Genomic DNA, 53712 nt, shown 5'->3' with positions numbered 1-53712 from the left:
CCGCCATTCTCACCGGCATGGGCTCGCTCTCCTATGGTGAGCTGGCCGGCGAACGCATGAAGCTCGGCCTCCTGCTGCACGATCCGGAAGAGGAGCATGATTGCTTTTCCGACAATACCTATAATTCGCATCTCAACGACGCCATCGGCATCGCGTCCGCCTATACCGGCAACTATACCCGCGTGGACGGCACGAATATGACGGGCGCATCACTTGCGGAACTGGTGGGCGCCAAGGACAAGGCGCTGAACGATGAAATGACGGCGAAGCTGAACAAGACGCTCGACGCCATGCACGCAATGGAAAAGCGTGGCCAGACCGTCGAGGCCTATGACCAGATGATCGGCGAGGGCAACAAGGAAGGCAACGCCGTGGTTCAGGCGGCCATCGATGGTCTCATCGACCAGACGAAGACCGTCGAACGTGTCATCGCCGCGCTCGATCTCGGCAAGATCGAGCTTGAAGGGTCCGACAGCCTCGACAATCCGACAGCCGTTTCCAAGTAAGTGCCAAGGCGGGCCGCAGATTGCTGCGGCCCGTTACGCCCATGCGATTTTTACTGCCGCCGATCCGTAAGCCGTTCTTCTTCACCGGGGCAGCCTGCCTTGTGGCATCGATGACGCTTGCCGAACCGGCGCGTGACGAGCTGACGGAGGAAGACTGGAGCGGCCGCCAGATCATGACCGCACCGACGACGGATTTTACCGCGCCGGAGCCCTTCGAGGCCATGTCCGTCGGGGCGGCGACCAGCACCAGCAAGGCCGATAGCGGCGCGTTTTCACATCCCTCCGCCACCATGCCGTTCGAGCGGAAACTGGATTTCAAGCTCGGCAATGCGCTGTTCCAGAAGCTCTGGGTCTCCTCCCCCTCTTCCACACAGGCCTCGGACGGGCTCGGACCACTTTATAATGCCCGGTCCTGCCAGACGTGCCATGTGAAGGACGGCAGAGGCCGCCCACCGCTTGCCGGGGAAGACGCCGTCTCCCTGTTTCTGCGGCTGGCCCGGCCGGCCCGCAACGAGGCGGAACGGGCGGCGATTGCGCGTCACGAGGTGCTGAATTTTCCCGACGAGACCTATGGTCGGCAGCTTCAGAACCTGGCCATTCCCGGCCTCGCCGCAGAAGGCAAGCCGGTCGTCACCTATGTCGAAAAGCCTGTGCGGCTTTCCGATGGCGAGGTGGTGATGCTGCGCAGGCCCGACTATGTCGTGGCAGGCCTGCACTATGGCCCTCTGGGCGCCGATACGACTCTGTCGGCGCGGATTGCCATGCCCACCCTCGGGCTTGGGTTGATCGAGGCTATTGCCGAGGCCGATATTCTGGCTAACGCCGATCCGGACGACAAAAATGGCGATGGCATTTCCGGCCGCCCGGCCTTTGTGCGGGACCACCGGACCGGCGAGGTGAAGCTGGGACGGTTTGGCTGGAAAGCCCAGAATGCGAGCGTCCGAGACCAGAGCGCCAGCGCCTTCTCCCACGATATCGGCATTTCCACACCGGATGCTCCGAACGCCTATGGCGATTGCACCGACGCCCAGAAGGACTGTCTTGCCATGCCGACCGGCGTACAGCCGAGGCTCGGGCCAGTGGAGGCCCCGGACCCTGTTCTTGATCTCGTGACCTTCTACACCGAAAACCTCGCTGTGCCGCAGCGCCGTAATGTGGGTGATCCCACCGTTTTGCAGGGAAAGCAGCTTTTCTACACATCCGGCTGCGCATCCTGTCACACCCCGAAATTCGTCACACGCCGTGATGCGAGCGACCCTATGCATGCCTCCCAGTTGATCTGGCCCTATTCGGATTTTCTGCTGCATGACATGGGAGAGGAGCTTGCCGACGGCCAGCAGGTGGGCGAAGCAAGTGGACAGGAATGGCGAACCCAGCCGCTCTGGGCTATCGGCCTGACGCAACGGGTGAACGGCAACAATTTTTACCTGCATGACGGCCGGGCGCGCAGCCTGACGGAAGCGATATTATGGCATGGCGGCGAAGCGCAAAAAGCGCGCGACGCCTTCGCCGCCTTGCAAAAATCCGACCGGCAGGCTTTGCTGGCTTTTCTGGAGTCCCTTTGATGAAAAATGCCATGCGAAAAATTTCCGGCCTCTTCTCCGTGCTGCTGCTTTTGACCATGCAGCCTGCGGGCGCGCAGGATGTGGAACTGATGCCGCCGCCACCGCTTGATCCGGCGCAGGTGCGGGGTGTGATGGAAAAAGCCGTGAACGGCTTCATCCGCCCCGGCTATGACCGCTTTCGCCAATCGGCAGAGAAGCTGGAAGGCAGCATGAAGGCCCTCTGCGCCGCCCCTTCCAAAACAGCGGATGAGGCGGCCAAGGCTGCCTTTGCCGATACGGTCTCCAACTGGTCCACCATCGAGATCGTGCGCGTCGGCCCGGTGATCGAACATAACCGTTTCGAACGCGTGCTCTATTACCCCGACAAGAAGGGTCTCGGCCTGAAACAGGTGCAGCGTTACCTTGCGGAGAAAGATGAGAGCGTCACCAGCGCCGACAGCCTGAAAGGCAAGAGTGTCGCAGCACAGGGCCTCGGCGCACTGGAATTTGTACTTTACGGCACGGATGCCGATGAGCTTCTCGACAAGAAGGGTGATTTCCGTTGCCGCTACGGCGCAGCGATTGCCGGCAACGTCGCCAATCTGGCAGCGGAGCTTTCCGACAGCTGGAACGCACCTGACGGCGCGCAGAAAAACTGGACGCAGCCGGGCGCGGACAATCCCGTCTTTCGCGACGAGCGCGAGGCGCTGGTTGCCCTGCTCGGCATTCTCGTCCACGGCTCCGAAGCGATCCGCGACCAGCGCATCGAAACCTTCTACAAGGGGCCGGACAAGGCGAAATTTCCCCGCACGGCCATTTACTGGCGGTCCGGCCTGACCTGGAAAAGCATTGCCGAAAACATCAGGGCCGTTCAGACCCTTCTGCACACGGCGGATATGGTCGAGCTCGTGCCACCGGACCAGCGTTCCATCGTCAATTCCATCGACTTCATCGCCAAATCGATGATCCGCATCGCGGGAACGATCGATACCGATGTGGAAAAGGCGCTGGACGACGATCAGCAGCGCGCCAAGGTGGATTATCTGCTGCTCAACGGCAAGGACCTTATCTATCGCCTCAACGACCAATATGGCGGCGCCATCGGTCTCAGCTCCGGCTTTTCCTTCGCCGACGGAGACTAACAGATGACAACAGGCGAAAAACGGATGCTGATGGACCGGCGCAGCTTCATCAAGGCGGCGGGCATTCCGTTCCTTGCGACGCTCGCTCCCGGCTCGCTGCATGCGCTGGAACGCGCCGATGCCGTCTTCGCTTCCGCCTTTCGCGCCCGTAACGGTTCCTACGGCATTGCGACTGTGAGCGAGCGCGGCGAGATCATTGACCGCGTTGCCCTTCCCGCCCGCGCCCATGGAATGGCGACGAGCCATGCGACCGGCATGACGGTGGCCTTTGCGCGCCGGCCCGGCACCTTCTTCATGGCCTTCGACCCCGTGCGCCGCCGCGAGCCTGTCGTGATGCACACGCCGGAAAACCGCCACTTCTACGGCCACGGGCAATTCTCGCCCGATGGCGCGATCCTCTACGCCAGCGAAAACGACTTCGATGGCAATCGCGGCGTTATCGGGCTCTACGATGCCCGCAACGGATTTGCCCGCATCGGTGAATATGACGCGCACGGCATCGGCACCCATGACATGACTGTGAGCGATGACGGAAAGCTGATCGTGATCGCCAATGGCGGCATCGAAACCCACCCGGATTTCGGCCGCACCAAACTCAATACCGACAGCATGCAGCCGTCGCTCGTACTTCTGGACGTCGCAAGCGGCCAGTTGATCCAGAAACACGCGATGCCGGATCGGTTGCGGCAGCTCTCCACCCGCCATGTTGATCTTGGCGACGATGGACGCGTCTGGTTTGCCTGCCAATATGAGGGACCGCGCAACGATCTCCCGCCACTTGTCGGCCATTTCTCGAAGGGCGAGGAGCTTGTCTTCGTCGATCTGCCGGAGGAAACGACGGTGCGCCTTGCCAATTATGTCGGGGCCATCGCCGTCAACCGACGTGACGGTCTGGTGGGCCTCACCTCGCCCAACGGCAACGCCGCCGTGACCCTGGATGCAAAAACCGGCCGTGTCGTATCCGAGATGACGGTGCGGGAGGCAGCGGGCGTCGCGCCTGCCGCGAGCGGCATTGCGGTTTCTTCCTATGACGGATTTTTCGAAGCCATTCGCAGCGACGTGGCATGGGACCAGCACATCGTGCGAATTTCCGGCTAAAATACTGAAAAGCCACGGGAACAAAAGTCCGGCCGGCGCATTGGATGCGTCATGAAAAACCTTACCGTGTACATTGTTTTCGTGGTTGCAGTTGTTGCCATTGGGGCGCTGATCGGCGTCAACAATGTGCCGGGCGAATGGTATCAATCGCTGCAGAAACCATTCTTCAATCCGCCCAACTGGATTTTCGGACCGGTCTGGACGACGCTTTACGTGATGATCGGCATCGCCGGCGCGCGGACGTGGATCCGCAAACCGATGGGGACGCGCATGCGTCTCTGGTTCACGCAGATGGTGCTGAATTTCCTGTGGTCGCCGATGTTTTTCGGCATGCAAAGCCCGACGGGCGCACTTGTCGTCATCATTCCGATGCTGATCTGCATCATCGCCTTCATCACGCTCACCTATAGTCGTGACAGGATATCGATGTGGCTGTTCGTGCCCTATGCGCTTTGGGTCGCCTTTGCCACGATGCTGAACGCGAGTATCGACTGGCTGAACTAAATTTTGCCTGCGCAACCCTTGCCTTGCCCGCTGCCACGCGCCATGTCAGTTTGCGATGGGGACTAAAAGCAGGCAGGTAGGCCATGGAGATCACGGATCCCGGCGATTTTCGTCAGCGGATAGAAAGAAGCTTTGCGAGACAGGGTGTCGTGCAGGCAATCGATGCGCAGATAAGCCGCATCGAACACCGGCTGGTGGAAATCGAGCTGCCCTTTCATGAAAAGCTGACGCAGCAGCACGGCATATTGCATGCGGGTGTCATCGCCGCCGGTCTGGACACGGCCTGCACCTATGCCGCCTATACGATCATCGAACCGGAAGCTTCGCTGCTCACCATCGAGTTCAAGGTCAATCTCATGTCGCCGGGACGCGGCGAGCGGTTCCTGTTTCGTGGCGAAATCATCAAGCCGGGCAACAACCTGATCGTTGCGGATGGCCGCGCCTATGCGCTTTCGGACGGCCCGGCAAAGCTGATCGCCTCCATGACGGGGACGATGATGGTGGTGAAAGGTCGTGAGGATATTACCGGATGAGCTACCGGATTTCGCATGTTGCGGACAAATCCATTCTTTTCGTCATGGCGGCCTCCGCTGAATATGGCCCCCACCTGCAGGCGCGCATCGCGCCGTTGATGACGGGCGTGGGACCGGTCGAGGCGGCGATTTCGGTCACGGCAATTCTTGCCGGGCTCGATGCGGCGGACCATCTGCCCGACCTTGTCGTTTCGCTTGGCTCCGCCGGCTCGCGAACATTGGACCAGACGGGCATCTATCAGGCGACTTCGGTTTCCTATCGCGACATGGATGCCTCCGCCTTCGGGTTCGAAAAGGGCCGCACCCCGTTTCTCGATCTGCCGGCCGAGGTGGCCTTACCCCTGCGCATACCCGATATTGCCGAGGCGCGGCTTTCCACGGGCGCCAATGTCGTCTCCGGCGCGGCCTATGGGGCGATCGACGCCGACATGGTGGAAATGGAAACCTATGCCGTGCTCCGCGCCTGCCAGCGCTTCGGCGTGCCGCTCGTCAGCCTGCGCGGTATTTCCGATGGAAAGGCCGATGTGAACCACGTGGACGACTGGACAGAATACCTGCACATCATCGATGAAAAGCTCGCAGACGCCGTCGACCGGCTTTGCCGCGCCATCGAAGACGGTGTGATTGCCCTTTGAAACCTTGCGATTTTCGCAAATTTCCGCTGTTTGACACCCGCTTCCGGGTTGCCTAAAGCCGCCATTTTCTTTAAAGGCTCGCCATGACCCAGATAGCCCATCCCGACAGCATTCTCATCATCGATTTCGGCAGCCAGGTGACGCAGCTGATTGCGCGCCGCATCCGCGAAGCCGGGGTCTATTGCGAAATCCATCCGTTCCAGAATGCCGCAGAGGCGTTTGAGAAGCTTCAGCCCAAGGGCGTGATCTTCTCCGGCGGCCCCGCATCCGTGACGGCGGAAGGAAGCCCGCGCGCGCCGCAGGCGGTGTTCGACAGCAAGGTTCCGATCCTCGGCATCTGCTACGGCCAGCAGACGCTCTGCACCCAGCTCGGCGGCGTGGTCGAGGGTGGCCATGCGGCTGAATTCGGCCGTGCCGACATCGACATCAAGAAGGCAAGCCCGCTTTTCGAAGGTTTCTGGGAGCAGGGCAAGAGCTATCCCGTCTGGATGAGCCACGGCGACCGGGTGACGAAGCTGCCGGAAGGTTTCGAGGTCATCGCAACCTCGGAGAACGCGCCCTTCGCCATCGCTGCCGACGAGACGCGCCACTATTACACCACCATGTTCCACCCGGAAGTGGTGCATACGCCTGATGGCGGCAAGCTGCTCTCCAACTTCGTGCACAAGATCGTTGGCCTCAAATCCGACTGGACGATGGCGGCCTATCGCGCCGAAATGATCCGCAAGATCCGCGATCAGGTCGGCACCGGGCGCGTGCTCTGCGCATTGTCGGGCGGCGTCGATTCCTCCGTTGCCGCAATCCTCATCCACGAGGCGATCGGCGACCAGCTGACCTGCGTCTACGTGGACCACGGCCTGATGCGGATGGGCGAAAGCGAGCAGGTGGTCGGCATGTTCCGCGACCATTACAACATTCCGCTGGTGCATGTGGATGCCGCCGATCTGTTCCTCGGCGAACTGTCGGGTGTCTCTGACCCGGAAGTGAAGCGCAAGACCATTGGCCGCCTGTTCATCGAGGTCTTCGAGGCCGAAGCCGCCAAGATCGCCGCAGACGGCAAGGGTGCTCCGAATTTCCTGGCGCAGGGCACGCTTTATCCTGATGTCATCGAAAGCGTTTCCTTCTCCGGCGGCCCCTCCGTCACCATCAAGAGCCACCACAATGTCGGCGGTCTTCCCGAACGCATGAACATGCAGCTGGTGGAGCCGCTGCGCGAGCTCTTCAAGGATGAGGTGCGTGCGCTTGGCCGCGAACTCGGTCTGCCGGAAAGCTTCATCGGGCGCCACCCCTTCCCCGGTCCGGGTCTGGCGATCCGCTGCCCCGGTGCGATCACCCGCGAGAAGCTCGATATTCTGCGCAAAGCGGATGCGATCTATCTCGACGAAATCCGTAAGGCCGGTCTTTACGACACCATCTGGCAGGCTTTCGCCGTGCTCCTGCCGGTACAGACCGTGGGCGTCATGGGCGATTACCGCACCTATGACTTCGTCTGTGCGCTGCGCGCCGTGACCTCTGTGGACGGCATGACGGCGGATTTCTACCCCTACGACATGAATTTCCTCGGCCGCGCGGCAACCCGCATCATCAACGAGGTGCGTGGCATCAACCGTGTCGTCTACGACGTGACGAGCAAGCCGCCCGGCACGATCGAGTGGGAATAAGACAAAGGCGGAGCAATTCCGCCTTTTGTTCTTTATTTGTTCTTTATTTTGTTACCGTACAATGATAGGTTTCCGGCCTTGGCATAAGGCTGTGGAGCATCGTCATGGGTTTCGAGTTGACGGATGGAGGGGCTTTAAGGCAGCTCTATTTTGATGGGCTGGAGCCGCAGAAAATACGGCGTTTCAATCCACGGTTTCTCAGCAAGCTTTTGCTGGTCTTAAAGCCGCCGCCAGCTCTGGCGGAGAGAATTTATGCCGATGCATCGCACCATGCCGAAGGGCGCACGCTGCGTGAGGCATATCCCGCAGAGCTTCTGCATATAACGCTGATGTGTATCGGATGTTTCGATACCATCCCGCAGGGCTTGCTAAGCAGGCTGAAGGCGGCATTGGGGGAAGTCAGGGCACGGCCCGTTCCGATCACGCTGGACGGAAGTTCGCTTTTCGGCAATCGAAATAGCCTGGTGTTGCGAAGCAGCCGTGAGATGCCGGAGATTGACGCTCTGGTGAAGATGTTGCAGCGCGCGCTTTGGCGGGCAAATCTTCCCTATATCCCGGCGTCATCTTTTACTCCGCATATCACCATGATTTATGGCTGCGGGAAGATAGAGCCGATGCCGGCTGGAAAACCCTATAGCTGGCTTGCTGGCAATTTTGAGCTGGTTTTCAGCCACAATGGCGAAACACGGCACGATTCGCTCGGGCGCTTCGCGCTTTCGGCGAAAGCCGATCGTTACGAGCCGCCTGAGAGCCAGCTGCCCTTACCTGAAAAAGTGATCGGTCCCAGAAAACGGGCCAATCGAAAGCTCGTGGCGCGGTAACGCCCACCGGAGCCCATGCACGAGCGAGGCTGTTTCGCCTCGCTGCGAACGATAACCAGCTTAGAGCTGAACCTTGTCGAAAGCCTTGCCGTCGATGCCAAGGGCTTCGAGGTCGGCGCGGGCCGGCTTGCGGTGTGCGCGAACAGCGGCCGAAACCGAAAGTGCTGCACCCAGAACGGCGAAAGTTTCGCCGAAGAAGTTACGCGATGTCTTTGCAACCTGACGCATTTTTCTCTCCATCTTTGATGCCCAGATAATGGGTATTTATGGCCTCTTCTACAACTCATGATGTAGCAGGGAAGCCATGCAGCTTTGCTCGCGCTCGTTTGGATATCAGCCATTGCGATTTTGCATTGCTTGGGTGCCGAAGTTCTCAAACGAGGCAGGGCACTTCAGCGGACGGTTGAATAAGGCGTATATTTTGTTATGCCGGAGAGCTTGAAGACAAAGAGGCTGGCAGCATGACGATCACGATTTACGGCATCAAGAACTGCGACACGATGAAGAAGGCCAGAAGCTGGCTGGAAACCAATGGCGTCGACTATTCTTTCCATGACTATAAAGCGACCGGCATTGACCGCGCCCATCTCGAAACATGGTGTGATGCCGCAGGCTGGGAAACGGTTCTCAACCGGGCCGGCACGACCTTCAAGAAACTGAATGACAGCCAGAAAGCCGATCTTGACCGCGAAAAGGCCATCGGGCTGATGCTGGAGCAGCCCTCGATGATCAAGCGCCCCGTGCTGGAAGCGAAGGGCAAGATCACCGTCGGCTTCAAACCGGAAACCTACCAGACCCTCTTTGCCTGAACGTCGTTCCCAATGTCCAAAACGACCCGCGCTACCCAAATGCTGGCCAAGGCTGGCGTCGCCTTCACCACCGTCAGCTATGACTACGATCCAAATGCCGACAGGATCGGCCTGCAGGCGGCCGAGGCGATCGGCGAACCGCCGCATCTGGTGTTGAAAACGCTGATGGCGGAGCTGGATGGCAAGCCGGTCTGCGTCGTTGTCCCGTCCGATCGCGAAGTGAGCATGAAGAAGCTCGCCGCCGCTTTCGGCGGCAAATCCGCCAGCATGATGAAACCGGCTGATGCGGAACGCGCCACGGGTTATCATGTTGGCGGCATCAGCCCTTTCGGGCAAAAGAAACAGGTGCCGACGGCCATCGAGGCTGAGGCGATGGCGCATGATTATGTGTACATGAATGGCGGACAGCGAGGCTTGCAGGTGCGGCTTTCACCCCGCGACGCCCAGGCGGCACTAAAGGCCATCATTGCGCCGCTGGTGGCCGACTGAGGTTTCAATCCAGCTTTTGAAAGCATTTGGCTTTCGAAAGGAATGGGCTATGGTCGGCGCCTCCAATTGAAATATGCGAAGGCAGATCATGACCGTTTCTCCCATCGATCCCGTCAAACTCGAAAAACTGGCCGAAGTCGCCGTCAAAGTCGGCCTGCAATTGCAGAAGGATCAGGATCTGGTGATCACTGCTCCGCTGGCAGCGCTGCCGCTGGTTCGGCTTTTGACAAAACACGCTTATCTTGCCGGCGGTGGACTGGTCACCACCTTCTATTCCGACGAGGAAACCACGCTTTCGCGTTATCGCCACGCCAGTGACACCAATTTCGACCGGGCTTCCGGCTGGCTTTATGAGGGCATGGCGAAGGCCTATGCCAATGGGGCAGCGCGGCTGGCGATTGCCGGCGACAACCCGATGCTGCTGGCCGAGCAGGACCCCGCCAAGGTGGCGCGCGCCAACAAGGCCAACTCTACCGCCTACAAGCCGGCGCTGGAGAAGATTTCCAATTTCGATATCAACTGGAACATCATTTCCTATCCCAACCCCTCCTGGGCAAAGCAGGTCTTTCCTGATGTGACGGAAGACGAAGCGGTCCGCATACTTGCCGACGCCATCTTCGCCGCCTCGCGGGTGGATCTGGCCGATCCGGTCGCGGCATGGGCTGAGCATAACGCCAATCTCGCCAAACGTTCGGCATGGCTGAACGGCGAACGCTTCGCATCGCTGCATTTCACCGGCCCCGGCACGGATGTGAAAATCGGACTGGCAGATGGCCATGAATGGCACGGCGGCGCTTCCACCGCCAAGAACGGCGTGACCTGCAACCCGAACATCCCAACTGAAGAAGTGTTCACCACGCCGCATGCGCTGCGCGTGGATGGTTACGTGTCCAGCACCAAGCCGCTGTCGCATCAGGGAACGCTAATCGACAATATTCAGGTGAAGTTCGAGGCCGGCCGCATCGTGGAGGCCAAGGCTTCGAAGGGCGAAGCCGTACTGAACAAGGTGCTGGATACCGATGAGGGTGCCCGGCGCCTGGGTGAAGTGGCGCTTGTGCCGCATTCCTCGCCGATCTCGGCAAGCGGCATCCTCTTCTACAACACGCTCTTCGACGAAAACGCCTCCTGCCATATCGCGCTTGGCCAATGCTATTCGAAGTGCTTCGTTGACGGCGCTTCACTGTCGCAGGATCAGATCAAGGCGCAGGGCGGCAACTCCAGTCTGATCCACATCGACTGGATGATCGGTTCCGACAAGGTGGATATTGATGGCGTGAAGCCGGATGGCTCCACGGTTCCGGTGATGCGCAAGGGTGAATGGGCCTGACAAGGCTTATCGCGGCAGCTGGCTGCGCTGACTGAGCCAGATGCTGAAGAGCACCGCAACAAACCCGACGATCTGCGCTGGCGTGAGGCTTTGGCCAAGCGCCAGCCAGCCGAGCAGGGTTGCAACGACCGGGCTTAGAAAACCAAGCGACGCGGCAGCGGAGGGTTCGATGCGGGCGAGGCCGCGAAACCACAGAAAATAGGTCAAGGCGGCACCGATAAGACCCAGATAGGCCATGCAGAGAATATTGGCCATGGTCGGTGCAGGCAGCGCCGGTTCCAGGAAATATGCGACCGGCAGGAGCAGAATGCCACCCGCCGTCAATTGCCAGGCAGTGAAGGTGAGGTTCGAAACCGGCGGCCGCCATTTGCGGGTCAGCACGGTTCCAAACGCCATGGATACGGCACCGGCAAGACCCGCGGCCACGCCGACACTATCGAGTGCTGCACCCGGCGCCAATACCAGAAGCGCGACACCCATAATGCCCAAAAGACCGGCGGCGATGGCGAGCGGTCGAACCGGCGTGGTGAGAAACAGCCGGGAGAGGCCAATCACGATCAGGGGCTGAACCGCGCCTACCGTCGCCGCGACTCCACCGGGTAGCCGGTAGGCGGAAACGAAAAGCATCGCCCAGAAAAATGAGAAATTCAGCGCGCCGAGAACGAAGCTGCGCGGCCACCAGACGCCCTGCGGGAGCTTTCGGACGAGAAGCAGCAGCAGGATACCGGCCGGCAATGCGCGCAGCATGGCAACATGGAATGGATATCCCTGCGGCAAGAATTCGGTCGTGACGAAATAGGTGCTTCCCCAGATGGCGGGGGCAAGTGCAGTTACCAGCACGTCGGCTGCATAGGCGGTATTTTTCTTCATTTCAAGAATCTCTATATCAAGATAAATGCAATCTAGCCGATTTTATCTTGACGTCAAGATATCAATTGCTATGCCTTTGTCATGAGCAAAGAACCGCTTGATCACGTCGATCACATTCTGGCGCAATGGCGCAGGGAAAGACCGGACCTCGATGTCGGCCCGATGGGGCTGCTCGGGCGCTTGAACCGGCTCACCACACATCTCGGCCGCGAGGTGGAGGCGGTGCTGCTGAAACACGGCCTTTCATCTTCTGCTTTTGATGTGCTGGCGACATTGCGGCGCGCAGGCCCGCCATACCGGCTCTCCCCGGGCGACTTGCTGGCGATGACAATGGTGAGTTCCGGCACCATGACCAACCGGATCGACCAGCTGGAAAAAGCCGGTCTGGTAGAGCGAATCCACAACCCGCAGGACCGGCGCAGTGTGCTGATATCATTGACAGAGCGCGGCCTTGTCATTGTCGAGGACGCCGTCAGCGCCCATGTCGAAAACCAGCAACGGCTGGTCGCCCCTCTCAGCGAAGAGGAACGAACAACGCTGAACCGGCTTTTGAAACGGTTTTTGCGGGACTTCGAAGAATAGGCTTGCACTGCGTTCTCGACCGCAATCGCGCTTGTTTCCTTAAAAAAAATCCTGTAAGCAATTTTCCATAAACCTGTACTACAGGTTGGAGGAAAAATGTATAACGCCATTTCCCATGAAACCGGTCTCGTCAGCAGCACGATCGGCGCGATAACCCGTCACATCCGGGAAAATGAACTTGCCCCCGGTGCGAAGCTGCCGAGCGAACTTTCGCTCTCGCAGCAGCTCGGCGTTTCCCGCACCGTCGTTCGCGAAGCCTTCCGGTCCCTGTCGGCCATGCGGCTGATCGATGTCAACGCCGGCAAGCGCGCCACGGTGGCAACGCTGGATCACGGCGCCATGTCGCTGATGTTCGAACATGGCATTCACACCGAGCAGATCAATATCCAGCAGATTTACGATGTGCGCCGCACCATCGAAGTCAGAACCGTGACGCTCGCGGCGCTGCGGAGAACAGATGCTGAAGCGCTCACCATTCTCGACCACGCCAATAATATGGAGCGGGATTTCGGCGACAATGACAAGGTAATGGAGCATGACCTTGCCTTTCACCTTGCCGTTGCCAGAGCCTCGAAGAACCCGGTTTTCGAACTCATTCTCGGCGCCTTCCAGAATGTGACACGCCAGACCTGGCCGATCGGCTGGAAGAGCCGCACATCCGACGCGCAGCGCCATGCCGCAGGTGAACTTCACGTCGCCATCGGACAGGCCATTGCGGCGGGCGACCCGCAAACGGCCTCAACGCTGATGGCGCGGCATTTCGATGAAAGCGTGCATGCGCTTCTGGCCGCCGGCATCGCCTGATTTTTTCAACGCAGTTCCAGACGGAACACGACCTGCCTCTGGAGGAGACACTTCATGAAAATTACGAAACTCGAGACCGTCCGCGTGGCGGAACGGGCAAACCTGCTCTGGGTTCTGGTCCACACCGATGAGGGCATCACCGGGCTTGGCGAAACCTTCTACGGCGCCGAGACGGTGGAAACCTATGTGCATGAATATATCGCACCCCGCGTGATCGGCCGCGATCCTTTGCAGATCGACCTTCTGGCGCAGGACCTCGTCGGCTATCTCGGCTTCCGTTCATCGGGCGCGGAAGTGCGCGGCAATTCGGCCTTCGATATCGCGCTGTGGGATATTTTCGGCAAGGCCACCAACCAGCCTATCGCCCAATTGCTTGGCGGTTTCAGCCGTAAGGAAATCCGTACCTACAATACCTGCGCGGGCACGGAATATATCAAGAAGGCGACCGGCCAGCAGACGGCCAATTACGGCCTCTCCGGCGGCAAGGATTATGACGACCTGAACGGCTTCCTGCACCGGGCCGACGAGCTTGCCCATTCGCTTCTGGAAGACGGCATCACGGCCATGAAGATCTGGCCCTTCGATGCGGCGGCGGAAAAGACGCGCGGGCAATATATATCGATGCCGGACCTGAAAAGCGCGCTCGAGCCTTTCGAAAAAATCCGCAAGGCCGTGGGCGACAAGATGGATATCATGGTGGAGTTTCACTCCATGTGGCAGCTTCTGCCCGCCATGCAGATCGCCAAGGCGCTCACCCCCTACCAGACCTTCTGGCATGAAGACCCGATCAAGATGGATAGCCTTTCCAGCCTGACGCGTTATGCCGCCGTTTCGCCAGCCCCGATTTCCGCATCGGAGACACTCGGCTCCCGCTGGGCTTTCCGCGATCTCTTGGAAACCGGTGCTGCCGGCGTGGTGATGTTGGACATCAGCTGGTGCGGCGGACTTTCCGAGGCGCGCAAGATCGCCTCCATGGCGGAAGCCTGGCATCTGCCGGTCGCGCCGCATGATTGCACCGGCCCGGTGGTGCTCTGCGCCTCCACGCATCTTTCGCTCAATGCGCCAAATGCGCTGGTGCAGGAAAGTGTGCGCGCCTTCTACAAGACCTGGTATCGCGATCTTGTCACGGCATTGCCGGAAGTGAAAAACGGAATGATCACCGTGCCGCCAGGCGCCGGCCTTGGCATGGAGCTGCATCCCGATATCGAAAAGAGCTTCACCGTCAGCCGCCGTTTCTCGGATGCGACGTCGATCTGATCAGAACAGGTCGCCCTGATCGCTCGGACCAGAGGAAGCCGGTTTTGCCGGCTTCTTTTTTTGCGTGGTGACAGCTTCCGTAGACGGTATGCCCTCTCCCGTCGTGATGGCGGAAACCCGGCCATCGGCAAACTCCATCGACACCACAGCGCCAGAAGCAATGGCGGCGGCGCGGGTCAATGGCCGGTTTTCCTCGTCGCGGATAACGGCATAGCCGCGTTTCAACACGTTTTTGTAGGACAGCGATTCCAAAACGCGATTATGCGCGGCAAGGCCCGAGCGGTTCTGCGCCATACGATGCAGCACGGCGGTATCGGCCCGGCGCGCTGCAGTGACGACCCGCTCCTTCTGCCGCTCCAGCTGGCCGAGCAGGCGGGCGGGAAGCGAACGCAGCGAGGAATCGAAGGCATCGACACGGCCTTTTCCCTGCAGCAGACGGCGCTCCACCAGGGTTTCGGCGCGGTGCATGCGCTCGGTAATCCGCTGCCTATGGTGCTTGAGACCATTCAGCAAGGTTTCCGGCCTCAGACCCGAAGCGGAACGTTCGAAGGCACGGCGTTTGTTGAGCGTCGTCATTTCAAGCCCGCGACCAAGACCGCCTGCAGCCTCATCGAAGCGGCGGCGCGGCAAGGCGAGAAGCTGGTCCAGTGAAGGCAGCGCCCGTACCAGTGCCCGCAAGCCCTGGCGGCGATTGTCCATCTGGCGCGAGACGGAACCCGAAAGGCGTGCAGCAAGGCCGGAAAGCTGAGCTTCCAGTTCGGCCCGCACCGGCACGGCCATTTCGGCGGCTCCCGTCGGTGTCGGCGCACGGACATCGGCGGCGTAATCGATCAATGTCGTATCGGTCTCATGCCCTACGGCGGAAATCAGCGGGATTTCGCTCTCGGCTGCGGCGCGCACGACGATTTCGTCGTTGAAGCTCCAGAGATCCTCCAGACTGCCGCCGCCACGCGCGACGATCAGCACGTCGGGCCGCGCAATTTCCCCACCGGGTTGAAGTGCATTGAAGCCGCGAATGGCGTTCGCCACTTCCTCGCCCGAGCCTTCGCCCTGCACCTTGACCGGCCAGACGACGACGTGGACCGGAAAACGATCCGAAATGCGATGCAGAATATCGCGAATAACCGCGCCGGTGGGCGAGGTAACGACACCGATGACATGCGGCATGAAGGGCAGGCGACGCTTGCGCTCCGGATCGAACAGCCCCTCCGCCGCCAGACGTCTGCGGCGATCTTCGAGAAGCGCCATCAGCGCGCCGGCGCCGGCCGGCTCCAGGCTTTCTATGACGATCTGATATTTCGACGAGCCGGGGAAGGTGGTCACCTTGCCGGTGGCGATGACTTCCATGCCCTCTTCCGGGCGGAACTTCAGCCGCGAAAACGTGCCTTTCCAGATCACCGCATCGATGCGGGCGCGATCATCCTTCAGCGAAAAATAGGCGTGACCCGACGAATGCGGGCCGCGATAGCCAGAAATCTCGCCACGCACCCGCACCTGATCGAAAGCCGTTTCCACCGTTCGCTTGATGGAACCCGACAGTTCGGACACCGAGAACTCGGCAAGATTGCTCAATGCGGCATGGGAGAAGATATCGCTCATGGCTGTTTGTAACCAAAACCCGTCGATTCGGAAATGCCGGTACGGGCCTGCCCTATTTTAACGGCGATGAAACCATATCCTCAACTAACGAGTTAGGAAAATAGGGAACGGAGGAGAAAACAAGGGTTCGTTAGGGAAGAAGACGTTACGTCTTGTCCCAAGCCCGGCAACCAAAGAGGAGGCGGCATCATGATTTTTCTTACCGCCACAGTGCTCGGCGTAACCGCAGTTGCGTTGCGTTCGGTCTTCAGCATCATCTTCGTCTGCATGATGATTATTGGCGCCTATGGCGTCGCAATGATGATTTCTTCCACGGCCATACCCCTGACGTCGCTTCTGCTGGCCCTTGCCGGATACAATTTCGGCGTCGTGGGTGTCGTTATCAGCCTTCTGGTGCTGCAGCGCCCGCGCTCCACTCAGCCGACGCTCTAACAGCTGACCGCCTTGAGGCTTTCCCACTTTGCGCTGACCGAGATTTACGGACTAGCCGTTGACCTTGCCGTCACCTCTCTGCTGATTTTTTACATTGATATCGACCCGCTTGCCGCCCGGCTGCCCGGCGCTGCGGCAGGGCTCGCGGCGAGCTGGCAGATGAACCGGTCGAAGGGCGATCAATCCGGCAAAGTGAGCGGATTTCTGACGAATACCGTCACACTCACGTCCCGCATCGTCAGCGTCGGGCTTTTCGCACTGCTGCAATGGCGCAACCCGCTGGTACAGCCACTCTTCCCGCTTGCCTTTTCGGCGCTCGCAGCATTGGTGCTGGCACTTTACGGGTACAGGCGGCTGCAGAAGCAGCGTGTGGATAGCGACTAAACCGTTTCCCAGCCATCCTTCTCGCCCGCCCGGTAGATGGCGTCGATGAAAAGCTGGTTCTTCCGAGAGTTTTCCAGCGTGACCACTTCGCCTTCGCCCTTCGCCGCGCGGGCGAAAGCCTCCGCTTGCAGCTTATATTGGCGGCTGTCCTGAAACCGGAAGATCTGCGACTGGTTATGGGCCTGATTGGTCAATTCGATCTCTTCCGCACCCCAGCGATTGGCGTTGAAGGGCGATTTGACCTCGATGTAGCCGTCCGTGCCGTGGAAAACCATCAGCTGGCGGGCGGCAAGCTGGGTCGCCAGATAGAAGCTCAGTTCGAAACCACCGAAATCGGCCCTGACGCTGGAATAGATATCCGTGCCGAAATCCTTGTCACGCTCGACGCTCGCCTGGACGCGCTTCGGCTCGGCACCCGTGACAAAACGGGTGACGATGGTCGGGTAAACGCCAATATCCGGCAAGGCCCCGCCGCCCAGTTCGGGAATATTGCGCATATTGCCGGGATCGCGATTGAAGTAGCTGAAAGCGCCTTGGACGTGTTTCAGCGTTCCGATCGCGCCCGAGGCCAGCAATTCCTTCACCTTCGCCCAGACCGGGGAGTAGGTGACCATGAAGGCCTCCGATATGACAACGCCGTTGCGATCCCGCGCGGCGATGAGGGCGTCGATCTCCTCGGCCTTCAGGGCAATCGGCTTTTCGCAGAGAACATGCTTGCCGGCATCGGCCGCCTTGATCGTCCATTCCACATGTTGCGCGGTGGGAAGCGGAATATAGACGGCATCGATCACATCCGATGCCAGCATCTCCTCATAGGAGCCGAAGGCATGGGGAGCGGAAAAACGGTCGGCAACCGCACGGGCCTTGGCATGATCGCGACTGGCGATGGCCGTGACCACGCAGTTCTTCGCATCCTGTATCGCCGGGATGACCTGATCCTGGGCGATTTTCGCCGTTGAAACTATTCCGAAGCGCAGCATCCCGTTCTCCCACTCTGCAATGTCTGCGAAACTTATCATTGTCGGGCAGTCTGGCAAGCCACGCGAGACATGGCTGCGATAGTAGTGGCCGGATTTGTCCTGCCTTTGTCGGTTTGCCTGCTTTTCCCCCATCTTCAATGGGTGAATTATGCTATGCATGAACCCAATGGAGAACCACAAAATGTCCTCTTCTCAGACGGCCCTTCTTGTCATCGATGTTCAGGAATCCTTCCGGCATGCGCCCTATTTCGAAGAAAGCGGACTGGCTGCCTATCTGGAAAAGCAGCAGGCACTGATCGACGGCGCCAAGGCGGCGGGAATTCCCGTCGTGCAGATCTTCCACGTGGATGGCGATCGGGCCTTCGCAAAGGAAAGCGGTTACATCCGCGCGCTAGAGGGTGTGCGGATTAGCCCTGATGTCACCTTTCACAAGAGCCGCCATTCCGCTTTCGCCGGCACCGGCCTCGAAATCTGGCTGACGCAGAAGGGCATCAACCGGCTTATCGCCTCCGGCATCCGCACCGAGCAATGCTGCGAAACAACGACGCGGCATGCTTCGGACCTCGGCTACAGCGTCGATTACGTTACCGAGGCGACGCTCACCTTTCCGATGACGCATGCTTCCGGCACCGTATTCAGCCCGGACGATATCCGTAAACGGACAGAACTGGTGCTCGCCGGCCGCTTCGCCCGGATCACGACCGTCGATGGAGCGCTGGCAGGCGTGAAAGAGGCGGCCTGATGGAGAAAGGCGGCACACGCATCATCCCGTTTTATACGCTTGTGCCGCCGCATGCGCTGCTGCTGGACATTGCGGGTCCGCTGGAAGTGATCCGTTATGCCAACGGGGAACAGAAGGATATCCATTTCGACTGCCGCTACATCGCCGCGCATGACCAACAGCAATCCTCCATCGGCCTTGGGCTTTGCGGGTTGGAAAGCCTTCCCGAGAGCCTGCCGGAAAATGCGTTCCTGGTGGTTTCCGGCAGCACTTCGCGCTTCGACAACGAGCCGGAGACACGCCGCGAGCGGCAGGGGCTGGCGGCATGGCTGCGTCGCACGGTGCGCGCCGACACCACGCTCGTCTCCATTTGCTCCGGCGCACTGCTGGCTGGCGAGGCCGGGCTTTTCGACGGGCGGAACTGTACGACGCATGCCGATTGCGTCGAAGCGCTGCGCCGCATCGCGCCCCTCTCCCAGGTGGCCGAAAACCGCCTTTTCGTCGAGGATGGCAACCGTTTTTCAAGTGCCGGTATTTCCACCGGCATCGACCTCATGCTGCATGTGGTTTCCCGGCTGACATCCCCGGCGGTCGCGGCGCGCATTGCCAAAACAATGGTCGTTTATCTCAGGCGCAGCGGCAATGATCCGCAAATCTCCCCCTGGCTTACCGGCCGCAACCACATTCACCCCGCCATTCACCGGGTTCAGGACCGAGTGATGGCCGAGCCGGCTCGGGACTGGTCGCTGGAGCGGCTGGCCGATATTGCAGCACTCAGCGAAAGGCATCTCTCCCGCCTGTTTCGCGAGCATACCGGCATCAGCGTCATCGACTACGTCAACCTGATGCGGGTCAATCTTGCGCGCGACATTCTTGCCAACAGCCGTCTCGATATGGAAGCAATCGCCGAGAGGGCAGGCTTTGCCTCCGCCCGGCATTTGCGGCGCGTGTGGCAACAGCATAATCGCCTTCCGCCCAGCCACTATCGCGGCTTTCAGGCCTGACCTCGCCAGCTTTCGCCCGTTGCCTGATGAATGCCATCAAAGGAATTGAATGGTTATGCGGATGAGCAGTTGCTAACCTTGCCACAACGACAGCAACAGGAGCATTCCCCGTGGAAAAACGAAGCCTTGGCCGCACCGGCCTCTCCATCGCCCCGATCGTCTTCGGCGGCAACGTGTTCGGCTGGACAGCGGATGAAAAGACTTCCTTTGCCCTGCTCGATGCCTTTTTCGATGCCGGGTTCAACGCCATCGACACGGCAGACGTTTATTCCGCCTGGGTGGACGGGCATGAGGGCGGCGAGTCCGAGGCCATCATCGGCAAATGGCTGAAACAGTCGAGCGTCAAGCGCGAAGATGCGGTGATCGTCACCAAGGTCGGCTTTGACAATCGCGGCCAGAAGACCGGCCTCAGCGCTAAATGGATCGCCGAAGCTGTCGAGGCCTCGCTGAAGCGGCTGCAAACCGACTATATCGACCTTTATCTCGCCCATAAGCCGGATGCGGACGTGCCGCTGGAGGAGACGCTTGCCGCCTTCGCAAAGCTGAAGGAACAGGGAAAAATCCGCGCCATCGGCTGCTCCAACTATTCGGCGAGCCAGCTTCAGGAAGCACTGGATACGGCTGCGAAAAACGATCTGCCCCGTTATGACGTGCTGCAGCCGGAATATAATCTCTACAACCGCGCGGATTTCGAAGGTCCGCTTGCCGATCTTTGCGTCGCCGAAGAAATTGGCGTCATCAATTATTACAGCCTCGCGGCCGGGTTCCTCACCGGGAAATATCGCGCCAAGGCCGATACGGAAGGCGTGGCCCGCAGCTACCGCGTGGGTGAATATGTCAACACGCGCGGCCTTGCCGTTCTGGGCGCCATGGATGCGGTTGCCGTGGAAACCGGGGCCAAGCTTGCCGATATCGCGCTCGCTTGGCTGTTGCGGAAGAAGGCCGTGACGGCGCCGATCGCCAGCGCCACCAGCCTGTCGCAACTCGAGAGCTTCGAGCGCGCCGTCGATCTGAAGCTGACGGATGAGATGATGACGCTGCTCGACAAGGCGGGTGCGTAACATGGACCTTGCAATTCGCGATGCGCAGCCGGCTGACCGGGCGGAATGGCTGCGCCTGTGGAATGACTATCTCGCCTTCTATGAGGTGCAGCTTGCCGAGGAGGTGACGGACCATACGTGGGCACGTATCCTCGATCCGGCGTCACGCGTTTCCATGCGCGTTGCTCTTCTCGGCGACAGGATGGCGGGCTTCGCCATCCATCATTATCACGACTCCACCTGGGTGAAGACGCCCGACTGCTACCTTGAGGACCTGTTCGTGGACGGCGCGATCCGCGGCAAGGGAACGGGCCGCGCGTTGATGGACGACCTCATCGCCATCTGCGCTGAAAAAGGCTGGTCACGGCTCTACTGGAACACGGACGAAAACAACCACCGCGCCCAGAAGCTCTACGACAGCTACGTGAAAAGCGATGGTCACATCCGCTATCGCATCAAATTCTGATCACCCCCTGAAGCGGAAGAAATCCACGAAAGCCCTCAGCGCCGGCCTCATCTGCCGGCGCGAGGGATAATAGATGTAAAAACCGTCAAACGGCGCGCACCAGTCCTCCAGCACACGGACAAGCCTGCCCTCCCTGATGTCATCCTCGACACGCTGCTCGAAAACGAAGGCAAGCCCTGCCCCGTCGATGGCCGCCCGGCGAATGAGGCTCTGGTCCGACAGGATCAGCGGCCCCTGCACATCCACCACCAGTGGCTTGCCGTTCTTCTCCAGTTCCCAGCGATAGATAAGGCCGCTGGCGAAACGCCGGCGAATGCAGCGATGCCGGATGAGATCCCTTGGGTCCTCCGGCGGTGGATTCTCTGCGAAATAGGAGGGCGCGCCAACAATCGCGCCGCGCCATGCACCGCTCGCTTTCACCGCAATCATATCCGCATCGAGATGCTCCCCGAGCCGCAGGCCCGCATCGAAACCTTTCGCGACGATATCTTCGAAGCGATCATCCGTGGAGATTTCGAGTGAAATATCGGGATAGAGCCGCAGGAACTCGCCCAGCCGGGGCACGATGAGGTCCTCGGCGGCAAGCCGTGGCAGGGTGATACGCAAGGGGCCAGCCGGTCTTCCGCCATGCTCGGCAAGTGTCTCGATGACCGTGTCGATATCTGCAAGCGCCGGCCCCAGTGTTTCAAGAAGCCGCCTTCCCTCCTCTGTCGGCGAAACGCTGCGGGTGGTACGATGAAGCAGACGCAGGCCAAGGCTTGCCTCAAGCGACGATACCGCATGGCTGACGGCGGAGGGTGCGATGGCCAGTTCCGCGGCGGCCTTACGGAAGCTGCGGCCTTCGGCAACGGCGGCGAGAACGGCCAGCTGGGAGAGTTGCACACGGTTCATTGTTCTAAATAATAGAACAACCCAAACGGATTTGCAGCGATTATTTTTGCCGCCATGAGACGCTATTTTCTCATCACGCCCTTAGCGATGGGCGGTTCCTTTGGAAGGACGAACAGATGAAAAAAAGAACCCTTGGAAACAACCTTTCCGTTTCGGCGCTCGGCCTCGGCTGCATGGGCATGACCCACGCCTATAGCCCGACCGGCGATGAGAGCAGCGCAATAGCAACGCTGCACCGCGCCGTCGAACTCGGCGTCACCTTTTTCGATACGGCAGAGGTTTATGGGCCGTACAACAATGAAATCCTCGTCGGCAAAGGCTTGAAGCCCTATCGCGACAAGGTGGTCATTGCCACCAAGTTCGGTTTCAAAATCGACGCCAGCAAACCCGCGGGCCAGATGATGGTGGGCACGGACAGCCGCCCGGAAAATGTGCGCGCGGTCGCCGAAGCCTCCCTCAAACGCCTTGGCGTCGACGTCATCGACCTGTTCTACCAGCATCGCGTTGATCCTGACGTTCCGATCGAAGATACGGTGGGCGCCATGGCGGAACTGGTCCGGCAGGGCAAGGTGAAATACCTCGGCCTTTCGGAAGCGAGTGCCGAAACACTTCGCAAGGCGCATTCCACGCATCCGATCGCGGCCATACAGAGCGAATATTCGTTGTGGACCCGCGATGTGGAGGAAAACGGCGTGCTGGAAACCTGCCGCGAACTTGGCATCGGTTTCGTCCCCTTCAGCCCGCTTGGGCGCGGTGCCCTGACGGGGGCGCTGAAGTCGCTCGACGGCCTTGCATCCGACGATTTCCGCCGCGGCCTGCCGCGCTTCCAAAGTGAAAACTTCGATGCCAATCTGGCGCTCATCAAGCTTCTGGAAGACATGGCTGCCGAAAAGAGTGTTACCGCCGGGCAGCTGGCGCTCGCCTGGGTGCTGGCGCAGGGCGACTTCATAGTGCCCATTCCTGGCACGACAAAAATCGCCAATCTGGAGAAGAACGTCGCAGCGGCGGATGTTTCGCTGACGGCGGATGAAGCCGCAAGCCTCGGAGCGCTGCTTTCCCCGGCAAAGGTCGCCGGCGCACGCTATCCCGAGCGTATGTCGCAGATGGCCAACCGTTAAAAACAAAAAAGCCGCGGCATTTGCCGCGGCTTTTTTATTCCGTCATCCGTTTTCAGGCGCGCAGAACGCCGCCCGTCGATTTCTCGACATTGCCAACGATCTTGGCGGTCAGCGCCTCAAAGTCCTCGTCCGTCAGCGTCTTGTCGACCGGCTGAATCTGAACCTCGATGGCGATGGACTTGCGGTTTTCGCCAAGCGATGCACCTTCGAAAACGTCAAAGACGTTGACACCGGTGATCAATTTGCGATCAGCGCTTGTTGCGGCCTTGATGATGGCGCCCGCTTCGACCGACTTGTCGACCACGAAGGCGAAGTCGCGCTTGACTGCCTGGAAAGGCGAGAGTTCAAGGGCCGGCTTGGTGCGGGTCGCCTTCTTCTTCGGCTCCGGCATGGCGTCGAGATAGATCTCGAAACCGCTATAGACACCGGAAACATCCAGCTCTGACAGCGTCTTCGGGTGGAATTCACCGAAATAACCGAGCACGACCTTCGGACCCATCTTGATGGTGCCGGAGCGGCCGGGGTGATACCAGCCGGGACCGCCGGCTTCGATCTGCACATTGGCCATGGGCAGGCCGCAGGCTTCCAGCACCGCCAGCGCATCGGCCTTGGCGTCATAGACATCCACCGGCTTGCCACCGCCCTTGACAGTGTTGGACCACATGCGGCCGCTGCCTGCGAGCGAGGCCGTGCCACGGCGAACACCGCCGGCCACACGCCGCTGGGTTTCCGGCGTATCGCCCTCATAGGTGCCGGAGACCTCGAAGATCGCCACGTCGCCATGGCCCTTGTCGGCATTGCGCTGTGCTGCGGTCAGAAGGCCCGGCAGCAGCGAAGGACGCATGTCCGACATATCGGCCGCGATGGGGTTGGCCAGCTTCAGGGCGGGGGAACCGCCGCCGAAAAGCTTCGCCTGGGCTTCCGGGATGAAGGACCAGGTGACGGCCTCGAGCATGCCGCGGCTTGCCAGCGCACGGCGCGCGGTGCGGGTGCGGATCTGCAGCGTGGTCAGGATACGGCCGTTGACGGCGCCGAAGCTTTCCAGCGGCTCCGGCTTGATGTTGTCGACGCCATGGATGCGCATGACCTCTTCCACCAGATCGGCCTTGCCATCAACATCCGGACGCCACGACGGCACGGTGACGGACACGCGTTCACCCGTTCCTTCGACACCGAAACCGAGGCCTTTAAGAATGGTGAGGCTCTCTTCCGCCGAGACTTCCAGCCCCGTCAGGCGCTTCACTTCCGCCAGCGGAAAATCAACGACCTTCGGTTGATGGCCCTTGTAACCGACAACCTTGGCTTCGCCGGCAACGCCGCCGCACAATTCCAGAACCAGTTCGGTGGTGCGTTCCAGACCCGGAACCATATATTCCGGATCGACGCCACGCTCGAAGCGATAACGCGCATCGGTGATGATGCCGAGCGAACGGCCGGTCTTGGCGATATTGATCGGATCCCAGAGAGCGGATTCGATCAGCACATCGACGGTGTTTTCGTCGCAGCCGGAATGTTCGCCGCCCATGATGCCGCCGATGGACTCCAGGCCCTTTTCGTCGGCGATGACGACATTGTTCGGGCCAAGCTTGTATTCGCGCTGGTCGAGCGCGAGGATCGTCTCACCCTCTTTCGCACGGCGAACCGTCAGATCGCCCTTGACCTTGGCAGCATCGAAGACGTGCATCGGTCGGCCCTGATCGAAGGTCATGTAGTTGGTGATATCAACAAGCGCATTGATAGGACGCAGGCCGATCGCCATCAGGCGCTGCTGCATCCACTTCGGGCTCGGGCCGTTCTTTACACCGCGCACGATGCGCAGCGAAAAGCCGGGGCAGAGGGCCGCGTCGTCCAACTCCAGCTTCACAGTGACCGGCGTTGCGCCTTCAATCTTGAAGGACGGCGCAGGCTTTGTCTTCAGCTTGCCGAGACCGGAAGCGGCGAGATCGCGGGCAATGCCATAGATCGAGGTGCAGTCCGGACGGTTTGGCGTCAGATTGATCTCGATGACCGGATCGTCGAGCCCCGCATAGGTGGCGAAGGAGGTACCAACCGGCGCGTCTTCCGGCAGATCGATGATGCCGTCATGGCTGTCGGAAATGTTCAGCTCCTTTTCGGAGCACATCATGCCGTGGCTTTCGACACCGCGTATTTTTCCAACCGCAAGCGTGACATCGATGCCCGGGACATACACACCGGGACGCGCCAGCGCACCGACGAGGCCGGCGCGTGCATTCGGCGCGCCGCAGACGATCTGCACGGGCTTGCCGTCACCGGCATCCACCATCAGCACCTTGAGGCGGTCTGCCTCCGGATGCTTTTCGGCGGAAACGACCTTGGCGATGACGAAGGGCTTGTAGGCCGCCTTGTCGTCCACGTCCTCGACCTCGAGACCGATCGCCGTCAGCCGCTCGCAAATCTCGTCCAGCGTCGCATCCGTTTCGAGATGCTCTTTCAGCCAGGAAAGAGTGAATTTCATGTCTTTGCTCCTTGGCTAACCGGATTAAACGCTCAAACCGCCGAACAGCGTCGGCATGTCGAGCGGGCGGAAGCCGTAGTGGTTCATCCAGCGGACATCGGCGTTGAAGAAATCGCGCAGGTCCGGCATGCCGTATTTCAGCATGGCGATGCGGTCGAGGCCCATGCCCCAGGCAAAGCCCTGATATTCATCCGGGTCCAGCCCGCCGGCGCGCAGCACATTCGGGTGCACCATGCCGCAACCGAGGATTTCCATCCAGTCCTTGCCTTCGCCGAACTTGACGATGGGGCCGGAACGATCACACTGGATATCCACCTCGAAGCTCGGCTCCGTGAAGGGGAAGAACGACGGGCGGAAGCGCATGACGACGCTGTCCACCTCGAAGAAGGTCTTGCAGAACTCTTCCAGAATCCAGCGCAGATTGCCGACATGCGCCTTCTTGTCGATGACAAGGCCTTCGACCTGATGGAACATCGGCGAGTGGGTGGCGTCGGAGTCCTGACGGTAGGTCTTGCCGGGAATGACGATACGGATCGGCGGCTTCTGGCTCTCCATGGTGCGGATCTGCACCGGCGAGGTGTGAGTGCGCAGCACCTTGCGCTCGCCGTTTTCATCCGGCTGGAAGAAGAAGGTGTCATGCATTTCGCGGGCCGGATGGCCTTCGGGGAAATTCAGCGCCGTGAAGTTGTAATAGTCGGTCTCGATGTCAGGACCTTCGGCAATCGAGAAGCCCATATCCGCGAAGATCGCGGTGATTTCGTCGACGATCTGGCTGATGGGATGAATGCGGCCACGCTCGGCCGGAGACTGGCGGACCGGCAGGCTGACATCCAGCGTTTCCGCCTTCAGACGGGCGGCAATCGCAGCATCCTTCAGGCCGCTCTTGCGTTCACCGATCAGGTCGGTGATTTCGGTCTTCAGCTGGTTGATGGCAGCGCCACGGGTCTGACGCTCTTCCGGCGTCATTGTTCCAAGCGTCTTCAGAAGCTCCGAAACCGAGCCCTTCTTGCCAAGCGCGGAGACGCGCACGGCTTCGATAGCCGGCTCATCGGCAGCGGCGGCGATCTCCGACATCAGTTGCGATTTCAAGGTATCAAGTTCAGTCATCTTTTCCTGCCTTGCCGGTATTTTTAACAGCGGCTTCGGGGTTCACAGCATTCATCAGATAGTCGGTCGCCATGATAAAGCGTCGCAGATCACTACCCATCCGCACGCGCCCGATCAACCGGGCAACCGGTAAAAAACGCCCCAGAATGCCGGTCAGACGGCACAATTCTTCCAGCGCCCGTGGCGGGGCGTTTTCGCGCCAGCGGGCAAAGGCCGCATCGCAGGTTTTCGGCGCATCGCAGGCCCGGGTCGCGACCTGTAAAAACAGCAGCCAGACATCGCGCGCCTGCGCCGTCTCAAGCGGCATGACCTCCTGCGGGCGCTCCTCGAAATCCATGAAGCCTATGCGCCCATCCTGGAGAAAGAAGTCGCGCACATGCGGCCGTCCGTGGCAAAGGCCCGCCGCATGCAACTCGCCGAGCGCTTCGGCGGATTTCACCAGCAAGGCGTCATGCTCCACGGGTGTTGCGACCTTCATCGCGTCCATGCGCTCCATCACGGTCGGGCCGACATCTCCCAGCACGACCGCCGTCAGCGAGGAATAGATGACGGGAGGTACAAGGAAACCCCGCGCCTTGAAGACGTGAAGCGTTTCAAGTTCGCGGCGCATCAGGCCTGCGCCATCAAGCGGCGGAGAAGGTCGCATGAAGGTATAGGGCAGCAATTTGGCGAGAAATGTCTGCAGCTTTATCCACCAGGACGGCGTTTCCGTGCCCTGGCGCTTGATCCAGACGGTCGTTGTGGAAAGCTCGAGTTTCTGCACCCGTCGCTCGCTCTTGAGCAGAGCCTGCATCAGGGCCGCGATATCGCCATCTTCAAGATGGACGTGGAAACCCTTCACTTTTTCCGCCTCGCTTGCGGCAACCACCATTTTTACCCCCAGGAATTTGCCGACCGAAACCCGGCCAGATGCTCCACCCTTTTTCTTTGATCCGTATGCACGGTGCTTGCACGCCCTGCAGGAACTGCCGTGGATTCCAAAAATAAAAAACCCGCGCCGGAGAACCGGCGCGGGTTTCAAATGAACAACAGATTGTCCGCGCCGTAATTACTTTACAGCGGTTTCAAACTCGTTGGCCGTACCAGCATCCTTGAGGTACTCAAGCGCCTTCTTCGCTGCTTCAACGAGCGCGCCGAATGCTGCCGGCTCATGGATAGCCATGTCGGACAGAACCTTGCGGTCGACTTCGATACCAGCCTTGTTCAGGCCATCGATGAAGCGGCCGTAGGTCAGGCCGAATTCGCGAACAGCAGCGTTGATACGCTGGATCCACAGAGCGCGGAAGTTGCGCTTGTTGACCTTGCGGTCGCGGTAAGCGTACTGCTTGGAACGATCCACGGCAGCCTTTGCTGCGCGGATGGTGTTCTTGCGGCGGCCGTAGAAGCCCTTGGCTGCCTTGAGTGTCTTGGTGTGCTTGGCGCGGGAAGTTACGCCACGTTTTACGCGTGCCATGTCATGATCTCCTTAAAGTGTCCAAAAGTGCGGAAAAGTCTCAGAGACCGTTCGGCAGGTAGTTCTTGACGACCTTCTTGCCGTCAGCTTCGGCGAGAACCATGGTTCCACGCGCGTCGCGAATGAACTTGTTGGTACGCTTGATCATGCCGTGGCGCTTACCGGCGGCGGCTGCAACAACCTTGCCGGTAGCGGTGATCTTGAACCGCTTCTTTGCAGCGGACTTCGTCTTCATCTTGGGCATTTTGCTACTCCGTTTTTTGTATCGAAACAGGCAGACGAGGCCTATTTCAAGCTATTCAGGAACGGCCTCGGCATGCCCTGCCGGACCGTTCGGACGCGCGCTTATAACCGCAGTCGGCTAAAAGCGCAACGGGGAATGAGAATTTCCCCTTGCGGTGGGATACGCGCCAGTGATGTGAACGCGTAAAAAGATTATTTCGGGGCGAGAACCATCATCATCTGACGGCCTTCCAGCTTCGGCTCAGCTTCAACCTTGGCAATTGCCTGGGTGTCTTCCTTCACCTGAAGGAGAAGCTTCATGCCAAGTTCCTGGTGAGCCATTTCGCGGCCACGGAACTTCAGCGTTACCTTCACCTTGTCGCCTTCGTCAAAGAACCGGTTCATCGCCTTCATCTTCACGTCATAGTCATGCGTGTCGATGTTGGGGCGCATCTTGATTTCCTTGACCTCAACGATCTTCTGTTTCTTGCGCGCCTCGGCCGCCTTCTTCTGGGTCGAGTATTTCAGCTTGCCGAGATCGAGGATCTTGCATACCGGCGGTTCAGCGTTCGGCGAAATCTCAACGAGATCGAGACCAGCCTCCTCCGCCATCTTCAAAGCCTGATCCGTCGGCATGCTACCGAGGTTCTGGCCTTCTTCATCAATAAGCTGAACTCTGGGAACCCGAATTTCCCGGTTGGAGCGCGGCCCCTCCTTGACGGGGGCATCGGCTTTGAAAGGTCTGCGAATGGTCGTATTCTCCTGATCTGTTTCTGGATCACGTCAGCAAAAAACAGCTTGTTTGGTACAAGCGGCGGAAATGTCGTTATTGCCGTGGCGAAGTCAATAGCATATCTGCCCGAAAAGATCACCTGTTGCCACGGTTTTTGCAAATACGCCGCCGATATTGCACGAAAATCAGGAGAATTGCATATACATGACCAAACAAGCCGCTGAATTCCTGCACGTAGGGGCGGGCGACGATGCCCGCAACATCGCCTTTCTCCATCGCCCGGCGGCTTCGGGCGGGAACACGCCCATGCTGGTCTGGCTGGGCGGCTATCGTTCCGACATGACCGGAACCAAGGCGGTGGAACTCGATCGCTTTGCGGCGGAAAACGGCCTTGCCTGCCTGCGGCTCGATTATTCCGGCCACGGCGCTTCCGGCGGTGACTTCAGGAAGGGCACCATCTCAAGATGGCTGGAAGAAGCAATTGCCGTGGTGCGGGCGAAGGCGCCATCGCACGTCATTCTTATCGGCTCTTCGATGGGCGGCTGGATTGCGCTGCGCATGGTCGAGGAGTTGCGCAAGATGGGTGGCGCGCCCTCCGTCGCAGGGCTGGTCCTCATTGCGCCCGCGCCCGATTTCACTGCAGAACTGATAGAGCCGAGCCTGAGCGATGCTGAAAAGGCGTCGCTGGAGGAAAAGGGCTACTTCGAGGAACATTCGGAATACAGCCCCGAGCCCAACATCTTCACGCGCGCGCTGATGGAAGACGGAAAAAAGAACCGCGTTCTGACGGGCATCATCACCACCGGATGCCCCGTTCACATCCTCCAGGGCATGCGCGATCCGGATGTGCCCTATCAGCATGCGCTGAAGCTCATGGAACATCTGCCGGCCGATGATGTCGTCCTGACGCTGATCCGCGATGGCGACCACCGGCTTTCCCGGCCGCAGGATATCGACAGGATGCTGGCCGCGGTCAAAGCCCTTGCAATATAGGCATTTGCGCAACGCTCTTAACCATATTCAACGAGTCTTGCGCATCGCCGATTGCTAATGATTGACTCAAGCCCCCCATCCCTCTTAACTTTTCGTTAAGAATTTAAGGGACGGGTTTCATGATGAACGCACCGCTGGCGCGTGCGCTGCTGTCTGCAGTTGCCGCCGGGCTAATGACTGCTGCTTCCGCCATGGCGGAAACCAAGGGAAGCCCTTCCATGGTGACGGGCGGAATTACATCCCAGCCGATCGGCCATTATGAGTTCTGTCAGAAATATGCGGACGAGTGCAACATTCGCAGCAAGATGACGCCGCCGCCGCGCGTTACCGACTATGGCTGGGGTGTGGTTCGCGAGATCAACACCTCCGTCAACACCACCGTCGTCGCCATGACCGACCAGGAAATCTACGGCAAGGACGAAGTGTGGGAATATCCGACGACCGCAGGCGACTGCGAAGATTTCGTGCTGCTGAAGCGCAAGAAGCTGATCGAGCGCGGTTTCTCCGTTGCCGACCTCTTGATCACCGTCGTGCGCAAGCCGGACGGTGAAGGCCATGCCGTGCTGACGCTCCGCACGACCGATGGCGATTACATTCTCGACAACCTCACCGACGATGTGAAGCTCTGGACCGACACCAACTACACCTATCTGAAGCGGCAGGCGTCCTTCAATACGGGTCGCTGGGTCTCCATCGAGGATGGCCGCGACATTCTGGTTGGCGCATTGCGCTGACGGCTGGAAAACCTCGCCTCCGTCATCCTCGGGCTTGACCCGAGGACCCACAATTTCAGTGGCTTATGGATTCTCGGGTCAAGCTCCAGAATGACGTCGCGTTTTAGGCAAGGCTGTTATCCGACAAGCCTCGGTCATTATTCTCGCAGCCTTTCCAGCTCTCACCCATTGCCGATGATGATGCCGGCGGCGAGCACCAGCGAGCCGCCAAGCACCACCTGAAACACGGCCCGCAGGAACGGCGTTTCCATGAAACGGTTCTGAATGAAGGCGATGGCCCAGAGTTCCACGAAGACGACGATGGCGGCGATAGCCGTGGCCGTCCAGAAATGCGGAATGAGATAGGGAAGCGCGTGGCCAAGGCCGCCGACGGCCGTCATGATGCCCGAGGCGAAACCGCGCTTTACCGGAGAGCCACGGCCGGAAAGCTTGCCATCGTCATGGGCAGCCTCGGTGAAACCCATGGAAATACCCGCACCGACGGAGGCGGAGAGGCCGATCAGAAAGGTCTGCCAGGTATCCTGCGTGGCAAAGGCGGCGGCAAAGATTGGCGCCAGTGTGGAGACCGAGCCATCCATCAACCCCGCAAGGCCCGGCTGCACATAGGTCAGAAGAAATTGCCGTTTTGCGGTTTCCGCCTCTTCGGTCTTGCCGTTTTCGTCGAGATGTTTCTCTTCAAGCATCTGCGCGATGTCTTCGTGGCCACGCTCGGCCTCAGCCAGATCGCCCAGCAGCTTGCGCGTTGAAGCATCGCTGGTGCGCTTCACCGCCTCATCATAGAAACGGATCGCCTGGGCTTCCATCAATTCGGCCTGTGCGCGAATTTTCTCGAGCGACAGGTTCTTTACGAGCCAGTCCGGCGTGCGCTCGTAAAATCCGCGCACATGCTCGCGCCGGATCAGCGGGATCGTTTCTCCGAAGCGGCGGCGATGCATGTCGATCAGCACGTTACGATGCTGCTGCTCAACCTCGGCCATGTCGTCGAAGACCCTTGCGGATTGCGGAAATTGCGCACGCAAATGATCGGCATAGGAGCGGTAAATGCGGGAATCATCCTCTTCGGATGAAATGGCGAGCGCCAGGATTTCCTGTTCACCAAGGGAGGAAAAAGGACGTTTGGACAGGGAAAAAAGACTGCGGAACATGACTGAAACCTTTTTAGAATAATTCTAAATACATCTGGATCGCGTCACGATCAAGCTTTTTAGAATAATTCTAATGGGCCAAAGGGTCGCATTGCGGATGGCGGTAGAGCGACGTAAATTCACTGAAAAGGAAGCACGATGCAGGACCCAATCACGGCAAGAGCCGCACACAATGCGGAAATTCGAGACAGGGCGGAAAAGGCCATGGCGGAGATCGGCGTCGATGCCGGTTTCATCGACCTGCTGGTGGAGACATTTTACGGCCGCGTTCTCAACCATCCCGCACTCGGCCCTGTCTTCGACGCACGGCTTGCCGGACGCTGGCCAGAGCACATGGCCAGAATGAAACAGTTCTGGAGTGGCGTCGCCTTCAAGAACGGCAGTTATGGCGGCAAGCCGGTGCAGGCGCATCTTGGCGTAAATGGCATGTCGGCAGAGCTTTTCCCGCAATGGCTCACGTTATTCTCCGCTACGCTTGACGATATCGCGCCGAGCCGACAGGCCCATGACTGGTTCATGGAAACGGCGCAACGCATCGCCAGAAGCCTGACGCTTTCGCTGTTTTACAATCCGGCGATGGACGACCCGGCGTTAAAGCGCACCCATCCGTAACGACGTCTGGACAGTGGCCACAGGAAGGGCGTGATCGCGCGCCAAAGCAGCAACCAAAAAGGCGCTGCAGGAGACCGCGCAAGTTTCGAACATTCCCTCTTGATGGCCGCAAGGATAAATGTTTAGTAGCCAGCGGGAGGCGTACCGTGCGGTTCGCCTGTAATATGCAGACATAGCAGGGCTTATCGACATGGATCGTAGATCATTTATCCGCAAGGCGGGCGCTGTTGGCGCCGGTGTTACCGCAACGGCACTGGCCGCCCCGGCCATTGCGCAGGAAAACCCAAAAATCACCTGGCGCATGACGTCGTCCTTCACCAAGGGCCTCGACATTCTTTTCGGCGCGGGCCAGATCGTCGCCGATCATGTCAAGGAAGCCTCAGGCGGCAACTTCGTCATCCAGCATTTCGCCGGTGGCGAAATCGTGCCGGCGTTGCAGGCGGCGGATGCGGTGACGGCCGGAACCGTCGAAATGGCGCATACCTGCTCCTATTATTATGTCGGCAAGGACCCGACCTTCGCGCTTGGTACTTCGGTTCCCTTCGGTCTCAATGCGCGCCAGACCAATGCCTGGTTCAACCAGGCCGGCGGCAACGAGCTGCTGAATGAATTCCTCGCCCAGCACAACATCTACTCGATCCTTCTCGGCAATACCGGTGCCCAGATGGGCGGCTGGTTCCGCAAGGAAATCAACACCATCGACGACCTGAAGGGTCTGAAGATGCGCATTGCCGGCCTGACTGGCCAGGTGATGCAGAAAGTTGGCGTGACACCGCAGCAGATCGCCGGGGGCGATGTTTATGCCGCTCTGGAAAAGGGCACGATCGATGCCACCGAATTCGTCGGTCCCTATGACGACCAGAAGCTCGGCTTCTACAAGGTCGCGAAATATTACTACTATCCGGCATGGTGGGAAGGCGGCCCAGCCGTTCATGCTTTCGTGAACCTGCAGAAGTTCAACGAGCTGCCGGAGAACTACAAGCGCATCCTGAAAGACGCCTGTGCGGCCGGTAGCGCCAGCATGCTGGAGCGTTACGACGCGCACAACCCGAAGGCGCTGAAGGAACTCGTGGCACAGGGCGCCATCCTGCGGCCGTTCAGCCAGGAGATCCTCGATGTCTGCCACAAGGCGGCGCAGGACACCTATGCGGAGATTTCGGCCAAGAACGAAAGCTTCAAGAAGATCTACGAAAGCCAGCAGGCGTTCAAGAAGGACGCCTATCTCTGGGCCCAGATCGCCGAATATACCTATGATACCTATATGATGATCCAGCAACGCAACGGCACGCTCTGATCCCGTTCATCATTTTCCGACCATCTTCAGACGGTCATCCGGCGCAGGCCGGGTGGCCGTTTTGTTTGGCGAGACCAGCTTCCACACCTGCCGTTCACGCCAGTCGATCGGGCTCATGCCGGTGACACGGCGAAATTCCCGGTTGAAGTTGGACTTGGTCTGGAAACCGGAGGAGAACATGATCGCGGTTACCGATTGTTCCGTCTCCTCCAGCAGGCGGCAGGCTTCGCGGATACGGAGCTGGTTGACATATTGCGAGACGTTCACGCCAAGCGAGCGATTGATGGCCCCTGATATCTGCCGGCTCGGCAGGCCGAGACGTCTTGCAAGCCGGGTCAGGTTGAGGTTCTCGTCACGGTAAAGCGCCTGCGCGGTCATCAGGCTGTCAAGGCTTGCTACAATGTCGCGGTCCTGTTGCGATGGCTCGGAAGGAGGCGGCAGTTCCTCAGATGGCTCCGCAGATGTTTGCGGTCCTTTGCTTTTTCCAGCCAGAGCCGCCATCAGACCGATGAGCAACAGCCCGAAAAGATTGGCGTTGCTGACGAGAACGGCGACATTTTCTCCATGAGCCCATTCGAAATCGAGAAACACCAGAAGATCGAACAGCGCTGAAACACAAAGTGCCACGGCGGCGATGATGAGCGCCCTGTGCGCCGAGTTGACACTGGCAAATTGCGCCTCGTCCAGCCCGTCAGGCCCTTTTCCTCCCAGAAGAAGCAGTGCGGCGGCATGGCCGACAAAGATGAGGATCAAGGCAGGATCGATCGCAACCGGCAGGGCGAATTCCAGAGCGATGATTAGCAGAGGCGAAAGCACGAGACTTGCCAACATCGCTCTTCTGCTCTCTGCGCCGACCCTCATCAGGCCGCGAAAGGCGATGTAAACGAGGGGCGGCAGGCAGGCGGCCAGAACCGGCAGGACGTAACGCACCGCATTCACGCCATACCCCCAGCGCAGGCCGACAAGAACGGATTGCACCGCGCAAAGGGCGATCAGGGCCAGAAAGGCGCGGTTCGTGCGCACATCGTCCCCGCTTCGAACGAAGACGATGAACATGACAACCAGCAGAAGCGCCACAACGAATGGCAACGGTATGAACAGCACGAACGAATACCCCCAAACGGCGACCTGTTGTCTTCCCATGGACCAGATCACGTTTCGGTACGACCTGAAACGCGATCAAGGACGCCGAAAATACGTGACGGCGCAGATTGAGCCTCGTTTTTCCAACAGCACGAGGTTTCCATGCGTTCCATCGTCACCACCACGATAATACTGTTTTCCGCTTTTCTCACCCAGCCCGTTTTTGCGGCCGAAGCTGTCGGCGTCAGCGAAATCGCCATCCCTTCTCCCGAACGCGGAAAAAATCTTGCCGTCACCGTCTGGTATCCATCCGACGGCAGCGGCGTGAAGACGCTTTCCGGCGACGATCGGATTTTTCAGGGTACGCCCGTCTTCAAGGACGGCGCCGTGAAGCCGGGTCACCTGCCGCTGGTGCTTCTGTCGCACGGCTCGGGTTCAAGAGTGACCGGCATGGGCTGGATCGCCGCGAGACTGGCCAGCGAAGGTTTCATCGTCGCCGGACCCAACCATCCCGGCACCACCAGCGGCGATTCAACCCCCGCCGACACGCCGAAAATCTGGGAGCGGACCAACGATCTTTCCACAATCGTGACAGCCTTGACGACGCAAGGCAGCTGGTCCGGCGCAATCAACACAGACAGGATCGGCGTCCTCGGCTTTTCGCTGGGCGGAAGTGCTGCTCTGGAAATCTCGGGCGCGCGCGCCGATCTCGACGCCTATGCGCGTTATTGCGACGAGTATGCCACGATGATGGATTGCCAATGGTTTGCTGGCGGCAGGGGCTATGTCGATAACGAGCCAGTCGGCGTGACGAAGCTCGATCTGCACAGCATCGACAAGGCCCGCTTCGAGCAGCAGAACCGCGATCCCCGCATCCGCTCCGCCGTGCTGGTCGATCCCGGCCTGGCGCTCGCCTTCCAACCCGACAGCCTGAAAGCGATTGATATTCCGCTGACCTTCATCAATCTCGGCAGCAAGGGGAAAATTCCGCCTGCCGTGCTTGCGAACAGGCTTGCGGCTGCGATACACGCCGCAACCTACCAGCAGGTCGATGAGGCCGATCACTTCAGCTTCCTGCCCCTTTGCAAACCGGATGCCGGCGCATTTCTCAAATCCGTCGGCGAGCGCGATCCGATCTGCGAACCGGCCGGGTCCCGCGACCGAGGGGATATTCATGCGCAGCTGGAGACGATGATCGTCGCCGCCTTCAACCGCACATTGAAGCCGGGACAATAAGAGGCAGCCTGAAGGGCCTAGCCGATCCGTTTGTAAAACAGGGTCGTGCCGCAGAAGCGCCCGTCGGGAAACAGTGCGTAGTCGGGAATAACGCCGACCCGCTCCCAGCCGAGACGGGGATAGATCGCCTCCGCGTCACTGCCCGTGGCCGTATCCAGCACCAAAAGGGTGCGGCCACGTTTTGCCGCCTCCTCCTCGACTTTTTGCATGAGCTTGCGGGCAAGCCCCAGGCCACGCGCGGAAGGATGCACAAGGAGCTTCATCAGATCGCCGCGATGCGGCTGGTTCGGTTTGGAGGCAAGGCCGACCTGCACGGTGCCCACCACCTTGCCATCCGCTTCCGCCACCACGTGAATGGTACCGCCCTCACCTACCGCTTCTGCAACTGCCTGCCAGAAGGGCTCAGCATCCTGCGGTGAAAAGGGCAACATGAAACCCACGGATGCGCCGCCGTTCACGCAGGCGGCCAGAACGTCGCAAAGTTCGGGCAAGGCGTCGATGGTCTCTTGCCCGTTCAACACACGGATGGTGGTCATGATAACTCCTGTCGGGAAAATCAGCGCTGCTTTTGATCCAGCACGACGGCATAACGGGCAGGTTTTTGCGTGGGATTGTGGAAAACATGCCCCTCGCCCACCGGCATGAAAAGACAATCGCCGGGTTCCAGCCGGTAGATTTCTCCGCCGCTCGTCATTTCAAGCACACCTTCGAAAAGCCAGACATATTGCGTCATGCCGCGGCTTGCCGCATGCGGCGGGAAACCGACACGTGCACCCGCCGGGAACTCGACCTCGACGATATCGACGTCGGAACCGACGCGTGGAGGCGAGATGGCGCGGCGCACATAACCGGTCTCCGGGTCTTTCCAGAGCTGCTGGTCGCGCTTTTTCACCAGTGGGGAAACGGCCTCTTCGTTTTCGGCGAAAAAGCCGGACAGGGACAGGCCAAGTGCGGCGCAGATGCGGGCAAGCAGCGACGCCGTGGGGCTCGCCTCACCACGTTCGATGCGGGAAATCATGGCACGGCTGACGCCGGATTCGGCGGCAAGCTGGTCCAGCGTCAGGCCGTTTTCAGCGCGCAACGTTTTGATGCGCTCACCGATCGAGCGTTCGAGAATAAAATCTTCGTTTTCCATCATGCGAGAATTACATTTCTCATATGATGGAGTCAATATCCATCATATGAGAAACGATGATCGCCTTTTGCCGCTGTTTCCGCCTGGCAAAAGATGCCTCAGGCGCCGACCTGGGCAATCCAGTCGTTCAGATTATAGTAGTTAGTTACTCGGCTAACTTTTCCATCCTTCAGGTCGAAGAATGCGCCGGCAGGCAGGACATATTTCTGGCCGTTCGCTTCCGGCAGACCTTCATCGGTTGCGAGATATTCCCCGTTCACGATGAATTCCGCAGAAGCGCGCTTGCCGTCCTCGCTCGCCATGATGACCATCTCGGTGAGATTTTCCCTATAGCAGCGGTTCATGTGGTCCATGAAGGAGGCAAAAGCCGCCTTTCCGGTCTGGCGCTCGCCCTGATTGATGTCGTGCACCACCTCGTCGTGAAGAAGCGCCAGAAAGGCATCCATGTCCTGACGGTTGAAGGCATCGTAATAGGCGCGGATGGTCTCAGTGGCGGTCATTGTCTTCTCCGTTCAATGCTTGCGCGGGTTTTCCATGACGGTATAACCAGTGCAACCGAAAGTGAAAATGCCCATGACCGTCGAAATCAAGTCTCTTTCCGGCATCGACGCCACGCCCTATCTGGATGACCTTGCGCGCCTGAGGATCGAGGTGTTTCGCGCCTTTCCCTATCTCTATGACGGCTCATTGCACTACGAGCGCAAATATCTGGCGACCTATGCCGACACGAAAGGTGCGGTTTTCGTGCTGGCGCTTGACGCCGGGAAAGAGGGCGAACAGGTCGTGGGCATGTCCACCGGCATGCCGATGGCGGCGGAAACGGACGACGTGAAAATGCCCTTCCTCAAGGCGGGTTGTGATCCGGACAGGATATTCTATTTCGGTGAAAGCGTGCTTCTCCCCGAATATCGCGGTCATGGCGTCGGCGTGCAGTTCTTCGAGGAGCGGGAGGCGCACGCAAGAAAGCTTGGCTTCGACTGCTGCACCTTCTGCGCTGTCGAGCGACCCGCAGACCATCCGCGCCGGCCGGCAGACTACGTGCCGCTGAATGCCTTCTGGGAAAAACGCGGCTATCGCCATCACCCCAAGCTGCGTACCAGCTTTACCTGGCGAGACCTCGACGAGAGCGTTGAGAGCCCGAAACCCCTGTCCTTCTGGATGAAGACCATAGCCGCCGGAGAGGAAAGCAGATGACGAAGCTCGCCGCCAGCCAATATGCCATCGAACTGATCGAGACATGGGAAGCCTATGCCGCCCATCTTTCCACCATCGTGCGCGAGGCGAAAGAAAGAGGCGCAGAGCTGCTGCTGCTGCCGGAATATTCGGCCATGGCGCTGACCGGGCAACTACCGCCCGACGCGCGCTGCGATCTGCACCGTTCCATCGAAGAGATACAGCCGCTCATTCCCTCCTGGGTCGAGCTTTGCGAAGAGCTGGCGCGGCAACATCAAATCCTGTTTCAACCGGGCAGCGCGCCGGTGAAAGACAAGGACGGCAAGTTCCGCAACCGCGCGTGGCTGTTCGGCCCGGAGGGGCTTATCGGTTATCAGGACAAGCAGATCATGACCCGCTTCGAGCGGGAACAATGGAATATCCATGCCGGCATCGAGGGTCTGAAAGCCTTCGAGACGCCGATCGGCACGCTTGGCATCCTCATCTGCTACGATAACGAGTTCCCGATGCTTGGCCGGAAGCTGGCCGAGCTTGGCGTCGAACTGGTTCTCGCCCCCAGCTGTACCGACACGCTGGCAGGTGCCTACCGGGTGCGTATCGGCGCGCAGGCCCGGGCGCTCGAAAACCAATATGCCGTTCTCTCCTCCCCCACGGCAGGCGAGGCCCCATGGTCTCCCGCTGTCGATGAAAATCGTGGCCGCGCCGCACTTTACGTGCCGTCCGACTACGGCATGCCGGCCTCCGGTATCGTTGCGGAAAGCGAAAGCGATACGGTGACACAAAGTACGCTGCTGATTGCCGATATAGACCTTGCTGCCGTGGCGAGGCTCAGAACCGAGGGACAGGTGGCCACCCGCCGCGACTGGCCAGAGCAATTTGCGATCTGAAAAGCCCATTTTAAAGGGCTTTTAACCAAATTCCCGCTTTGCGGCACGGGAAGCCCCTGCTATAGCGCGGGGCATGAGCACAAATTCGACCCGCACGCCCCTGGACCATATCCGCAACTTCTCGATCGTTGCCCACATCGATCACGGCAAATCGACGCTGGCCGACCGGTTGATCCAGTCGACAGGCGGCCTTGCCGAGCGCGATATGTCGGAACAGGTTCTCGATTCGATGGACATCGAACGCGAGCGCGGCATCACCATCAAGGCACAGACCGTGCGCCTGCACTACAAGGCGAATAACGGCGAAACCTATGTGCTGAACCTCATCGACACGCCCGGTCACGTCGACTTTGCCTATGAAGTGTCCCGCTCGCTCTCCGCCTGCGAAGGCTCATTGCTGGTGGTGGACGCCTCGCAGGGTGTGGAAGCCCAGACGCTGGCCAACGTCTATCAGGCGATCGACAACGATCATGAACTGGTCACCGTGCTCAACAAGATCGACCTGCCGGCGGCCGAACCCGACCGCATCAAGGAACAGATCGAGGAAGTGATCGGCATCGATGCTTCCGACGCGGTGATGATTTCGGCCAAAACCGGTCTTGGCATTCCCGATGTTCTGGAAGCCATCGTCAACCGCCTGCCACCGCCGACGAGCGATGTCGGCGAAAACGGGCCGCTCAAGGCGCTGCTGGTCGACAGCTGGTACGACACCTATCTCGGCGTCATGGTTCTCGTGCGCGTCATTGATGGCGTGCTGACAAAGGGCCAGCAGATCCGGATGATGGGTTCGGGCGCGAAATATGGCGTCGAGCGCGTTGGCGTGCTAACGCCGAAGATGGTCAATGTCGACAGCCTCGGCCCCGGCGAGATCGGTTTCATCACCGCCTCGATCAAGGAAGTCGCCGATACGCGTGTCGGCGATACGATTACCGACGACAAGCGCCCGACGGCGCAGGCCCTGCCCGGCTTCAAGCCCGCGCAGCCCGTGGTGTTCTGTGGCCTCTTCCCGGTTGACGCAGCGGACTTCGAAGACCTGCGCGCAGCGGTGGGCAAGCTTCGCCTCAACGACGCCTCCTTCTCCTTCGAAATGGAATCGTCTGCCGCTCTCGGTTTCGGTTTCCGCTGCGGCTTCCTCGGCCTGCTGCATCTTGAAATCATTCAGGAACGTCTCGAGCGCGAGTTCAATCTCGATCTCGTCGCGACAGCACCTTCGGTTGTCTATGAAATGACGCTGACGGATGGCACCGAGAAGGAACTGCACAACCCGGCCGACATGCCTGATGTTGTGAAGATCAAGGAAATCCGCGAGCCGTGGATCAAGGCGACGATCCTGACGCCTGACGAATATCTCGGTGGCATTCTGAAGCTCTGTCAGGACCGGCGCGGCCTGCAGACCGAGCTGACCTATGTCGGCAACCGCGCGATGATCACCTATGAATTGCCGCTCAACGAAGTGGTGTTCGATTTCTACGACCGGCTGAAATCCATCTCCAAGGGTTACGCCTCGTTCGATTACAACATCATCGACTACCGCGCCGGCGATCTCGTCAAGATGTCGATCCTCGTCAATGGCGATCCGGTGGATGCGCTGTCCATGCTGGTACACCGCTCGGCGGCCGACCGGCGCGGACGCGGCATGTGCGAAAAGCTGAAGGAACTCATTCCGCCGCACATGTTCCAGATCCCGATCCAGGCAGCCATCGGCGGCAAGGTCATAGCCCGCGAAACCGTGCGCGCGCTGCGCAAGGACGTGACGGCGAAGTGCTATGGCGGCGACGCGACGCGCAAACGCAAGCTTCTGGACAAGCAGAAGGAAGGCAAAAAGCGCATGCGCCAGTTCGGCAAGGTGGAAATTCCGCAGGAAGCCTTTATCGCCGCTTTGAAGATGAACGACGAATAAGCGACAGCCATATCGTCATTGCTTTTAAAAGGGAGGCTTACCGCCTCCCTTTTTACATTCAGGACACCTGCTCAGGCGTGAAGCTTCGCGCCCTTGGTGATCTTGTCGACGATTTTCTTATCCGCTCTCAGCGCCATGCCCACCACCTTTGCATTGTCAGGCGAAAATTCCGAAAATACCTGGCGGTTGGCGACGTCGTGGCCGGTGGCAAACATTTCCTCGATGTAGAGCGATGTGGTGACGTCGCGTTCGAGCGATCGTTGATGGATCTTGCGCAGCGCTTCCTGATCCGTGGCCATCACGACAATCGGCTGGACGGAAAGGGGATTGTAGACGTTGCCCGCCCCGTCGCGGTATGGTTCGCCAATGATCTCTTTCGTCTGGGCGACAATCCCGGACATGAGAAATGCGGTGACGTTCAGTTTTTGCCATACGGCAAGGTCATCACGAAGGATGACGGCGATCTTGGTATCAAACATGCGAACTCAATCTGGCTGTGGTTACGAAAGAGAAGCGATCCTAGATGCTTCGGGCGTCAGCGATCTTGAACGTTCGTGCAAATTCGAGGGGATTGTGCAGGCACCTTCGAGCGAGGGTATCGAGCGCATCGAGGCGCGCTTTCATGGCAACGCCTATGCGCCGCATCGCCACGATACCTATGCGCTGGGCGTCACGCTTTCCGGCGTCCAGACCTTTTCCTATCGTGGTACAGCCCATTTCAGCACGCCCGGAAAGGTGATCGTTCTGCATCCGGACGAAGTTCACGATGGCGGCGCGGGCACCGATGAAGGTCTGCTTTACCGCATGCTCTACCTTCCACCGGAAAAGACGATGGAGGCGGGTTATCACACGCTACCCTTCGCAAGAAATCCCGTCATCGAGGACGAGGAGTTCCGGCAATGCCTGATCGAGGCGCTCGGCAATCTCGAAGGCGAGCCGGATAATCTGCTCCTGACCGACTGGCAATCCAGACTGGCGGATCTGCTCTTTAAGCATTCGAACGGAAGTGAGAGAACCATCAAGCGGCTGGACCGGAGCGCCGTTTTCCGTTGCCGGGACTATTTGCTGGAAAACAGCGCCGTTTCGGTCGGTTCAGACGAGCTGGAGGAAATAAGCGGGCTCGATCGCTTCACCCTCTTTCGTCACTTCCGCTGCCTGTTCGGCACGAGCCCGCATCGTTATCTCATCATGCGGCGTCTGCAAAAATGCAAGGACATGATGCGCGCGGGTGCGGGCCTTGCCGAAACGGCGTTTGCCTGCGGCTTTGCGGATCAGGCGCATTTTACCCGCCACTTCAAGAATGCCTTCGGCATGCCTCCGGGCCGCTGGCTGAGCCTTGTTTCGCACTGATCATTCCGCGAACATGATCGACCTGTGAGCCGCAGTCCCTGCCATGGCGCCGTCGCCCACCGAAAGAGCGACCGAGCCGGCGGGTCTGGCCACATCGCCGCTGGCGAAGATGCCGCGCACTGTCGTCTGTTTCATGGCATCCGTCACGATGCTTGATCCCATTGGCCCCTCTTCCACGGTGCAGCCGAGCTTTTCGACCCAGTCCGAGGTGATCTTCAATCTCGGTTGCGTGAAAAGCCCGGCCAAAGCAATGCTGCGCCCGTCCGCAAGAACGACATCCGCATGCCCCGCGATTTCCTTGATGCGCTCTTTTTCCACACGGACGCCCCGGGCTGACAGAAGTGCGCTCTGTTCGGCATCGGCTACAAATATACCGTTTGTGAAGAAGGTGGTTTCACCCCAGTCCGGCAGCATCAGCGCATGGTGGATGGCCAGCGGCGAGGCCGCGATGACGCCGATCTCGCCTTGGTTCAGTTCGTATCCATGGCAATAGGGGCAATGGAAGACGGTGCTGCCCCAGCGTTCCTTCAGCCCGGCTATGTCAGGCAATTCATCGGCAACACCCATGGCCAGAATGAGCCGGGCCGCACTTTCGCGGCGAGTGTCATTAATCTCGACGACAAAGTCATCAAAAGCTCCCTCGGCATTCGTTACCCTGCCCTTTGCCCAGTGTATCGTCGGGTAGCCCTCAATTTGGCGGCGCGCCTCGGCGATGATTTCGCCCGGGGCCTTGCCGTCCTGGCCGAGAAAACCGTGGGAGTGGCTTGCGAAGCGGTTTCTCCGCTCACCCGCATCCACCACGAGGATGTTTTTTCGGGCGCGGCCGAGCTGCAGGGCAGCGGAGAGGCCGGCATAACTGCCGCCGATGATGATGACGTCGTATTTCATGATGCACCTATCGTTCTGAAGCCGAGCCGGAAGCACTCGTTCAATTTCACGATACTTATATTGTTACGTGATTTTTGGAGTCAATAGTCACGCAACTTATATTGTTACGTCAGAAGGAAGCTGATAGCGTCGCCAAAAAACAGACGGGCTTCAGCAATGAGACACGATACGCGCCTCTCGCGGGTGCTGCATATTCTTATCCATATGGAAAAACATGAGGGCGCAGCCACCTCCGAGAGCATCGCGGCGATGCTTCAAACCAACCCTGTGGTGGTGCGCAGAACCATGGCGGGCCTGCGGGAGCACGGTTATGTGTCTTCGGAAAAGGGTCATGGCGGCGGCTGGGTTTTGGCGCGCCCCCTCAGCGACATCACGCTGCTTGATATCTACCGCGCGCTCGGCACACCGGAACTCTTCTCTATAGGGCTCGCGGGCGACAATCCGAACTGCGTGATTGAGCAGGCGGTCAATTCAGCGCTTTTCGATGCCATGAAGGAAGCGGAGGAAATTCTCCTCTCCCGCTTTGGAAGCATCACGCTTTCAGCGCTGGCGGAAGAATCGATCGCCCGCTGGTCCAGGCTTTCCAACCACCCTTCCGCCATGGAGCAGCTCTGAAGCGAGCCTTACGGCAACAAAAAACCGCCTGCCCGGAGGCAGGCGGTTTCATCAGATCGTTGAAACCGTTACGGCTGGGTCTGCGTGCCACCCGTATTCGGGCTAGCCGGTGCCGTATTGTTGGCAGGCGGCGTTGCCGGGGTCGTCGGAGCCATGGGCGCCGGTGCCTGATCCGTTGCCGCGGGCGGCGTGGTTGAGGATGTCGTTGCCGGATCCGTGGTCGGGCCGCTCATCTGCGACCAGGCGAAAACGCCCACCAGAACAACAACGATAATCGCCAGCCACGGCATCCAGGACGGAGACGTGCGGACACGCGGGTCATTGTTGATATTCACTTCCGGACGAAGATCGCGGTCCGGGCGCGGGTTGTTGGGATCGAATGTCATGGTATTTCCTCCTCTTCACTCTGGGGAGAAAACGGTGTTCACGGGATTTTGTTCCGATTCGTGCCAACCGGCCTATGACGGGCGATGATCGGCCCTCTGCCCAAGAGCATCCGCCAGCACCGCCATGACCTGTGGACCAGCCATTTGCGACACGTTGAAACGCATGAAACCGGAGGCGTTCTGCGAGGAGCTGAAAACATTGCCGGGGGCCAGCACCACCTGCTGCGAGAGCGCCCGGCGCGCCACATCAGCGGCATCGACGCCTTCCGGCAGGCGGCACCATAAAAACATGCCAGCCTGCGGCTCGATCCACGGCACGCATCCAACTGCCTTCAAACGCGCCGCCGCCTCCGGCACCGCCGCCGCAAGACGTTGCCGAAGCGCCTCGACATGCTTGCGGTAACTACCGTCAGTCAAAAGCGACAGGACCAGCGCTGCCGAAAAATGCGCGCCGCCAAAAGCGGTGGCGATCTTGAGATCGTTCAGGGCCTCCACCCATGCCGAAGGCGCTGCGATAAAACCACACCGCACGGACGCGGACAGCGTTTTTGAAAAACTGCCGATCTGGACCACTCGATTGAGCCCATCGAAAGCCGCCAGCCGTGGTGCCGCCTGGGTTTCGAAATCGGCAAAAATATCGTCCTCGATGATGGTAAGACCCGCCTGTTCGGCCAGCATCAGCAGGCGATGGGCGGAAACGGCGGAAAGCCTTGCACCTGTCGGATTATGGATCGCCGAATTGGTAATATAAAGACGGGGATTGTGCTCTCTCAGCGCCTGCTCGAAAAGCGGCAGGTCCGGTCCCGTTGGCGTATAGGGCACCCCGACAATCTTCACCCGGTGCGCCCGCAAAAGGGCATGGAAATTGAAATAGCAGGGATCATCGACAATCACCGTATCCCCCGGCTGCAGCAGGAAACGGCACAGCAGATCGATCGCCTGCGTGCCGGAATCGGTCAGCATGATCTGGCTGGCGCCCGCCTGCACGCCATGTTCTGCGAGCCTGCGCGACAAAAGCTGGCGCAGCGGCAACAATCCCATCGGGCTCGCATAATCCGTCAGCAGGGAAGTATCCGCACGGGCAAGCCCTCTCATTGCCCGCCTCAGCGCTTGCTCGGGCATCCATGACGCGGGAAGCCAGCCGCAACCCGGCTTGGCAAGGGCCGTCGCCTCATCCAGCGCTTGCCGCGACACCCAGAGCGGATCGACCGCCCTGTCCAGTTGAGGTTCGATATCGGCAAGAGAGAGCGGCGCAAGCGGACCCGCCACAAAAAATCCGGAGCCCGGGCGAGAGCTTATGGTGCCATCCGCCACCAGTCGATCATAGGCCTCGACAATGGTGGAGGTGGAGACCTGCATGGCCTTTGCCAACGCCCTGACGGACGGCAATCTCGCCCCTGGAACGAGGCTGCGCGAGGCGATGCGTTGCCGCACACTTGCCATCACCTTTTCTATGCGCGTGCCCGCAATGATCTGCCCGTCCACATTTTCCTCCAACCGTACCGCCCATACAACCATAACAGTTTCTTGAAATTGTATATGATTGTCGCTGTTGCCGCCAGCCGTTCAGGATCAAGAAGGGAAAAATACAGGAGACGATCATGGACAAGACGACAAGCGGCTGGCTGAACGGCCTTATCGGCGTGGTGATATTCAGCGGTTCGCTGCCCGCCACCCGCATTGCGGTCACGGGTTTCGACCCGGTGTTCCTGACCGTCGCCCGCGCCAGCATTGCCGGACTTCTGGCCCTCGCTTTGCTTTTCCTGTTCAGGCAAAAACGCCCGGCACGCGATGATCTGACATCGCTTTTCATCGTATCCTTCGGCGTGGTGGTGGGTTTTCCGCTTTTGACGGCGCTGGCGCTGCGGCACGTGACCTCGGCGCACTCCATCGTCTTCGTCGGATTGCTGCCGCTCGCAACCGCGATTTTCGCCGTGCTGCGCGGTGGAGAGCGCCCTCGTGCTGCCTTCTGGTTCTTTTCCTGCGTCGGCAGTGCCCTGGTGGCTGGCTACTCATTGTGGAATTCGCTTGCCGCCGGCATCAGCGCCTCGCTTGCCGGCGATCTTCTGATGCTGGGCGCGATTATCGTCTGCGGGCTTGGTTACGCCGAAGGTGCAGCCCTTTCCCGCAAACTGGGTGGCTGGCAGGTTATCTCCTGGGCGCTGGTTCTGTCCCTGCCCGTAATGCTGCCACTCAGCTTTTTCACAGGGCCGGAAACCCTTGCCGGCATCGATCCGCAGGCCTGGGGCGGCCTTGCCTATGTGTCGCTGTTCAGCATGCTGATCGGCTTCATCTTCTGGTATCGCGGGCTGGCGCTCGGCGGCATCGCCGCCGTGGGCCAGTTGCAATTGCTGCAGCCGTTCTTCGGGCTGGTGCTTGCGGCAACCCTGCTGCACGAGGAGGTCAGCCCGGCAATGGTCGGCATCACGCTTGTGGTGGTGCTGTGTGTTGCCGGCGCCAGAAAATTTGCGCGCTGACGCCCGCCGCTTCAGCTTGAGCGGCGGTCCACCCAGCGATGCCAGGCATCCTCGCTGCCGTTGAAGACGTTGAGATCGATGCGGCCATCGACACCATGCGACAGGCCGGAGCCGGAATATTGCCAGAACAGCCACTTGCGGCCCGGATAAACCACGGACGGATGCTGGGCGACGGCACGCAGCCAGAAGGGATAGTCTTGGAACTCGCCGGTCAGATTGTCCTTATAAAAATCGGGTGCGGTGTAAATGATCGGCCGCTGGCCATAATGGCGCTCGAGCTTGTCCATGAATACGCGCATCTTTTCCAGAACGCGCTCGCGGGAATGGCGCATCTTGCAGCTTGATTCGCCGTTATATTCCACGTCGATCACCGGCGGCAGCGCATCGGGATCACGCGGAACATTGCGAATGAACCAGTCCGCCTGTTCACTGGCCGAGCGGCACCAATAGAAGAAGTGGTAGGCACCACGGCGGATACCGGCTTCCTTCGACCGCTGCCAGTTGGTGCGGAACATCGGATCAAGATGATCGCCGCCATCCGTCGCCTTGATGAAAGCGAAATTGGCACCGCGCGTGCGCAGCTGCGGCCAGTTTATATTGGCCTGCCAGCGGGATACATCCACCCCATGGACCTGGAAGTGGCGTGGCTGAACCCTGCCGAAATTGATGGGCTTGGCATCGGTGAAGCTGGAGCGGAAGATGCGCGAGCGCACCTGAGCGCCGGCGCTCGCCGCCGGGGCGGCGGCCATGGCGAGTTGCACCGGACGCTCCATCTGGCGATCCGTGGGGCGTTCCGCCGGCCGTATCATGCCAGCCTGCGACGGGACCGGCAGGCGGATTTCAGGCGCGTTCTGCGGCAGGGACGCCCGTGGCGTAACGGCGGAAAAAGCCTTTGGTTCTTCTGGCACCGGCCCGCCCCATGCCAGAACTTCCTGTCTTGGCTGAGCGTTTATGGTCTGGGTGCCGACACTTGCCTGCGGGACGGGAGCAGACGGCGTGACCGAACTCGTCGTTTCCTTCGACGGCAAGCCGGCCACCAGGCTTTCCGGCCCGGAACTGGACGTACAGCCCCCAAGCAGAAGGCAACCGAAGAGAAATGCTGGCACAGCCGATGAACGCATGAGAACCCGTACGCAAAACAATCGGGGGCACTCTGACGCCGCCCGGAGACCTCGAAATACAATTGCTAACGGAAGATTATCAAAAAAGACTGAATCTTATCTTTACGCCGGCACCTGCCAATGCGCCTGTCAATTCTGGCAGGCCAAAAGCATCGAGGTCTCGCGGAACGGGTCTGTTCAGACGGTCATTGTCGTCAGATCGACGGTATTGGCGCCGGGGGAGTTTTTCTTGATCGACTCGATGGCGTGGATGGCAGATGCCTTCGCCTTGTATCCTTCCGATGAAAACATCGTTTCCCCGTTGGATGCCTTGAAGCGGAAGCGATATTCCCCGGCTTTGTCCTGATAGATTTCAAATTTATACATGATCATTGCGCCCCGTTTGCGAATGGTGATGAACGGTCGCAATTCTGAGCGGCCTTGGTCCTATTCGCAACCGATAATTGCTCAAATCAGATGAGACGTACCCAGGCACGGGCAATTTCCAGACCCGCAGCGTCGGCCATGTCCGCGCGCTGGCTGCGATGGTCACGGTAATTTTCCAGCCAGCCGGGCGCCATTTTTTCGATGGAGGTCGGGAATGACTGACGCCACCCATCGACAACCGTGGTCGATGCCTCGAAATGAAATTGCGTACCGTAGACCGCGCGGCCCACACGAAAGGCCTGATTTCGTGTCGCGCGATTGGTGGCAAGCCGCGTCGCCTCGGGCGGAAGCGTGAATGTATCACAGTGCCACTGGAAAATGGGGAATGTCTTCCTGAGCCCGGCCAACAGGGGATCGGACACGCCCTCCTCCGTCAGGGAAACATCTTCCCAGCCAAATTCAGGCGGACCTGCCAGGATATTCTCTCCACCATAGGCGCGCGCCAGCAACTGGCTGCCGAGGCAGACACCCATCACGGCCTTATCCGCATCGCCGAAGGCTTTCATCAGAAGAGCAAGCTCTGGGAGATAGGGGTAAAGCGCATCGTCAAGGGCGTTCTGCTCACCGCCCAGAACGACAAGGGCATCATGACCACCCGCATCGGTGGGAAGTGGCTCACCCGCATAGGCGCGGATGACATGCACATCTGCTCCCGCCTCTTGCAGAGCGACGCCGAGCTGGCCATGCGGCGTGCCCGCCATGTTTTCGATAATTGCAACGCGCATATGGCCTCTTGACGGCAAAGGTGGATTCAATCGGCGCAGATAGCCGCCTCAATCCACCTTCACCATGAGAAAACCGGTTTTTCAAGAGGCGCTACACCAATGGGGCAACAAGCCCGGCCTTCTGCGCCTCAGAACTCCCGGGACAGTTTCGCGTCGGCGGAATGCCGGTTGCCACCGCGAACCGCAAAGAACAGGAATATTGCCGCCCAGAGGATCGACTTTTCCGCGCCGCCCAGGCCTTCCGCCTTTACGATGCCATGAAAATAGACCGTCACCAGAAGAACAATCATCGCAGCGAAGGACGCCGGCCGCGTGAACAGGCCGATGGCCACCAGAATGCCGCCGAAAAATTCCGTGGCAGCCAGCAGCGGCGACCAGAAGACGCCGGGGTAAAAACCAAGGCTCTCCACCATGCCGACCGCCCCAAACGGGTTGAGGATCTTACCGAAGCCATGGGTGACAAGAAGAAGTCCTGCCGTCACACGCAGAACGGTCTCCACCAGATCATGCGTGGAGTTATAAAGCGGTGCGACCGCCGGAACGAAAAGACGCTGACGATTATTGTCGAACTGGGCCATAGGATCTCCACGTTTCAGCCTTCGATGCCTTATCTGTTGGCAAAGCCGAATGATAAGAACAAGCATCTGGCAGGTAAAAACATGAGTGTTATAGTTGACATTGTCGTGACCGCGCACTGAAGGAAACATAATGATGACCGAGACCAAACCCCACATAGCCATCCGCTACTGCACCCAATGTAACTGGCTGCTTCGCGCCGGATGGATGGCGCAGGAGATTTTGCAAACCTTCGCTTCCGACATTGGCGAAGTCAGCCTCGTTCCCTCAACGGGCGGCCTGTTCGAGATTGCCGTTAACGGCGAGATCATATGGGAGCGCAAGCGCGATGGCGGTTTTCCGGGTCCAAAAGAACTCAAACAGAGAATCCGCGATGTCATCGACCCGGAGCGCGACCTCGGTCACGTCGACAAGACGAAGCACGAAGGGCTCGACAATTGATGCGGCAAAATGTTTCAACAGCACTCAACCAAGTTTTTTCCCTTTAAAATCAATGATCGTCATAAAAGTTCAAAAAGTCTGTTGACACCGGGCGGCTGCCCTCGTACATCGCTCTCCGTCGCCCAGATGGCGGAATTGGTAGACGCGCCAGCTTCAGGTGCTGGTACTCGAAAGGGTGTGGAGGTTCGAGTCCTCTTCTGGGCACCATTCCATTTTTGATCTTAGCCAGATCAAATACTTAGACGAAAAAACAGCAACATTCAGTCCTCCTGCAGAATGCAGGGGAAGATGTTGCGGTTTTTCGTTTTGCTGAAGTTCAGCGCCGATTTTCCTCGCAAAAATACCCATGACGCATACGAAGCCGCCTTTGTCACTCTGGACAAAAGGCTCGCTTTTTTCGCATGCGGAATCGCACTCTATTGTTGGTATTGAGTTAGACGTAAACGGCTTTACGGCTGGGTGTCTTTATCGCCACTATTTTGCGAATGCTGCTCGCAATTGGGCGTACAGGAAAGTACGGTCCGCTCCGTCTGGCGGAACACACGAACCGTATTACCCTCGTCAATGGAAACGAGAATGCGTTCATCCACGATGGGATTACCTTCGGCATCGAGAAGAACGAGATTTGTCGTGCCGAAGCTGCGGCCGGTCAGCACGATCGTGGTGGCGTCCGCTACCGTGGCATCCGCGACTTTCGAGTTACCGACGATAACCTTGCTAACGGGACGATCAAGACGAAGGACACGGGCGTGATTCATCGAAACACGCAACGTATCCTCCTGAGCAAAAACGGGTTGAAGCGCTCCTACCAGAATGACGGACACGCCGACCAAAATTTTCGCCAGTTTTCCCGATGACACGCGTTTGGCCCCTGCTCACTACCCGTACTCTGATGCCCCATAGAATGCGGGGTTTTAGTGAATGAAGTGTTAAATGACGGAAATGTGCGATACGGGCGGTAACCATGTGTAATTGAAGTTATTTCCGGCCGCGTCCATCCAGCGTCAAAACTGAACACATATGTCTCATTAAGAGAGCGTCTTTCCCGAAATGAAAAAAATAACTTGCCGCGGCATATATTTGTTTTTCAGGAAAAATAAAAATACAAGAAATACTTTTTATCTTTATTTACCAAAAGAAACTCATCCCGACGTTTACTTTGGATTAATCGTTTTTTTTAAGCGCTTGGAAATTGCTCGGCTGTAGTTTGAACCCAACCGAACAACGGAAAACAGTTGTCGGCGTGCTGAACCAAACAAGAGTTAGGAGATACTCATGACCAAGATTTTTGCTCGTTTCCTCAAGGACGAATCTGGCGCCACGGCAATTGAATATGGCCTGATCGCCGCCCTGCTTTCCGTTGCCATCATTGGCGGCGCCACAACCGTTGGCACCCGCCTGAATGCGCTCTTCACCAGCATCGGAACGAAGATGACGACCGCTGCGACCGAAGCGGCAAAGTAAGAGCTATTTAGCTTAATCTGGTGGCCGCTCCTGAACCGAGCGGCCACCTTAGCCGTTTGTCACCATGGTTGTTCCAACATTTGCCACTACCGTAAATGCTAAATCCCTGACGGAATTAACCACATGATCGTAGCCGCAATTTTCCTGATATTGCCTCTGTGCCTCGCCTTTGCCGCGCTGAACGATCTTTTCAGCATGACCATACCCAATAGAATATCGCTTGTACTTCTATTGTCTTTTATCGTGGTCGCACCGTTGTCGGGCATGGACTGGCAAACTTTCGCAATGAGCCTCGTGGCGGGCGCCGCTGTCCTCTTCGCCTGTTTTGCGCTGTTTGCAGCCAAGGTCATGGGCGGTGGAGACGCAAAGCTACTCACGGCTGCGGCTGTGTGGTTCGGATTCAACGCCGCACTCGCTGAGTTTCTGCTAGCGGTAACTTTTATTGGCGGTGTATTAACACTGGGCATCCTGCTCTTGCGATCGCGATCTCAGGAAATAATGGCAGTGGGTATTCCGATTCCGGATTCTCTTTTGGTGGCAAAAAAAATCCCCTATGGTATCGGCATCGCTATAGCTGGGCTTTTGACCTATGGTGAAGCACCACTTGTAAAAGCAGCCATCGCCAGTCTTTCTTGAGCGAACTCAGGTTAAAGGCCTGTTAACTACAAATCCAAGAACAATATTAACCATAATTATACCAATCGCACGCCATCCTGAGGGGAGAAAATTTGATTCCCTCAAGGATCGGGCATGAAACCGTCGCGTATCGTTATTCTCTCCGTTGCCCTTGTTGCTGCTGGTCTTGCAGGCCTTGTAGCCATGCAGATTTCCGGCACCAAGCAGGTCATTGAAAAAGCGGAAACGATCATCCAGAAGGAGCCGACGGTCAACGTTCTCGTTTCCTCGGTCAATCTTCCCGTCGGTAGCCGCCTGAATGACAGTTCTATGCGCTGGACGCCCTGGCCGCAGGGTAATGTCATCGACAGCTTCATAACCGAAACCAAAAGCCCGAACGCGATCACCGAGCTCACGGGCGCCGTCGTGCGGCTACCCCTGTTCGAGGGCGAACCGGTGCGTCCGGAAAAGGTCGTAGACTCCAGCACCCGCATTATGTCTTCGCTTTTGCCAGCCGGTAAACGCGCCGTGGCCACGGAAATTTCCGTCGCGACCGGCGCGGGCGGCTTCGTGCTGCCGAATGACCGGGTTGATGTCATCATGGTTCGCAAGGGCGATAACGGCAACTTCCTGACCGAGAACGTCTTGAACAATGTCCGCGTTCTGGCAATCGACCAACAGATCAAAGAGGGCGAAGACGGTATTTCCGCCGTCGTGGGTGCGACTGCAACCCTGGAACTGACGCCTGAGCAGGCGAAGATCATCACTGTGGCGCAGCAGATGGCCGATCGCCTCACGCTTGCTCTGCGCTCGATCGCAGATGCACAGGAAAACGATACGCTTTCAGCGGGCTATCTCCTCAACGGCGGTTCCGGCCAGCCGGAAATTCAGGTGATCAAATCCGGCTCGATCGTGAAGGGCAATCAGGGAGCATCACAATGACCGGGGCGTTCATGGCAAGACACTTAAAAAAACACCTGCGTTCATCAATGGTGGGTGGGCTTGCGTTCTGTGTGGCTTTTTCAGGTATTCCGGGAAGGCATTCGCCTGAATTCCTGCGTCTCGGCGAGGCTGTGGCACAAAGCGCCAGCATCGTACGGATCACCGAAAGCGGCACAGGTATTCGTAAACGCCTGAAACTCGGCCTCAACAAGGCGCTGGTCATTGACCTGCCGGAGGATGCTCATGACATTCTTGTTGCCGATCCGAGCCTCGCTGATGCTGTCAC

The 53712-nt window shown here is 59.1% G+C and carries 63 protein-coding genes and 1 tRNA gene (2 of these 64 only partly in view); 39 read left to right on the top strand and 25 right to left on the bottom strand.

The features are described from left to right. The 9 genes from JZY08_RS14970 to JZY08_RS14930 all read left to right on the top strand — a co-directional run. Positions 1–506, top strand: the 3' portion of a protein-coding gene (locus JZY08_RS14970) for an imelysin family protein (RefSeq protein WP_216330566.1). It extends 772 nt beyond the left edge of the window; the window shows 506 of its 1278 coding nt (coding positions 773–1278); its start codon lies off the left edge, out of view; it ends in the stop codon at positions 504–506. A 41-nt stretch (positions 507–547) separates the two neighbouring features. Then, entirely contained in the window at positions 548–2071 is a 1524-nt protein-coding gene (locus JZY08_RS14965) for a di-heme oxidoredictase family protein (protein WP_216330565.1), read from the top strand. After that, positions 2071–3192 (top strand): imelysin family protein, encoded by a 1122-nt coding sequence (locus tag JZY08_RS14960; protein ID WP_216330564.1) that lies wholly within the window; start codon positions 2071–2073, stop codon positions 3190–3192. The genes JZY08_RS14965 and JZY08_RS14960 overlap by 1 nt, the downstream gene beginning before the upstream one ends. 3 nt (positions 3193–3195) lie before the next feature. Continuing rightward, positions 3196–4290, top strand: a complete 1095-nt coding sequence (locus JZY08_RS14955) for a DUF1513 domain-containing protein (RefSeq protein ID WP_082183536.1) — start codon at positions 3196–3198, stop codon at positions 4288–4290. Positions 4291–4341: 51 nt separating this feature from the next. Further along, positions 4342–4794, top strand: a complete 453-nt coding sequence (locus JZY08_RS14950) for a TspO/MBR family protein (protein WP_020011110.1) — start codon at positions 4342–4344, stop codon at positions 4792–4794. A gap of 83 nt (positions 4795–4877) precedes the next feature. Then, positions 4878–5327, top strand: a complete 450-nt coding sequence (locus JZY08_RS14945; RefSeq protein ID WP_003493408.1) for a PaaI family thioesterase — start codon at positions 4878–4880, stop codon at positions 5325–5327. Then, positions 5324–5962 (top strand): 5'-methylthioadenosine/S-adenosylhomocysteine nucleosidase, encoded by a 639-nt coding sequence (locus tag JZY08_RS14940; RefSeq protein WP_216330563.1) that lies wholly within the window; start codon positions 5324–5326, stop codon positions 5960–5962. The genes JZY08_RS14945 and JZY08_RS14940 overlap by 4 nt, the downstream gene beginning before the upstream one ends. An 83-nt stretch (positions 5963–6045) precedes the next feature. Then, complete coding sequence (gene guaA / locus JZY08_RS14935) at positions 6046–7623, top strand: glutamine-hydrolyzing GMP synthase (protein ID WP_082183533.1); 1578 nt, start codon at positions 6046–6048, stop codon at positions 7621–7623. Positions 7624–7727: 104 nt separating this feature from the next. Beyond that, a complete protein-coding gene (locus tag JZY08_RS14930; RefSeq protein ID WP_216330562.1) occupies positions 7728–8444 on the top strand; it encodes a 2'-5' RNA ligase family protein in 717 nt (238 codons plus the stop codon). A 60-nt stretch (positions 8445–8504) separates the two neighbouring features. Here the strand turns inward: JZY08_RS14930 and JZY08_RS14925 are convergent, their stop codons facing one another. Next, complete coding sequence (locus JZY08_RS14925) at positions 8505–8672, bottom strand: hypothetical protein (protein ID WP_003503889.1); 168 nt, start codon at positions 8670–8672, stop codon at positions 8505–8507. A gap of 233 nt (positions 8673–8905) precedes the next feature. On the opposite strand from JZY08_RS14925, the gene JZY08_RS14920 reads away from it, so the two are divergent. The 3 genes from JZY08_RS14920 (at position 8906) to JZY08_RS14910 (ending at position 11069) form a co-directional block, all read left to right on the top strand. Continuing rightward, the gene (locus tag JZY08_RS14920; protein ID WP_216330561.1) at positions 8906–9253 is read left to right on the top strand and encodes an ArsC family reductase; all 348 of its coding nucleotides are present in this window, start codon (positions 8906–8908) and stop codon (positions 9251–9253) included. A 12-nt stretch (positions 9254–9265) separates the two neighbouring features. Further along, entirely contained in the window at positions 9266–9742 is a 477-nt protein-coding gene (gene ybaK, locus JZY08_RS14915; RefSeq protein WP_216330560.1) for a Cys-tRNA(Pro) deacylase, read from the top strand. 88 nt (positions 9743–9830) lie between these two features. Next, on the top strand, positions 9831–11069 hold the full coding sequence (locus tag JZY08_RS14910) for an aminopeptidase (protein ID WP_216330559.1): 1239 nt from the start codon (positions 9831–9833) through the stop codon (positions 11067–11069). Positions 11070–11075: 6 nt separating this feature from the next. On the opposite strand, the gene JZY08_RS14905 is transcribed toward JZY08_RS14910, so the two are convergent. Next, the gene (locus JZY08_RS14905) at positions 11076–11939 is read right to left on the bottom strand and encodes an EamA family transporter (RefSeq protein ID WP_216330558.1); all 864 of its coding nucleotides are present in this window, start codon (positions 11937–11939) and stop codon (positions 11076–11078) included. Between the two features lie 81 nt (positions 11940–12020). Between JZY08_RS14905 and JZY08_RS14900 the strand changes: the two genes are divergently transcribed. The 3 genes from JZY08_RS14900 to JZY08_RS14890 all read left to right on the top strand — a co-directional run bounded on the left by JZY08_RS14900 (position 12021) and on the right by JZY08_RS14890 (position 14582). Then, a complete protein-coding gene (locus JZY08_RS14900; RefSeq protein WP_216330557.1) occupies positions 12021–12521 on the top strand; it encodes a MarR family winged helix-turn-helix transcriptional regulator in 501 nt (166 codons plus the stop codon). Positions 12522–12617: 96 nt separating this feature from the next. Beyond that, entirely contained in the window at positions 12618–13325 is a 708-nt protein-coding gene (locus JZY08_RS14895) for a FadR/GntR family transcriptional regulator (protein ID WP_216330556.1), read from the top strand. A 54-nt stretch (positions 13326–13379) separates the two neighbouring features. After that, on the top strand, positions 13380–14582 hold the full coding sequence (locus JZY08_RS14890) for a mandelate racemase/muconate lactonizing enzyme family protein (protein WP_003493386.1): 1203 nt from the start codon (positions 13380–13382) through the stop codon (positions 14580–14582). Here the strand turns inward: JZY08_RS14890 and xseA are convergent, their stop codons facing one another. Further along, positions 14583–16181 (bottom strand): exodeoxyribonuclease VII large subunit, encoded by a 1599-nt coding sequence (xseA, locus tag JZY08_RS14885; protein WP_216330555.1) that lies wholly within the window; start codon positions 16179–16181, stop codon positions 14583–14585. A 189-nt stretch (positions 16182–16370) separates the two neighbouring features. Between xseA and JZY08_RS14880 the strand changes: the two genes are divergently transcribed. Together JZY08_RS14880 and JZY08_RS14875 are read left to right on the top strand one after the other, a co-directional pair. Next, on the top strand, positions 16371–16613 hold the full coding sequence (locus JZY08_RS14880) for a hypothetical protein (RefSeq protein ID WP_216330554.1): 243 nt from the start codon (positions 16371–16373) through the stop codon (positions 16611–16613). A 12-nt stretch (positions 16614–16625) separates the two neighbouring features. After that, on the top strand, positions 16626–16997 hold the full coding sequence (locus JZY08_RS14875) for a hypothetical protein (protein ID WP_216330553.1): 372 nt from the start codon (positions 16626–16628) through the stop codon (positions 16995–16997). Here the strand turns inward: JZY08_RS14875 and JZY08_RS14870 are convergent. Then, entirely contained in the window at positions 16994–17977 is a 984-nt protein-coding gene (locus JZY08_RS14870; protein WP_216330552.1) for a Gfo/Idh/MocA family protein, read from the bottom strand. The two genes, JZY08_RS14875 and JZY08_RS14870, sit on opposite strands and share 4 nt — an antisense overlap. A 181-nt stretch (positions 17978–18158) precedes the next feature. Between JZY08_RS14870 and JZY08_RS14865 the strand changes: the two genes are divergently transcribed. From JZY08_RS14865 to JZY08_RS14850, 4 genes are all read left to right on the top strand, one after another. Further along, positions 18159–18719, top strand: a complete 561-nt coding sequence (locus JZY08_RS14865; protein ID WP_216330551.1) for an isochorismatase family protein — start codon at positions 18159–18161, stop codon at positions 18717–18719. Then, positions 18719–19702: a GlxA family transcriptional regulator gene (locus JZY08_RS14860; protein WP_003493374.1), complete on the top strand. Its 984-nt coding sequence runs from the start codon at positions 18719–18721 to the stop codon at positions 19700–19702. The genes JZY08_RS14865 and JZY08_RS14860 overlap by 1 nt, the downstream gene beginning before the upstream one ends. Positions 19703–19812: 110 nt before the next feature. Next, on the top strand, positions 19813–20763 hold the full coding sequence (locus JZY08_RS14855; protein WP_216330550.1) for an aldo/keto reductase: 951 nt from the start codon (positions 19813–19815) through the stop codon (positions 20761–20763). 1 nt (position 20764) lies between these two features. Beyond that, positions 20765–21208 (top strand): GNAT family N-acetyltransferase, encoded by a 444-nt coding sequence (locus JZY08_RS14850; protein ID WP_003493370.1) that lies wholly within the window; start codon positions 20765–20767, stop codon positions 21206–21208. Here the strand turns inward: JZY08_RS14850 and JZY08_RS14845 are convergent, their stop codons facing one another. Then, positions 21209–22099: a LysR family transcriptional regulator gene (locus JZY08_RS14845; RefSeq protein ID WP_082183514.1), complete on the bottom strand. Its 891-nt coding sequence runs from the start codon at positions 22097–22099 to the stop codon at positions 21209–21211. A gap of 116 nt (positions 22100–22215) precedes the next feature. Here JZY08_RS14845 and JZY08_RS14840 point away from each other — a divergent pair, with 116 nt between their 5' ends. Then, on the top strand, positions 22216–23217 hold the full coding sequence (locus JZY08_RS14840; protein WP_216330549.1) for an aldo/keto reductase: 1002 nt from the start codon (positions 22216–22218) through the stop codon (positions 23215–23217). Positions 23218–23269: 52 nt separating this feature from the next. Here JZY08_RS14840 and pheT read toward each other — a convergent pair whose 3' ends face one another. The 6 genes from pheT to infC all read right to left on the bottom strand — a co-directional run bounded on the left by pheT (position 23270) and on the right by infC (position 29225). Then, on the bottom strand, positions 23270–25693 hold the full coding sequence (gene pheT / locus JZY08_RS14835; protein ID WP_216330548.1) for a phenylalanine--tRNA ligase subunit beta: 2424 nt from the start codon (positions 25691–25693) through the stop codon (positions 23270–23272). Positions 25694–25717: 24 nt separating this feature from the next. Then, positions 25718–26800: a phenylalanine--tRNA ligase subunit alpha gene (gene pheS, locus JZY08_RS14830; RefSeq protein WP_216330547.1), complete on the bottom strand. Its 1083-nt coding sequence runs from the start codon at positions 26798–26800 to the stop codon at positions 25718–25720. Further along, positions 26793–27671 (bottom strand): serine/threonine protein phosphatase, encoded by an 879-nt coding sequence (locus tag JZY08_RS14825; protein ID WP_216330546.1) that lies wholly within the window; start codon positions 27669–27671, stop codon positions 26793–26795. The genes pheS and JZY08_RS14825 overlap by 8 nt, the downstream gene beginning before the upstream one ends. Positions 27672–27848: 177 nt before the next feature. Beyond that, positions 27849–28253: a 50S ribosomal protein L20 gene (rplT, locus tag JZY08_RS14820; RefSeq protein ID WP_003493358.1), complete on the bottom strand. Its 405-nt coding sequence runs from the start codon at positions 28251–28253 to the stop codon at positions 27849–27851. A gap of 40 nt (positions 28254–28293) precedes the next feature. Continuing rightward, positions 28294–28497: a 50S ribosomal protein L35 gene (rpmI, locus tag JZY08_RS14815; protein ID WP_003493355.1), complete on the bottom strand. Its 204-nt coding sequence runs from the start codon at positions 28495–28497 to the stop codon at positions 28294–28296. Between the two features lie 191 nt (positions 28498–28688). Next, a complete protein-coding gene (gene infC / locus JZY08_RS14810; RefSeq protein ID WP_077224822.1) occupies positions 28689–29225 on the bottom strand; it encodes a translation initiation factor IF-3 in 537 nt (178 codons plus the stop codon). Between the two features lie 187 nt (positions 29226–29412). On the opposite strand from infC, the gene JZY08_RS14805 reads away from it, so the two are divergent. Together JZY08_RS14805 and JZY08_RS14800 are read left to right on the top strand one after the other, a co-directional pair. Further along, positions 29413–30201 (top strand): alpha/beta hydrolase, encoded by a 789-nt coding sequence (locus tag JZY08_RS14805; protein WP_216330545.1) that lies wholly within the window; start codon positions 29413–29415, stop codon positions 30199–30201. Between the two features lie 119 nt (positions 30202–30320). Then, complete coding sequence (locus tag JZY08_RS14800; protein ID WP_003493336.1) at positions 30321–30935, top strand: transglutaminase-like cysteine peptidase; 615 nt, start codon at positions 30321–30323, stop codon at positions 30933–30935. A gap of 161 nt (positions 30936–31096) precedes the next feature. Here JZY08_RS14800 and mbfA read toward each other — a convergent pair whose 3' ends face one another. Beyond that, a complete protein-coding gene (gene mbfA, locus JZY08_RS14795) occupies positions 31097–32080 on the bottom strand; it encodes an iron exporter MbfA (RefSeq protein WP_082183506.1) in 984 nt (327 codons plus the stop codon). Between the two features lie 138 nt (positions 32081–32218). Between mbfA and JZY08_RS14790 the strand changes: the two genes are divergently transcribed. Both JZY08_RS14790 and JZY08_RS14785 read left to right on the top strand, forming a co-directional pair. After that, a complete protein-coding gene (locus JZY08_RS14790) occupies positions 32219–32692 on the top strand; it encodes a group III truncated hemoglobin (RefSeq protein ID WP_216330544.1) in 474 nt (157 codons plus the stop codon). 190 nt (positions 32693–32882) lie between these two features. Beyond that, complete coding sequence (locus tag JZY08_RS14785) at positions 32883–33986, top strand: TRAP transporter substrate-binding protein (protein ID WP_003493330.1); 1104 nt, start codon at positions 32883–32885, stop codon at positions 33984–33986. A gap of 9 nt (positions 33987–33995) precedes the next feature. Here JZY08_RS14785 and JZY08_RS14780 read toward each other — a convergent pair whose 3' ends face one another. Beyond that, a complete protein-coding gene (locus JZY08_RS14780; protein WP_216331570.1) occupies positions 33996–35090 on the bottom strand; it encodes a helix-turn-helix transcriptional regulator in 1095 nt (364 codons plus the stop codon). 141 nt (positions 35091–35231) lie between these two features. Between JZY08_RS14780 and JZY08_RS14775 the strand changes: the two genes are divergently transcribed. Continuing rightward, on the top strand, positions 35232–36305 hold the full coding sequence (locus tag JZY08_RS14775) for an alpha/beta fold hydrolase (RefSeq protein ID WP_216330543.1): 1074 nt from the start codon (positions 35232–35234) through the stop codon (positions 36303–36305). Positions 36306–36322: 17 nt separating this feature from the next. On the opposite strand, the gene JZY08_RS14770 is transcribed toward JZY08_RS14775, so the two are convergent. The 3 genes from JZY08_RS14770 to JZY08_RS14760 form a co-directional block, all read right to left on the bottom strand. Beyond that, positions 36323–36841 (bottom strand): GNAT family N-acetyltransferase, encoded by a 519-nt coding sequence (locus JZY08_RS14770; RefSeq protein ID WP_216330542.1) that lies wholly within the window; start codon positions 36839–36841, stop codon positions 36323–36325. A 20-nt stretch (positions 36842–36861) separates the two neighbouring features. Continuing rightward, entirely contained in the window at positions 36862–37440 is a 579-nt protein-coding gene (locus JZY08_RS14765; protein WP_216331569.1) for an XRE family transcriptional regulator, read from the bottom strand. Positions 37441–37538: 98 nt separating this feature from the next. Continuing rightward, on the bottom strand, positions 37539–37940 hold the full coding sequence (locus tag JZY08_RS14760; protein WP_216330541.1) for a ketosteroid isomerase-related protein: 402 nt from the start codon (positions 37938–37940) through the stop codon (positions 37539–37541). A 73-nt stretch (positions 37941–38013) separates the two neighbouring features. Between JZY08_RS14760 and JZY08_RS14755 the strand changes: the two genes are divergently transcribed. The 3 genes from JZY08_RS14755 to lepA all read left to right on the top strand — a co-directional run bounded on the left by JZY08_RS14755 (position 38014) and on the right by lepA (position 41400). Then, positions 38014–38634: a GNAT family N-acetyltransferase gene (locus JZY08_RS14755; protein WP_216330540.1), complete on the top strand. Its 621-nt coding sequence runs from the start codon at positions 38014–38016 to the stop codon at positions 38632–38634. Continuing rightward, complete coding sequence (locus JZY08_RS14750; RefSeq protein WP_137038514.1) at positions 38631–39500, top strand: carbon-nitrogen hydrolase family protein; 870 nt, start codon at positions 38631–38633, stop codon at positions 39498–39500. Before JZY08_RS14755 ends, JZY08_RS14750 begins: the two co-directional genes overlap by 4 nt. A gap of 61 nt (positions 39501–39561) precedes the next feature. Beyond that, positions 39562–41400 carry a translation elongation factor 4 gene (gene lepA / locus JZY08_RS14745; protein ID WP_035241462.1) on the top strand — a complete coding sequence of 613 codons (1839 nt, stop codon included), beginning with the start codon at positions 39562–39564 and terminating at the stop codon, positions 41398–41400. A 71-nt stretch (positions 41401–41471) separates the two neighbouring features. On the opposite strand, the gene JZY08_RS14740 is transcribed toward lepA, so the two are convergent. Then, entirely contained in the window at positions 41472–41879 is a 408-nt protein-coding gene (locus JZY08_RS14740) for a DUF2000 family protein (protein WP_216330539.1), read from the bottom strand. A gap of 94 nt (positions 41880–41973) precedes the next feature. On the opposite strand from JZY08_RS14740, the gene JZY08_RS14735 reads away from it, so the two are divergent. Next, positions 41974–42750: an AraC family transcriptional regulator gene (locus JZY08_RS14735; protein ID WP_164056359.1), complete on the top strand. Its 777-nt coding sequence runs from the start codon at positions 41974–41976 to the stop codon at positions 42748–42750. On the opposite strand, the gene JZY08_RS14730 is transcribed toward JZY08_RS14735, so the two are convergent. Next, positions 42751–43638: an NAD(P)/FAD-dependent oxidoreductase gene (locus tag JZY08_RS14730; protein ID WP_216330538.1), complete on the bottom strand. Its 888-nt coding sequence runs from the start codon at positions 43636–43638 to the stop codon at positions 42751–42753. Between the two features lie 156 nt (positions 43639–43794). On the opposite strand from JZY08_RS14730, the gene JZY08_RS14725 reads away from it, so the two are divergent. Further along, positions 43795–44253, top strand: a complete 459-nt coding sequence (locus tag JZY08_RS14725) for an Rrf2 family transcriptional regulator (protein ID WP_216330537.1) — start codon at positions 43795–43797, stop codon at positions 44251–44253. 68 nt (positions 44254–44321) lie between these two features. On the opposite strand, the gene JZY08_RS14720 is transcribed toward JZY08_RS14725, so the two are convergent. Next, entirely contained in the window at positions 44322–44639 is a 318-nt protein-coding gene (locus tag JZY08_RS14720; RefSeq protein WP_003493304.1) for a hypothetical protein, read from the bottom strand. Positions 44640–44711: 72 nt separating this feature from the next. Continuing rightward, the gene (locus JZY08_RS14715) at positions 44712–46124 is read right to left on the bottom strand and encodes a PLP-dependent aminotransferase family protein (RefSeq protein ID WP_216330536.1); all 1413 of its coding nucleotides are present in this window, start codon (positions 46122–46124) and stop codon (positions 44712–44714) included. Between the two features lie 116 nt (positions 46125–46240). On the opposite strand from JZY08_RS14715, the gene JZY08_RS14710 reads away from it, so the two are divergent. Next, complete coding sequence (locus JZY08_RS14710) at positions 46241–47116, top strand: DMT family transporter (protein ID WP_003493298.1); 876 nt, start codon at positions 46241–46243, stop codon at positions 47114–47116. An 11-nt stretch (positions 47117–47127) separates the two neighbouring features. Here the strand turns inward: JZY08_RS14710 and JZY08_RS14705 are convergent, their stop codons facing one another. The 4 genes from JZY08_RS14705 to JZY08_RS14690 form a co-directional block, all read right to left on the bottom strand. After that, positions 47128–48237: a GH25 family lysozyme gene (locus JZY08_RS14705; protein ID WP_035241456.1), complete on the bottom strand. Its 1110-nt coding sequence runs from the start codon at positions 48235–48237 to the stop codon at positions 47128–47130. Between the two features lie 177 nt (positions 48238–48414). Next, positions 48415–48603: a YegP family protein gene (locus JZY08_RS14700; protein WP_216330535.1), complete on the bottom strand. Its 189-nt coding sequence runs from the start codon at positions 48601–48603 to the stop codon at positions 48415–48417. An 86-nt stretch (positions 48604–48689) separates the two neighbouring features. Continuing rightward, a complete protein-coding gene (locus tag JZY08_RS14695) occupies positions 48690–49388 on the bottom strand; it encodes a type 1 glutamine amidotransferase (RefSeq protein ID WP_216330534.1) in 699 nt (232 codons plus the stop codon). A 128-nt stretch (positions 49389–49516) separates the two neighbouring features. Beyond that, positions 49517–49966, bottom strand: a complete 450-nt coding sequence (locus tag JZY08_RS14690; protein WP_082183492.1) for a DoxX family protein — start codon at positions 49964–49966, stop codon at positions 49517–49519. 133 nt (positions 49967–50099) lie between these two features. Here JZY08_RS14690 and JZY08_RS14685 point away from each other — a divergent pair, with 133 nt between their 5' ends. Both JZY08_RS14685 and JZY08_RS14680 read left to right on the top strand, forming a co-directional pair. Further along, positions 50100–50405 carry a SelT/SelW/SelH family protein gene (locus JZY08_RS14685; protein ID WP_035241964.1) on the top strand — a complete coding sequence of 102 codons (306 nt, stop codon included), beginning with the start codon at positions 50100–50102 and terminating at the stop codon, positions 50403–50405. A gap of 120 nt (positions 50406–50525) precedes the next feature. Beyond that, positions 50526–50612 (top strand) — tRNA-Leu (locus JZY08_RS14680). Positions 50613–50854: 242 nt separating this feature from the next. On the opposite strand, the gene JZY08_RS14675 is transcribed toward JZY08_RS14680, so the two are convergent. Continuing rightward, positions 50855–51238 (bottom strand): pilus assembly protein N-terminal domain-containing protein, encoded by a 384-nt coding sequence (locus JZY08_RS14675; protein WP_253204069.1) that lies wholly within the window; start codon positions 51236–51238, stop codon positions 50855–50857. Positions 51239–51680: 442 nt separating this feature from the next. Here JZY08_RS14675 and JZY08_RS14670 point away from each other — a divergent pair, with 442 nt between their 5' ends. From JZY08_RS14670 to JZY08_RS14655, 4 genes are all read left to right on the top strand, one after another. Beyond that, positions 51681–51869 carry a Flp family type IVb pilin gene (locus JZY08_RS14670; RefSeq protein WP_035219443.1) on the top strand — a complete coding sequence of 63 codons (189 nt, stop codon included), beginning with the start codon at positions 51681–51683 and terminating at the stop codon, positions 51867–51869. Between the two features lie 123 nt (positions 51870–51992). Next, entirely contained in the window at positions 51993–52505 is a 513-nt protein-coding gene (locus JZY08_RS14665) for a prepilin peptidase (RefSeq protein WP_216330532.1), read from the top strand. A gap of 114 nt (positions 52506–52619) precedes the next feature. Beyond that, positions 52620–53426 (top strand): Flp pilus assembly protein CpaB, encoded by an 807-nt coding sequence (gene cpaB, locus JZY08_RS14660; RefSeq protein WP_216330531.1) that lies wholly within the window; start codon positions 52620–52622, stop codon positions 53424–53426. Next, positions 53423–53712, top strand: partial view of a type II and III secretion system protein family protein gene (locus JZY08_RS14655; RefSeq protein ID WP_216330530.1) — the start only. Its footprint extends 1294 nt past the window's final position; only the first 290 of its 1584 coding nucleotides appear in the window; it begins with the start codon at positions 53423–53425; its stop codon lies beyond the right edge, outside the window. Before cpaB ends, JZY08_RS14655 begins: the two co-directional genes overlap by 4 nt.

Origin of the sequence: Rhizobium sp. X9 (assembly GCF_018873185.1) — a bacterium.
Lineage (GTDB): Bacteria > Pseudomonadota > Alphaproteobacteria > Rhizobiales > Rhizobiaceae > Agrobacterium > Agrobacterium oryzihabitans.
This window is presented reverse-complemented; position numbering and strand designations above follow the sequence as displayed.

What these genes read in the sequence shown, in the direction of transcription:
- JZY08_RS14965 (WP_216330565.1), top strand. Translation starts at nt 548, where the DNA reads ATGCGATTTTTACTGCCGCCGATCCGTAAGCCGTTCTTCTTCACCGGG.
- JZY08_RS14960 (WP_216330564.1), top strand. Translation starts at nt 2,071, where the DNA reads ATGAAAAATGCCATGCGAAAAATTTCCGGCCTCTTCTCCGTGCTGCTG.
- JZY08_RS14955 (WP_082183536.1), top strand. Translation starts at nt 3,196, where the DNA reads ATGACAACAGGCGAAAAACGGATGCTGATGGACCGGCGCAGCTTCATC.
- JZY08_RS14950 (WP_020011110.1), top strand. Translation starts at nt 4,342, where the DNA reads ATGAAAAACCTTACCGTGTACATTGTTTTCGTGGTTGCAGTTGTTGCC.
- JZY08_RS14945 (WP_003493408.1), top strand. Translation starts at nt 4,878, where the DNA reads ATGGAGATCACGGATCCCGGCGATTTTCGTCAGCGGATAGAAAGAAGC.
- JZY08_RS14940 (WP_216330563.1), top strand. Translation starts at nt 5,324, where the DNA reads ATGAGCTACCGGATTTCGCATGTTGCGGACAAATCCATTCTTTTCGTC.
- guaA (WP_082183533.1), top strand. Translation starts at nt 6,046, where the DNA reads ATGACCCAGATAGCCCATCCCGACAGCATTCTCATCATCGATTTCGGC.
- JZY08_RS14930 (WP_216330562.1), top strand. Translation starts at nt 7,728, where the DNA reads ATGGGTTTCGAGTTGACGGATGGAGGGGCTTTAAGGCAGCTCTATTTT.
- JZY08_RS14925 (WP_003503889.1), bottom strand. Translation starts at nt 8,672, where the DNA reads ATGCGTCAGGTTGCAAAGACATCGCGTAACTTCTTCGGCGAAACTTTC.
- JZY08_RS14920 (WP_216330561.1), top strand. Translation starts at nt 8,906, where the DNA reads ATGACGATCACGATTTACGGCATCAAGAACTGCGACACGATGAAGAAG.
- ybaK (WP_216330560.1), top strand. Translation starts at nt 9,266, where the DNA reads ATGTCCAAAACGACCCGCGCTACCCAAATGCTGGCCAAGGCTGGCGTC.
- JZY08_RS14910 (WP_216330559.1), top strand. Translation starts at nt 9,831, where the DNA reads ATGACCGTTTCTCCCATCGATCCCGTCAAACTCGAAAAACTGGCCGAA.
- JZY08_RS14905 (WP_216330558.1), bottom strand. Translation starts at nt 11,939, where the DNA reads ATGAAGAAAAATACCGCCTATGCAGCCGACGTGCTGGTAACTGCACTT.
- JZY08_RS14900 (WP_216330557.1), top strand. Translation starts at nt 12,021, where the DNA reads ATGAGCAAAGAACCGCTTGATCACGTCGATCACATTCTGGCGCAATGG.
- JZY08_RS14895 (WP_216330556.1), top strand. Translation starts at nt 12,618, where the DNA reads ATGTATAACGCCATTTCCCATGAAACCGGTCTCGTCAGCAGCACGATC.
- JZY08_RS14890 (WP_003493386.1), top strand. Translation starts at nt 13,380, where the DNA reads ATGAAAATTACGAAACTCGAGACCGTCCGCGTGGCGGAACGGGCAAAC.
- xseA (WP_216330555.1), bottom strand. Translation starts at nt 16,181, where the DNA reads ATGAGCGATATCTTCTCCCATGCCGCATTGAGCAATCTTGCCGAGTTC.
- JZY08_RS14880 (WP_216330554.1), top strand. Translation starts at nt 16,371, where the DNA reads ATGATTTTTCTTACCGCCACAGTGCTCGGCGTAACCGCAGTTGCGTTG.
- JZY08_RS14870 (WP_216330552.1), bottom strand. Translation starts at nt 17,977, where the DNA reads ATGCTGCGCTTCGGAATAGTTTCAACGGCGAAAATCGCCCAGGATCAG.
- JZY08_RS14865 (WP_216330551.1), top strand. Translation starts at nt 18,159, where the DNA reads ATGTCCTCTTCTCAGACGGCCCTTCTTGTCATCGATGTTCAGGAATCC.
- JZY08_RS14860 (WP_003493374.1), top strand. Translation starts at nt 18,719, where the DNA reads ATGGAGAAAGGCGGCACACGCATCATCCCGTTTTATACGCTTGTGCCG.
- JZY08_RS14850 (WP_003493370.1), top strand. Translation starts at nt 20,765, where the DNA reads ATGGACCTTGCAATTCGCGATGCGCAGCCGGCTGACCGGGCGGAATGG.
- JZY08_RS14845 (WP_082183514.1), bottom strand. Translation starts at nt 22,099, where the DNA reads ATGAACCGTGTGCAACTCTCCCAGCTGGCCGTTCTCGCCGCCGTTGCC.
- JZY08_RS14840 (WP_216330549.1), top strand. Translation starts at nt 22,216, where the DNA reads ATGAAAAAAAGAACCCTTGGAAACAACCTTTCCGTTTCGGCGCTCGGC.
- pheT (WP_216330548.1), bottom strand. Translation starts at nt 25,693, where the DNA reads ATGAAATTCACTCTTTCCTGGCTGAAAGAGCATCTCGAAACGGATGCG.
- pheS (WP_216330547.1), bottom strand. Translation starts at nt 26,800, where the DNA reads ATGACTGAACTTGATACCTTGAAATCGCAACTGATGTCGGAGATCGCC.
- JZY08_RS14825 (WP_216330546.1), bottom strand. Translation starts at nt 27,671, where the DNA reads ATGGTGGTTGCCGCAAGCGAGGCGGAAAAAGTGAAGGGTTTCCACGTC.
- rplT (WP_003493358.1), bottom strand. Translation starts at nt 28,253, where the DNA reads ATGGCACGCGTAAAACGTGGCGTAACTTCCCGCGCCAAGCACACCAAG.
- rpmI (WP_003493355.1), bottom strand. Translation starts at nt 28,497, where the DNA reads ATGCCCAAGATGAAGACGAAGTCCGCTGCAAAGAAGCGGTTCAAGATC.
- JZY08_RS14805 (WP_216330545.1), top strand. Translation starts at nt 29,413, where the DNA reads ATGACCAAACAAGCCGCTGAATTCCTGCACGTAGGGGCGGGCGACGAT.
- JZY08_RS14800 (WP_003493336.1), top strand. Translation starts at nt 30,321, where the DNA reads ATGATGAACGCACCGCTGGCGCGTGCGCTGCTGTCTGCAGTTGCCGCC.
- mbfA (WP_082183506.1), bottom strand. Translation starts at nt 32,080, where the DNA reads ATGTTCCGCAGTCTTTTTTCCCTGTCCAAACGTCCTTTTTCCTCCCTT.
- JZY08_RS14790 (WP_216330544.1), top strand. Translation starts at nt 32,219, where the DNA reads ATGCAGGACCCAATCACGGCAAGAGCCGCACACAATGCGGAAATTCGA.
- JZY08_RS14785 (WP_003493330.1), top strand. Translation starts at nt 32,883, where the DNA reads ATGGATCGTAGATCATTTATCCGCAAGGCGGGCGCTGTTGGCGCCGGT.
- JZY08_RS14775 (WP_216330543.1), top strand. Translation starts at nt 35,232, where the DNA reads ATGCGTTCCATCGTCACCACCACGATAATACTGTTTTCCGCTTTTCTC.
- JZY08_RS14770 (WP_216330542.1), bottom strand. Translation starts at nt 36,841, where the DNA reads ATGACCACCATCCGTGTGTTGAACGGGCAAGAGACCATCGACGCCTTG.
- JZY08_RS14765 (WP_216331569.1), bottom strand. Translation starts at nt 37,440, where the DNA reads ATGGAAAACGAAGATTTTATTCTCGAACGCTCGATCGGTGAGCGCATC.
- JZY08_RS14760 (WP_216330541.1), bottom strand. Translation starts at nt 37,940, where the DNA reads ATGACCGCCACTGAGACCATCCGCGCCTATTACGATGCCTTCAACCGT.
- JZY08_RS14755 (WP_216330540.1), top strand. Translation starts at nt 38,014, where the DNA reads ATGACCGTCGAAATCAAGTCTCTTTCCGGCATCGACGCCACGCCCTAT.
- JZY08_RS14750 (WP_137038514.1), top strand. Translation starts at nt 38,631, where the DNA reads ATGACGAAGCTCGCCGCCAGCCAATATGCCATCGAACTGATCGAGACA.
- JZY08_RS14740 (WP_216330539.1), bottom strand. Translation starts at nt 41,879, where the DNA reads ATGTTTGATACCAAGATCGCCGTCATCCTTCGTGATGACCTTGCCGTA.
- JZY08_RS14730 (WP_216330538.1), bottom strand. Translation starts at nt 43,638, where the DNA reads ATGAAATACGACGTCATCATCATCGGCGGCAGTTATGCCGGCCTCTCC.
- JZY08_RS14725 (WP_216330537.1), top strand. Translation starts at nt 43,795, where the DNA reads ATGAGACACGATACGCGCCTCTCGCGGGTGCTGCATATTCTTATCCAT.
- JZY08_RS14720 (WP_003493304.1), bottom strand. Translation starts at nt 44,639, where the DNA reads ATGACATTCGATCCCAACAACCCGCGCCCGGACCGCGATCTTCGTCCG.
- JZY08_RS14710 (WP_003493298.1), top strand. Translation starts at nt 46,241, where the DNA reads ATGGACAAGACGACAAGCGGCTGGCTGAACGGCCTTATCGGCGTGGTG.
- JZY08_RS14705 (WP_035241456.1), bottom strand. Translation starts at nt 48,237, where the DNA reads ATGCGTTCATCGGCTGTGCCAGCATTTCTCTTCGGTTGCCTTCTGCTT.
- JZY08_RS14700 (WP_216330535.1), bottom strand. Translation starts at nt 48,603, where the DNA reads ATGTATAAATTTGAAATCTATCAGGACAAAGCCGGGGAATATCGCTTC.
- JZY08_RS14695 (WP_216330534.1), bottom strand. Translation starts at nt 49,388, where the DNA reads ATGCGCGTTGCAATTATCGAAAACATGGCGGGCACGCCGCATGGCCAG.
- JZY08_RS14690 (WP_082183492.1), bottom strand. Translation starts at nt 49,966, where the DNA reads ATGGCCCAGTTCGACAATAATCGTCAGCGTCTTTTCGTTCCGGCGGTC.
- JZY08_RS14685 (WP_035241964.1), top strand. Translation starts at nt 50,100, where the DNA reads ATGACCGAGACCAAACCCCACATAGCCATCCGCTACTGCACCCAATGT.
- JZY08_RS14670 (WP_035219443.1), top strand. Translation starts at nt 51,681, where the DNA reads ATGACCAAGATTTTTGCTCGTTTCCTCAAGGACGAATCTGGCGCCACG.
- JZY08_RS14665 (WP_216330532.1), top strand. Translation starts at nt 51,993, where the DNA reads ATGATCGTAGCCGCAATTTTCCTGATATTGCCTCTGTGCCTCGCCTTT.
- cpaB (WP_216330531.1), top strand. Translation starts at nt 52,620, where the DNA reads ATGAAACCGTCGCGTATCGTTATTCTCTCCGTTGCCCTTGTTGCTGCT.